This window comes from Streptomyces sp. NPDC101118, from assembly GCF_044759445.1.
In the GTDB taxonomy this organism is placed as follows: domain Bacteria; phylum Actinomycetota; class Actinomycetes; order Streptomycetales; family Streptomycetaceae; genus Streptomyces.
The window spans coordinates 472,766-528,969 of record NZ_JBIVZG010000001.1; the positions used below are offsets into that span (position 1 = coordinate 472,766).

The following is a 56,204-nucleotide window of genomic DNA, read 5'->3' on the forward strand; positions in this document are numbered from 1 at the left end:
CCCCTCCCCCGCCATCCGGCGCCCACCCCCCGCAACCCCGCCGCCCCCGCTGTGGTGGTGGTTTCAGGGGGGGCCGCCCCCCCCCGGGGGGGGGGGGCGGGCGGGGCCCCGCCCCCCCCCCGCCGTGCCGGAATGTGGACCTCCCGTAGCGTGGCTTGTCCACGCCGTCCAACCACGGACGGGTGATCCTTCCGGACAGGCGGAAAACGATCCGGCTTCCGCCACTACACTGCTCAACACATACGCGTCAGGCCCACAGTGTCGTGCGTCTTCCACGCGGCTACCCCCTCCACCGCATGCGGCCGTCGGGACGGCCGTCCGCACTGGATTTGTGAGGACCCACGTGAGCTCGAAACCTGTCGTACTCATCGCCGAAGAGCTGTCGCCCGCCACGGTCGACGCGCTCGGCCCTGACTTCGAGATCCGCCACGTCAACGGCGCCGACCGCGCGGAGCTGCTGCCCGCGATCGCCGACGTCGACGCGATCCTGGTCCGCTCCGCCACCAAGGTGGACGCCGAGGCCATCGCCGCCGCCGGCAAGCTGAAGGTCGTCGCCCGCGCCGGTGTGGGCCTGGACAACGTCGACGTGTCCGCCGCCACCAAGGCCGGCGTGATGGTCGTGAACGCCCCGACCTCCAACATCGTCACCGCCGCCGAGCTGGCGTGCGGCCTGCTGGTCGCCACCGCGCGCAACATCCCGCAGGCCAACACCGCCCTGAAGAACGGCGAGTGGAAGCGCAGCAAGTACACGGGCGTCGAGCTCAGCGAGAAGACCCTGGGCGTCGTCGGCCTCGGCCGCATCGGCGTCCTGGTGGCCCAGCGGATGTCCGCCTTCGGCATGAAGGTCGTCGCGTACGACCCGTACGTGCAGCCCGCGCGCGCCGCCCAGATGGGCGTCAAGATGCTCTCCCTCGACGAGCTGCTCGAGGTCGCGGACTTCATCACGGTCCACCTGCCCAAGACCCCCGAGACCCTCGGTCTCATCGGTGACGAGGCGCTGCACAAGGTCAAGCCGAGCGTCCGCATCGTCAACGCCGCCCGCGGCGGGATCGTCGACGAGGCCGCGCTGTACTCGGCGCTCAAGGAGGGCCGCGTCGCCGGCGCCGGCCTCGACGTGTACGCCAAGGAGCCCTGCACGGACTCCCCGCTGTTCGAGCTGGACCAGGTCGTCTGCACCCCGCACCTCGGCGCCTCCACGGACGAGGCCCAGGAGAAGGCCGGCATCGCCGTCGCCAAGTCGGTGCGCCTCGCCCTCGCCGGCGAGCTCGTCCCGGACGCGGTGAACGTCCAGGGCGGCGTCATCGCCGAGGACGTCCGTCCGGGCCTGCCGCTCGCCGAGAAGCTCGGCCGCATCTTCACCGCCCTCGCGGGCGAGGTCGCGGTCCGTCTCGACGTCGAGGTCTGCGGCGAGATCACCCAGCACGACGTGAAGGTGCTCGAACTCTCCGCGCTCAAGGGCGTGTTCGAGGACGTGGTCGACGAGACCGTGTCCTACGTCAACGCCCCGCTGTTCGCGCAGGAGCGCGGCGTCGAGGTCCGTCTGACCACCACCTCGGAGTCCCCGGACCACCGGAACGTGGTGATCGTGCGCGGCACCCTCTCCGACGGCCAGGAGGTCTCGGTCGCCGGCACCCTCGCGGGCCCGAAGCACCACCAGAAGGTCGTCGGCGTCGGCGAGTACGACGTGGACCTCTCGCTCGCCGACCACATGGTCGTGCTCCGCTACCAGGACCGCCCGGGTGTCGTCGGCACCGTCGGCCGGATCCTCGGCGAGGCCGGTCTGAACATCGCGGGCATGCAGGTGGCGCGGGCGGAGGAGCACGGCGAGGCGCTCGCGGTGCTCACCGTGGACGACACCGTCCCGCCGGCCGTGCTGGCCGAGATCTCCGAGGAGATCGGTGCCACCTCGGCCCGCTCGGTGAACCTCAGCTGAGCGGCCGTCCGACGTGACACGAGAAGGGCCCGGGTTCTCCCGGGCCCTTCTCGCATGTCCCCTCCGCCCGCGGTCTCCGCTACGGGGGATCAGCGCGCCGCACCGGCCGGTGCGGGCTCACCCGCCGCGGGCAGCGGCGCCGGGGTGCCGCCCGCCCGGCGGAGCAGGGCCGGGGCCAGCACCGCGCCGGCCAGCAGGAGCGCCGTACCGCCGAGGGCGGCGTACTGCATGCCGTGCACGAAGGCTGTGCGGGCGGCCGCCAGCAGGGCCTCGCCGGCCTCTCCGCCGAGCTGCCCGGCGGCGGCCACCGCGCCGCCCAGGGTCTCCCGTGCCGCGGGGGCGGCGCCGTCCAGGTCGGCCCGGTAGACCGCGGTGCCCAGGCTGCCCAGTACGGCCATGCCGAGGGCGCCGCCGAACTCCTGGCCGGTCTCCAGCAGCGAGGCGGCGGACCCTGCCTTCTCGGCGGGGGCGGCGGCCAGCGCCAGGTCGGAGACCAGGGCCATGACGGCGACCATGCCCGAGGCGAGGACCGCGGCGCCGGTCAGCAGGAGCCAGAGGGAGTCGGTGCCGACCAGGCTGACCAGGGCGTAGCCGGCGGCCGCGACGGCGAACCCAGCGGCCACGACGTAGGCGCGGTTCACCTTCTGGCCGAGCGCGGTGGCGGCGGGGGCCGCGGCGCCGACCGCCACCGAGGGCGCCAGGCTCCACAGGGCCGCCTCCAGTGCGCCCATGCCGAGCACCGACTGCAGGTACTGGGTGGTGAAGTAGGCGGAGCCCATCATGGCGAAGGTGGCGAGGCTGTTGAGGGCGACGCCGGCGCCGAAGCCGCGGCCGCGGAACAGCGCCCGGCTGATCATGGCGTCCTCGCGGCGGCGCTGCCGCAGGACGAAGAGGGCGCCGACCGCGAGGCCGGCGGCGATGCAGGCGGCGTAGCCGGGCTGGAAGCCCTCGGCGGCCGTCTCCTTGAGCCCGTAGACGACGGGCAGCACGGCCCCCATGGAGAGCGGGACGCTCACGAGGTCGAAACGGCCGGGCGCGGGGTCCTTGAACTCCGGTACCAGGACCGGGACCAGGACCAGCAGCAGCACCATGGCGGGCACGTTGACGAGGAAGACCGAGCCCCACCAGAAGTGGTTGAGCAGCAGGCCGCCGAGGACCGAGCCGAGGGCGATGCCGCCGGCCATGGCGGCGGACCAGATGCCGATGGCCTTGCTGCGCTGGGCGTCGTTCCGGAACATGCTCCGCACCAGAGCCATGGTCGAGGGCATCAGGGTGGCCCCGCCGATGCCGAGCAGGACGCGGGCGGCGATCAGCATTTCGGTGCTGTGGGCGTACGCGGCGCCCACGGAGGCCACGCCGAAGGCGGCGGCGCCGGCCAGCAGGAGCCTGCGGCGGCCGATGCGGTCGCCGAGGGAGCCCATCGTGATCAGCAGGCCGGCGAGGGCGAAGCCGTAGCTGTCGAAGATCCACAGCTGTTCCGTGGCGGTGGGGGCGAGGTCCCGTGAGATGGCCGGGACGGCGAAGTAGAGGACGGAGACGTCCATGGAGACCAGCAGCAGGGGCAGCAGGAGGACGGTGAACGCGGTCCACTCCTTGCGCCCGGCGAGTTCAGCGGCGGGGTTCGTCATGACCGCCAATGTACAGACGTCATAAACGTTTGTCTAGAACGATTGTTTATGACGCCTGTACGGAAACGGCGCTAGGCTCCTGTCCATGGGACACCGCGAAGATCTGCTCGAAGGCGCGAAGCAGTGCCTGCTGGAAAAGGGGTTCGTCGGCACGACGGCGCGTGACATCGTCAACGCGTCCGGCGCGAACCTGGCCTCGATCGGCTACCACTACGGCTCGAAGGACGCCCTGCTCACGCAGGCGTTCATCGCCCTGATGGAGCAGCTGGGCGAGGGCTTCGACCCGGCGGGGGAGGGCGCGGGCGGCTCGCTGGAGCGGTTCCGGGCCGTCTGGGAGAACTTCCTGCGCCGCGAGGAGGAGAACCGGCCCGTGTGGTCGGCGAGCATGGAGGTCGCACTGCACGGCGAGCGGATGCCGCAGCTGCGCGAGCTGCTCGCCGCCTCGCAGTCGGAGGGCCGCAAGGGGCTGGTCTCGATGTTCACCGGCGTCCCGGAGGACGAGCTGGACGAGGCGGACCTGCGGACGCTCGGCGCCTTCTACCAGGCGCTCCTCAACGGGCTGATGCTGCAGTGGGTGTTCGACCCCGCCTCGGCCGCCACGGCGGAGGACCTCACGGAGGGCCTGCGCCGGGCGGCCGAAGGGGCGCTGGGCAAGGGCTGACGCGCCGGGCTCCGCTGCCGGCCGGTGCCCGCCGTCAGACGGCCGCCGCGCGGGCCTGGTGGACGCGGAGCTGCAGGGTGGCCAGGTCCAGCAGCGGCGTGGCCACGCCGAACGCCCGGGCGCGGGCGGTGAGGTCGCCGAAGATGTGCTCGACCTCGGTGGGCGCGCCCGCCAGCACGTCCCGGTAGAGCGAGGGCGTCAGCGGCGAACCGGGCTGCGTGGCCACGGCCGTGGTCGCCTCGCGTTCGGCCGCCGGGAGCGGGTGGCCCGCGGCCGCCGCCACCGCGGCGGTCTCCGCGACCACCGCGCGGGCCAGCTCCGCGCCGCCGGGGGCCGCCACCGCCTCGCCCACGCTGCCGCGCACCAGGCAGGTCAGGGCGCCCATGGTGCTGATGAAGGCCCACTTGTGCCACATCGCGGCCACGATGTCGGGCGTCGCCGGACTGTCGACGCCCGCCCCGGCCAGTGCCGTGCGGATCTCCTCGACCCGCGCCGATTCGCGGCCGTCCCGCTCGCCGAGGGCGAGGTGGGCGAGCGGGGCCATCCGTACGATCTCGCCCTCGGGGCCGAGAGTGGTGACCACCTTGGCGACGCCGCCCAGCACCGGCTCCGGGCCGAACGCCCGCTCCAGTACGTCCAGATGGGCCATCCCGTTGAGCATCGGGACGATCGCCGTGCCCGGTCCGACCGCGGGGCCGAGTGCGGCCACCGCCTCCTCCAGCGCCGTCGACTTCACGGAGAGCAGCACGAGGTCGTACGGGCCGTCGAGCCGATCGGCCGTCACCAGGCGCGGTGCGGGCAGGAGTTCCTCGGTCACCCCGGTCACGCGCAGCCCGCGCTCGCGCAGTACGGCGGCCCGGCGCGGCCGGACCAGGAAGGTGACGTCGCGCCCGGACCGGGCCAGGCGGGCGCCGAAGAATCCGCCGGTGGATCCGGCGCCGACAACGAGGATGCGCATGCGGGTCAGCCTTTCGTCGTGGGGTGCAGCCGCCTCCCCGGAGGGCGGCGAGCGGTGTGCGTCAAAGGGGGCCGGGCGGCCGCCGGGGGAGCGGCGCGCGGGCTTCCGCGGGTGGCGCGGGGGTCGTCGGGGGTACGGATTCCGCGGGGTGTGCCGGGGTCCGTCAGGGGCGCAGGGGGGTCAGCAGGCGGTGCGGTGCGCGCAGGGCTGCGGTCACCGGGTCGTCCCCGCCCGCTCCGGGGGGCGCGAGCCCCGGGCCGGGGGTGACCAGCAGGTCCGCCGGCGCCACCGGCTCCCCGCAGCCCCCGCACCGGCCGTCGGCCGCCACCGGGGCGTCGTCGGCCGCGTGCCGGAACACCCGGCGGGGGCCGCCCGGCGCGCCGTAGTGCTCCTCGCCCCAGGCGGTGAGTGCCCGGACCGCCGGCCAGAGCGAGACGCCCTTCGGGGTGAGGACGTAGACCTCCCGCCGTCCGGTGCCGGCCGCGGTCCGGGTCAGTACCCCCGCCCCGGTCAGGGTGGCGAGCCGGTCGGTGAGCACGGCGCGCGGGATGCCCAGGTGGGCGGCGAACTCGCCGAACCTGCGCACCCCGAAGAAGGCGTCGCGGACGACCAGCAGCGTCCACCGCTCGCCGATGACCTCCATCGAGCGGGCGAGGGAGCAGGTCTGGCCGCTGTAGTCGCGCGGAAGCGTCATGGGCACGACCCTAACGCAGTCGGTTCGGTGACCGAACTGTTTTCGGGCGGCCGGTGCCTCCGTCCTTCGCGGGAACCGGCTGTCCCCGGGGCGCGTCACAGCGGCGACCCGGACCGGCCGGTCCGGGCGCGGTGGAGGGGGAGACCATGCGGCGGTTGGTGTGGTTCGGCGCGGTGGTGGCACTGCTCGCGGGCTGTTCGGCCCTGGGCGGGAGCGTGGAGGACAAGCCGGGACCGGTCCCCGACCCGGCCGACCGGTCGAAGGCGGTCGCCGAGGCCTGGGACGGCTCGCCCGCGGCCCGCGCCTGGCGGGAGGGCTTCTACCCGCTGGAGCCGCTGACCCGGCTGCCCGAGGACGCCTTCCACAGCGGGGCCGACAAGGAGGCCTGGCTCCTGCACCGGCTGGTCTGGCGGTCGAACACCATCGCGGACATCCCGTCCACCGCGCCGGTGAAATGGGCGGACGGCAAGAGCCTCGACCTGAGGCTGCTCGACCCGCGGCAGGCGCTCCCGATGGACCCGGCGGCCGAGAGCGGCGGAGAGGGCCCGCCGCCACTGAAGATCACGGCCTGGCGGTACGGCTCGCTGGACATGCTCACCAGCCGTGGGCGCGCCGTCGTCCCCGCCTGGCTGTACACGATCGAGGGGTACGCCACCCCGCTCGCCCGGGTCGCGGTCGCCGAGTCGGCGCCGCCGAAGAACCCGATCGGCCCGCGGGAGGAGATCGCCCCCGACCTGTCGCTGGAGTCCGTCTCCGCCGACGGCACCGTCCTCACGCTCAAGGCGGGGCACGGCGCCTGCGACGCCGGCGCGAAGGTCGACGTGCTGGAGTCCGCGGAGACGGTGGTGCTGGCGGGCTCCGTGAAGCCGGGACCGGACCCGGACGGGGCGTGCACCGCGCAGCTGCTGCTGCAGACGGTCACCGTACGCCTGGCCCGCCCGCTGGCCGCCCGGGTGCCGGTCGACGCGCTCACCGGGGGACCGGTGATGTTCCAGGGGCGGATGCGCGAGACCGGCGACTGAGACGCGGGCGAGCCCCGGCGGACCGGGACGGCGGCCGTCGCGAGGCGGGGACCGGCCGGAGCCGCGGTGCCGACGGGACGTCAGGGCCGAAGCCGGGCCGCCTTCAGTGCCATGTGCAGCAGCAGCCGGTCCTCGCCCTCGTCCAGGTCGAGCCCGGTGAGCTGCTCCACGCGCGAGAGCCGGTAGTACAGGGTCTGCCGGTGGATGCCCAGGGCGGCCGCCGCGCGCCCGGCCTGGCCCGCGCAGTCGAGGAACACCTCGGCCGTACGGGCGAGTTCGGGGTTGGCCGGGCCGAGCAGCGCCCGGGTGGCCGGGTCGTCGGCGCGCTCCGCGGGCAGCGCCGCGAGCATCCGGTACGGGCCGATCGCCGACCACTCCGCCACCGGCCCCAGCCGCGGCTGCGCCACCGCCGCCCGCGCCGCCGCCGAGGCCTGCCGCCAGGCGCCGGCCAGTTCGCCGAGGCCCCGTACCGGGGCGGACACACCCGCGGCCCGGGCATCCGTACCGGCTCCGGCCCCCCGGCCGTCGCCGCCCGCCCTGCCGGGCCCGGCCCCCTTCGCACCGCCGGCCCCCTTCCCGCCCCCGGCACCCGTACCGCCGCCCGGGCCCACAACGCCCGCCGCCCGGCCGCCCGGTGCCGCACCGGCCGCCGGACCCGTACCGCCCGCACCCCCCGGCAGCAGCCGGCCGGCCGCGGTCACCGCGGGCCCCAGCGCCTCCGGCGTCCGCAGCCTGACCAGCAGCGCCAGTGCCCGGTCGGCCGCACCGCCCCCGGCCGGAAGTCCGCCGTCCACCGGCCGCGTCCCGTCCGCCGCCGGCCCGCCCCCGGCGGAGTCCGGCGCCCCGGAACCCGGCGCCGCGCACACCGCGGCCACCCCCGGCACCGACTGCGGCACCTCGCCCGGCCAGGGGGCCACGCACACCACCACGTGCAGCCCGTCCGCCCCGGGCCCGAGGGCCGCCCGCAGCGCGGCCACCGCCATGTCCCGCTGCCAGCCACGGCCGGCCGTCAGCACCGCCCGGAACTCCCGCGACAGGTCCGCGCCCGCCTTCGCCTCGTCGGCCAGCAGCACGCCGATCCGCTCGCACACCTCCATCGCCGCGGCCAGCTGCTCCGGGTCCGGCCCCGGCTCGGCGTCCAGCAGCCACACGTACCCGTGCACGATCCCGCGGTGCCGCACCGGCAGGCAGATCCGCCCGCGGAACACCCCCGCGTCGGGGGCGGCGGGGATCCGCACCGGGCCGGTCGCCCGGGTGATGCCGAACCCCTCGAACCAGCTGCGCACCGCCGCCGTGGACTGGCGGGTCAGGATCGACCGGGTACGGACCGGGTCCATCGCCAGGTCGTCGTCGCTGTCGTGCGCGCCGAAGGCGATCAGCCGGAAGTCCCGGTTCTCCAGGGTCGCCGGGGCGCCGAGCAGCGCCGAGATCTCGTCCACCAGATCCTGGTAATCGCCCTTCACGCGAGCCATTCTCCCACCCGGACCGGCCTGCTTCAGACATCTGTATGAGATCGCGGCCACGGATGCGTGACAGCTGTCGATGGCCGAGGATCGAGACGGTCCTTAGGTTTCACGGTGGTTTTACTTGCGTTCCTTTTACGGCTACTGCCCCGGCGGGCGGTGACCTGTCTTTCTGCCACCCGTTGGAGGTGCCCCCGTGCTGGGTCCCGTGATCCTCGCCGCTTCCCGCAGCGACAAGATGCGCAAAATCGTCTCTGCTGCTCCGGTGACCAAGCCCGTGGTGAACCGGTTCATCCCCGGGGAGACCGTCGACCAGGTCATCCCGATCGTCGTGGACCTCACGCAGAAGGGCCTGGAGGTCACCCTCGACGTCGTCGGCGAGGACATCACCACCGTCGAGCAGTCGTACGCCGCCCGTGACGCGTACCTGGAGCTCATCGAGCACCTCAAGGAGCTGGAGCTCGGCGAGACCGCGGAGATGTCGGTCAAGCTCTCCATGTTCGGCCAGGCGCTGGAAGGCGGCCACGAGCTCGCCCTGGCCAACGTCCGCCCGGTCGTCGAGGCGGCCGCCGCGATCGGCACCACCGTCACGCTGGACGCCGAGGACCACACCACCCTCGACTCGATGTTCGCCATCCACGAGGAACTGCGGAAGGACTTCCCGCAGACCGGCTGCGTGATCCAGGCCTACCTGTTCCGCACCGAGGCCGACGCCCGCCGCCTGGCCGCCGCCGGCAGCCGCGTCCGCATCGTGAAGGGCGCCTACAAGGAGCCCGCCTCCGTCGCGTACCAGGACAAGGCCGAGATCGACAAGGCGTACGTCCGCATCCTCAGGATCCTCATGGAGGGCGAGGGCTACCCGATGATCGGGTCCCACGACCCGCGGCTCATCGCCATCACCCAGGAGCTCGCGCGCCAGGCCGGGCGCAAGCTGGACGAGTACGAGTTCCAGATGCTCTACGGCATCCGCAGCGAGGAGCACCACCGGCTGGCCGCCGAGGGGCACCGGATGCGCGTCTACACGGCGTACGGCACCGACTGGTACGGCTACTTCATGCGCCGCCTGGCCGAGAAGCCGGCCAACCTCCTCTTCTTCGTCCGCTCGATGATCACCAAGAACTAGGTCAAGGAGTTACCAGTCCCATGGACGCAGTGACCCAGGTCCCCGCGCCGGTCAACGAGCCGGTCAACAGCTACGCCCCCGGCAGCCCGGAGCGTGCCCGTCTCGAGGCCAAGCTCAAGGAGCTGTCCGAGAACCCCATCGACCTCCCGATGACCATCAACGGCGAGAAGCGCATGGGCGGCGGCGACCGCTTCGACGTCGTGCAGCCCCACGACCACAAGTCGGTCATCGGCACCTACGCCAACGCCACCCAGCAGGACGCCCAGGAGGCGATCGACGCCGCCCTGGCCGCCGCCCCGGCCTGGCGCGCCATGTCCTTCGACGACCGCGCCGCGATCATCCTGCGCGCCGCCGAGCTGCTGTCCGGCCCGTGGCGCGAGACGCTGGCCGCCTCCACCATGCTGGGCCAGTCGAAGACCGCGCAGCAGGCCGAGATCGACACCCCCTGCGAGCTCGTCGACTTCTGGCGCTTCAACGTCCACTTCGCCCGCCAGATCCTGGCCGAGCAGCCGGTCGCGAACTCCGCCGGCGTGTGGAACCGCAGCGACCACCGCCCGCTGGAGGGCTTCGTCTACGCGATCACGCCGTTCAACTTCACGGCCATCGCGGGCAACCTGCCCACCGCCCCCGCCCTCATGGGCAACGTGGTCGTGTGGAAGCCGTCCCCGACGCAGACCCACGCCGCCGTGCTGCTGATGCAGCTCCTGGAGGAGGCGGGCCTGCCCAAGGGCGTCATCAACCTGGTCACGGGCGACGGCATCGCCGTCTCCGAGGTCGCGCTGAACCACCCCGAGCTGGCCGGCATCCACTTCACCGGTTCGACCAAGACCTTCCAGTACCTGTGGAAGACGGTCGGCAACAACATCGAGAAGTACAAGTCCTACCCGCGCCTGGTCGGCGAGACCGGCGGCAAGGACTTCGTCGTCGCGCACCCGTCCGCGGACCGCGCGATCCTGAAGACCGCCCTGACCCGCGGCTCCTTCGAGTTCCAGGGCCAGAAGTGCTCGGCCTCCTCCCGCGCCTACGTCCCGGCCTCCATCTGGAACGACGGCTTCAAGGAGCAGTTCGCGGCCGAGGTCGACGGCATCACCATGGGTGACGTCCGCGACCTGTCGAACTTCATCGGCGCCGTCATCGACGAGCGTTCCTTCGCGAAGAACAAGGCCGCGATCGACCGCGCCAAGGCCGACCCGACCTGCACCGTCGTCGCCGGCGGCACGTACGACGACTCCGAGGGCTACTTCGTCCGCCCGACGGTCATCGAGTGCACCGACCCGGAGAACGAGGTCTTCACGACCGAGTACTTCGGCCCGATCCTCGCGGTCCACGTGTACGAGGACGACAAGTACGACGAGATGCTGGCCCAGATGGAGTCCGTCTCGGCCTACGCCCTGACCGGCTCGATCATCGCCGCCGACCGCTACGCCGCGGCCGACGCGATGGAGAAGCTCCGCTTCGCCGCGGGCAACTTCTACATCAACGACAAGTCGACCGGTGCCGTGGTCGGCCAGCAGCCCTTCGGCGGCGGCCGCGCCTCCGGCACCAACGACAAGGCCGGTGCCGCGTCCAACCTGCTCCGCTGGACCTCCACGCGCTCCATCAAGGAGACGCTGGTCCCGCCGACCGAGTACGGCTACCCGCACATGGGCTGACCCCCACGGGTCACCCCCAGGGGCTGACGCCCCCAGAACCCCGCCCCCGTTCCGGTACCCCCAAGTCCGGAGCGGGGGCGGTTTCCATTGCGGCGCAGGCCCGGTCAGGACACCGGCCGGTAGTCCTTCCAGACCGCGGTCGTGCCGATCTGCTTCCGGTTGCCGAAACCGCCGGTGCCGTTGCCCGGGTTCAGCCAGGCGCGGCCGGACGTGTCGCGCGAGACGAGGTCGGCCCTGCCGTCGCCGCTGAGGTCGCCCGCGCCGACGACGTCGGTGTACGAGCCGCCCCAGTCCTTGAAGACGAGGGCGCGCTTCCCGAACGTGCCGGTGCCGTTCCCGTTCCCCGTGCCGTCGTACCGCCACAGCTCGCCCGACCCGTCCCGGGCGAGGAGGTCGGCCTTGCCGTCGCCGTTGAGGTCCCCCGAGCCGACGAGCTTCCCGTACGCGTTCCAGCCCCCGCCGACCAGGACGCGGGAGCCGAAGCCGCCCCTGCCGTTGTTCGGGTACAGGTACAGGTAGCCGCTCGCCGAGGACCGGGCCAGCAGGTCGGGCCGGCCGTCGCCGGTCAGGTCGCCGGGCGCCACCAGGCTGTCGTACGCCTTCCAGTCGGAGGAGATCCGCTTGTACGCGGAGCCCTCCGAGGGCAGCCCGCCGCAGACCGGCGTGTACATCCGCACCTCGCCGGTGCCGAGGCGGACGAGCAGGTCGTTGCACCGGTCCCCGTCGAGGTCCCCGAAGGGCAGCACCTTCACGGCCTGGTTCCAGGTCGCGTGGTGGGCCTGGGCGAGCCCGGCCGGGCCGCCGGTGAAGACGCGGAGGGTGTCCGCGCGGGAGACGCCGATCAGGTCGGGCCGGCCGTCGTCGCTCAGGTCCCGCCACTTGGGCAGCGCCCGGGCCGTGGTGGTCGCCCCGTAGGTCGTGTACCTGTACGGCTCGTCGGAGAACGTCGGCCGGGACCAGAGCGCCACCGGCCTGCCCGTTCCGTCGGTGGCCAGCTCCGTGCCGGGCCGGTACCGGTCGATCCCCGTACCGAGGACCGTCGGCGCCGACCAGGAGCCGCCCGCGTACACCGAGGCCTTGAGGTCGGTCAGGCCCTGGGCGTTGTTCTGGGCCCAGGTGACCGCGACCGCGCCGCCCGGGGTGGCGGTGGCGCGCAGCGTCCCGCCCACCGCGTACCGCGAGGGGAAGGGCTGGGGGGTGCTCCACTTGCCCGTCGCCGCGGAGCGCACCGCGTAGCCGGGGGTTCCGGTGGCGCCGTAGGTGCTGCTCCCGGGCGGCGCGCTGGTCGCCATCAGGTCGCCGTTGGGAAGCGCCAGCAGCTGGGGCCGGGCACGCCAGTTCGTACCGACCCACGCCACGGCCTCCGCCGGCTGCCAGGCCGTGGCCCCGGCCGCCCGGCGGGCGTAGGTGCCCGAGGTGAGCCAGTGGAAGCCGCCGCCGGGACGGGCGGCGAGCACCACGCCATCGGGCCGCTCCCCGAGCTGGGGCAGGTCGGCGGGCGTGGACCAGGCCGAGGCGCCGGCGGCGCGCTCGACCACCTTGTAGTGCCACTTCCAGGCGGTCGGGTCGTCTTCGACGCCGTCCCCCTGGTACTTGCTGTTGCCGCCCCAGATCACCATCGCCGCGCCGGTGGCGTCGACCGCCAGCCGGAGGTCCCGCAGCCGGTACTCGTAGGTGTTGTCAGGGCGCTCGACGGGCTCGGGCAGCGCGTCGAGCACGGCCGGCTTGGTCCAGGCGGCGCCGCCCGCGGACCGCTCGGTCACCACGAGCTGCCGCTTGTCGTCCTGCCAGGCGGCGGCGAGCCGTCCCTTGGCGTCGCCCGCGAAGACGATGTCGGTGGCGGCCGGCACGGAGGCGATGGTCTCCGGGATGCCGAAGCCGGAGCCCCCGGAGGCCAGGCGGCCGGTCCTGATCAGCGTGTTCGGGCTCTGCTCGTCCTGCTCGGTCCAGTGCAGCAGGACGGACCCGTCGGGCAGGGCGGTGAGCCCGGCGCCGCCGCGGACCGGCTTCGGCGCCGACCAGTGGGTGGAACCCACCGGGCGCAGCGAGACGACGGTGCTCAGCCCCTCGGGGGTCTTCAGCTCCAGCAGGGCCGCGAGCGTGCCGTCCCCCGCGGCCTCCAGGTCCAGCACCCGGGTGTCGGCGGCCACCGCACCCTGCCCGGCCCAGGGGCCGGGGTGCACCTGCGTGCCGGCGGCAGCCGCCGGCGGGGTGGTGGCCGCGGGTGCGGCGAGCGCGCTCGGTGCGGCGAGCGCGAGGGAGAGTACGGGCGTCAGCGCGAGGCCGAGGTGCGTACGGGCGTGCCGGACCGGCAGAGTCATGGTGGGAGCCCCCCCAGGCGTGGAACCATGCGTGGTGATGATCTGAGCGCCCGATCCTAGCCGCCGCTCAGACCTCGGTCATGACCTGGTCCAGGGACTTCCGCACCAGGTCGGGGACCTGGCAGTCGTCCGCCGGGTAGCCGACCGGGATCACCGCGAAGGCCTTCTCGTTCTCCGGCCGGTTCAGGACGTGACCCAGGAACCGCATCGGACTCGGGGTGTGGATCAGCGCTGCGAGGCCCGAGAGGTGGAGGGCGCTCAGCAGCATGCCGACCGCGATGCCCACGGACTCGTCCACGTAGTAGTGCTTGCGCTTGGTGCCGTCCGGTCCGAGCCAGTACCGCTGCTGGAACACCACGATCAGCGCCGGCGCGTCCGTGAGGTGGGTCTTGACGGCGTCCGTGCCCAGCGGGCGCAGCGCGGCCAGCCACTCGTCCCCGAGCCGGCCGTCGTACGAGATCTGCTCCTCCTGCTCCGCGGCGGCCCGGATCTGCCGGCGCACCTCCGGGTCCTTGACCAGCACGAAGGTCCACGGCTGCTGGTGCGCCCCGGAGGGCGCGGTCGCCGCGCACGCGATGGCGTCGCGGACCACCTCGTCGGGGACCGGGTCGGTGGAGAACCGCCGGACCGTGCGCCGCTCGTTCATGCGCGCCCGCAGGCGCGCTGCCTCGGCGACCGACTCCGCCCGCGGCATCCGCTCGGGCCGGTAGGGGACGGGGTGGTAGGGCTGCCCGTGCGTGGGCGTCCACGGCTGCGTAGTAGGCGACATGACCTTGAGTCTCGGGTCCCGGACCTCGGGAACGCGCGCCCCTTTCCGGCCTTTCCCGGCGGCCCGCCCGCGCTGGTAGCGTCCGGATGTGGACATCGTCACCGCGCACACCTCACAGCTGCCGGACGCCGAACTGGCCGCGGTCCGCGAGCTGTTGACCGACGCCTTCGAGGGCGACTTCTCCGACGAGGACTTCGAGCACGGGCTGGGCGGCATGCACGTGCTGGTCCGGGCGGGCGGCGCGCTGGTGGGCCACGGCAGCGTGGTGCAGCGCCGGGTCGTCCACAGGGGGAGGGCGCTGCGCACCGGGTACGTGGAGGCCGTAGCGGTACGGGCGGACCTGCGGCGGCGGGGGATCGGCGGCCGCGTGATGGCCGGGCTGGAGGCGGTGATCGGGCGGGCGTACGTGCTGGGCGCGCTGTCCGCCTCCGAGGAGGGCGCCGGACTGTACGCGGGACGCGGCTGGCGGGCGTGGCCCGGGCGGATCGGGGCGCTGGGCCCCGGGGGGCCCGTACGGCTGCCGGAAGAGGAGGGGTCCACGTACCTGTGGACGCCGCCCGGCGGGGCCGTGCCCGACCCCGCCTCGGAGCTGTGGTTCGACTGGCGCGACGGCGACGTGCTGTGAGCGGGCAGCCGGTCTAGGCTCGGCCCGTGGGGCAACCTGAGCAGCACGTCGAGGGCGTAGGCCCCTTCGCCACCCGGGTCAGCTGGCCGCTGCCCGAGGGCGGCACGGCGGTCTGGGAGTCACGGCCGGCCCGGCGGCGAGGGGCGATGGCCATCCGTGCCGCGGATGGCGTCCTGCAGGCCCGCGCCGACGAGGTCGCGATCGGCCGTCTGCGCAGGCTCAACGCGTTGGCCGCGACCGCCTTCGTCATCGGCGGGGCCCTGTTCGCGGCCGGTGCCGGCGTCGCCCTGTTCGGCTCGGGCGACGCCTTGGAGAGCGTCTCGATCTACTTCGCGGGCGGCCTGTTCTTCAACACCGGCGGCTACGCCTCGCTGCTGCAGGTGGTCAACGCCCCCCGCCACCGGGTCGGCGACCGGGGACTGGTCACCGGCCGCTGGCGGTGGTGGAGCTTCGAACCGATGCGGCTCGACTGGCTGAGTGCCTTCCTCCTCTTCGCCGGCACGCTCGTGTTCGGCGTGAACCTGATCGACTCGTTCCTGCACGGGCTGAGCGTGCAGCAGGTCAACCGGCTGGTCTGGGTGCCCGACGTGGTGGGCTGCGTGCTGTTCCTCGTTTCGGGGCACCTGGCCCTGATGGAGGTCTGCCACGGCCGGATCCGGGTCCTGGCGCGCGACCTGGGCTGGTGGATCGTCGCGGTGAACCAGCTCGGTTCCGTGCTCTTCATGGTCTCGGCCCTGGCAGCGTTCACCCATCCGGCCACCGGCAGCATGGTGAACGTCAACCTCTCCAACTGGGGCACCTTCACCGGCGCACTGTGCTTCTCCGTCGCCGGGGTCCTGCAGTTCTTCGAACGCCCGTGAGCCCCGCCGGCAGGAGAACACGGCTCAGCCGCTGACGCTCGGCGCTCCCGTCTCGATGTGCCCGGTGTAGCGGCGGGACCAGCTGCCGTCGGAGCCGGCCAGCACGGTGAAGTCGTACCAGCCGCCCGTGTAGGCGACGGCGTTGAAGTAGTCCTCGGTCGAGCCGCCGGCCGGCACCGTGTAGGTCCAGGGTCCGTCGGAGCGGTAGTTGTCGGAACGGATGGTGAAGGACGCGGCGGCCGACGAGCGGTTCGTGATCTTGAAGTAGACGGCGAGCTTGCCGGTGCCGGGCTCGACCGCGTAGCGCGCCGCCACCTCGTAGTCCTTGCCCGCCTTGTTGGTGTCCCCGATGAAGCGGCGCAGGAAGCGGTTCGGGCCCGTCATCGAGATGTCGTACTTGCCGGAGCCGCTGCCCAGGCCGATCTGGAACCAGTCGGTGGCCGTGCCGCCCGGGTCGACCGTGTACTGCCAGGCCGTGGTGTCGCGGTACTGGTGCGGGTGGATCGAGAAGTGCGCGGCGCTCGTGGCCTGCGGGCCCTGGTTCGTCATCGAGAACCATGCGGTGATCTTGCCCATGGTGCCGAACTCGAAGCGGTCCAGGTTGCCGTTGACCTGGTACGGGAGGGCGCGGGCGGGACGGGTGCCGGGCTCGGGCGACGGCAGGGCGTTGCCCTGTGGCGCCGGGTTGGGCAGCGGGCCGCAGGTGCCCATGCCGATGATCTTGTCGGTGGCCGGGAGGCCGGCCGGGACGCCGTACACCGGGCGGGTGAAGTCGAAGACGCCGGTCAGGTCGCCGGTGACCTTGCGGCGCCAGGCGCTGATGTTCGGACAGGTGGCGGGCGTGCCGAGGGCCGTCGTCCAGGTCTCCAGGAAGCGCAGGACGGACGTGTGGTCGAAGACCGCCGAGCTGACCCAGCCGCCGCGGGTCCAGGGCGACATCACCAGCATCGGGACGCGGAAACCGAGGCCGATCGGGACGCCGTCGACGTACTCGCCTGGGGTGCCGGGCGGGGCGACGGGCGGCGGTACGTGGTCGAAGAAGCCGTCGTTCTCGTCGTAGTTCAGGAAGAGCACCGTGGAGTCGAAGACCTCCGGGTTCGCGGCGAGCGCGCGGTAGACCAGGTCCACGAAGTGCGCGCCGTCGGCGGGCGGGGCGTACGGGTGCTCGCTGAAGGCCTGGTTGGACACCACCCAGGAGACCTGCGGGAGGGTGCCGGCGACCGCGTCGGCCCGGATGGCCGCGGCGATGTCGTCGGGCGTGGAGCCGGTCACCCGGGGGACGGAGGCCATGCCCTTGTCCCACAGCGGGTTGCCGGGCCGGGCGTCGGTGAACTTCTTGAAGTAGGCCAGGCCGTTGTCGCCGTAGTTGTCCTGGGCGTTCTGGTACACCTTCCAGCTCACCCCGGCGCGCTCCAGCGCCTCGGCGTACGTCTCCCAGGTCAGCCCGGACTCCTCGCCGCCGTCCTTGCTCGCGGCGTCGATCCTGCCGCTCCAGAGGAAGGTGCGGTTGGGTCCGGTGGCGCTGAGCGCGGAGCAGAAGTACGCGTCGCAGATGGTGTAGTGGTCGGCGAGCGCGTAGTGGAAGGGGATGTCGCCCCGGTCCAGGTAGCCGAGGGTCCGTGTGCTGCCCACGCCGGTCACCCAGTTGTCGAGCCGGCCCTTGTTCCACGCGGCGTGCTGCGAGGTCCAGCTGTGCGGCAGGTCGCCGTTGCACTGGGCGAGCGTCTCGCCGTCCGCGCCGCCGGTGTCGGGGGTGGCGCTGAGCTTCCACGGGTACTGGCGGCCTCCCCAGTTGGGCTGGTTGAACATGCCCCAGCCGCCCGGGAGGTTGACCGCGGCCCGGTCGCCGAAGCCGCGTACGCCCTTCAGCCGGCCGAAGTAGTGGTCGAAGCTGCGGTTCTCCTGCATCAGGACGACGACGTGCCTGACGTCCTTGATCGTGCCGGTCGCGGCCTGCGCGGCCGCCGAGGCGGAACCCGCGGCCGCGGGCACCGCCGCCCCGGCCACGAGCCCGGCCCCGATCCCGACGAATCCCCTGCGGCTGATGGGAGTCATGCCCCGCCCTTCGCGTCACACGTGCCCCAGCGGCACGACGAGGCAAGGGTGAGGGCGCGGACGTTAAAGGTCTAGATCCGTGCAGTAATGCGTCGGTTAACTTCGGGTGGCGGATGCCGGGGGGGCTGCCAGAGGCATTGAACTGTCAGGGTTTTCCCGCTCCGTACCGCTCCCGAGCAATTGGTGTGACTGAGAACCAATATGCCTGCCGAAATCCGCGTGTCCCCATGGCCCGGCCGGTCTAAGCTCGCCGGATGACCTTGGAATGGGAACAGGTAATCGTTCACTCGGAAGACCCGGCGGCCCTGGGCCAGTGGTGGGCCGACGCCCTCGGCTGGGTCGTCGTGTACTCCTCGGACGACGAGTTCGAGATCCGCCCGGCACCGGACCGGATGCCGGGGCTGGACTTCGTCCGTCTCGCCGAGAGCAAGAAGGCCAAGAGCCGGCTGCACCTCGACTTCCGGCCCGACGACCAGGAGGCCGAGGTGGCCCGGCTGGTGGCGCACGGCGCGCGGCGCGTCGACATCGGCCAGGGGGAGCAGTCCTGGGTCGTCCTGGCGGACCCCGAGGGCAACGAGTTCTGCATCCTCGGGCAGCGGCGCCCGTAACGCCCGACCACGACGGAGACGTCACCGGACCGGCCCCCTCGGCGGCCGGTCCGGAGCGTGGGATACGTCACCGTGCCGGAATCGGGTGCCGATCCGGCCTCAGGTGCCCTGACCAGGCATTTTGATCCCAGAGCAGGGCTGTGGCGGAGGCGCCGGAGGCGCCCTTCCGGGCGGTTCGCCGTCTCAGATAGTAGGAAGTCCGAGTAATTGCGGAGACATACAGCCCGACCTGTCCTAGCTTTGTAGAAGCCGAACGTCTCGCTGATCCAGCGAATGGCGGCCGTGAGCGCGCGCCCCGCGCAGGCAACCCCTGCGGCGCACTGCTCCCCGCCCCTTCCGGCGCCTTGAAGGAACCCCTCATCCGCGGCCCGTGTCGCGCCGTGATCTCAAGGAGTCGATCACCATGCACACCACCACCCCCGCCCGTCGCGTCCGCCGCTCCTCCACCGGCGAGGCCGACCGCAAGAACGCCGCCGCCGCCCTGCAGCGCGCCCTCGACCGCCGCGACAACGGCGGGTCCACCGGCCACTGAGCACGAGCCCGTCCCCCTGACACGCCGCTCGTCCACCATGTGGACGTGACGTGTCAGGGGCTGGGACAGGGAGTACGGTGCCGACATGGCGCACAGCATCAATCTCGCAGTGATCCCCGGCGACGGAATCGGCCAGGAGGTCGTGGCGCAGGGCCTGAAGGTCCTCACCGCCGTCCTCCCCCAGGACGTCAAGCTGGAGACCAAGCAGTACGACCTCGGCGCCCAGCGCTGGCACCGCACCGGTGAGACCCTCCCGGACGCGGAGCTGGAGGCGCTCAAGCACCACGACGCGATCCTGCTCGGCGCCATCGGCGACCCCTCGGTCCCCTCCGGCGTCTTGGAGCGCGGGCTGCTGCTCAAGCTCCGCTTCGCCTTCGACCACTTCATCAACCTGCGGCCGTCGAAGCTGTTCCCGAACACCGCCACCCCGCTGGCGGGCCGCCCGGACATCGACTTCGTCGTCGTCCGCGAGGGCACCGAAGGCCCGTACACCGGCAACGGCGGCTCGCTGCGCACCGGTACGCCCGCCGAGGTGGCCACCGAGGTCAGCGTCAACACGGCGTACGGCGTGGAGCGCGTGGTGCGCGACGCGTACGAGCGGGCCAACTCCCGCCCCCGCAAGAAGCTCACGCTCGTGCACAAGAACAACGTCCTCGTGTACGCGGGCCACATGTGGAAGAACATCTTCGACAAGGTCGGCCAGGAGTACCCCGAGGTCACCACCGACTACCTGCACGTCGACGCCGCGACGATCTTCTTCGTCACGCAGCCCGAGCGCTTCGACGTCATCGTCACGGACAACCTCTTCGGCGACATCCTCACCGACCTGGCCGCCGCCGTCACCGGTGGCATCGGCCTGGCCGCCTCCGGGAACATCAACCCGACCGGCGCCTTCCCGTCCATGTTCGAGCCCGTCCACGGCTCGGCCCCGGACATCGCGGGCACCGGCAAGGCCGACCCGACCGCGACGATCCTCTCCGTCGCCCTCCTGCTGCGCCACCTCGGCTACGAGGCCGAGGCCGTCCGCATCGAGGACGCCGTCTCCGCGGACCTCGCGGAGCGCGACGGGACCTTCCGGTCCACGGACCGCATCGGCGACGCGCTCGCCGCGCGAGTAGCCGGCTGACCCGGCGCCCGCACACCAAGCGAACGGCCGCCGGGTCGCTCCTTTCGGAGCCCCCGGCGGCTTCTCTTGCACGGTCCGGGGGTGCCACCATCTCCCCTGGGCCGCTTTCACCCGTTTCTCCGAAGCCCGCCCCCGCGCGATAATCGAACGTGGGGCCGCGCCATGCGGGGAAGCTCGGACGTCCTAGCACGGCGTGAGCGCGGTCCGTCACACACAACCGGTGAAGGACTAGCACTCATGACGACGCCCACGATCGAGCTCAAGCCCTCCTCGAACCCGCTGTCCGCCGCGGAGCGCGAGGCGATCCTGGCCAGCCCCGGATTCGGCCGCCACTTCACCGACCACATGGTGACGATCAAGTGGACCGAGGGGCGCGGCTGGCACGACGCGGAACTCGTTCCGTACGCCCCGCTGTCCATCGACCCGGCGAACATGACCCTGCACTACGCGCAGACGATCTTCGAGGGTCTCAAGGCCTACCAGCAGCCCGACGGCACCGTCGCCACCTTCCGTCCCGAGGCCAACGCCGAGCGCTTCCAGGCCTCGGCCCGCCGCATGGCCATGCCCGAGCTGCCCACCGAGCTGTTCATCGCCGCCTGCGACGCCCTGATCCAGCAGGACCGCGCCTGGGTGCCCTCCTCCGGCGAGGCCTCCCTCTACCTGCGGCCCTTCATGTTCGCGACCGAGGTCGGCCTGGGCGTCCGCCCGGCCAACGAGTTCCTCTTCATGGTCATCGCGTCCCCGGCCGGCGCCTACTTCTCCGGCGGCGTGAAGCCGGTCTCCGTCTGGCTGTCCGAGGACTACGTCCGCGCGGTCAAGGGCGGCACCGGCGCCGCCAAGACCGGCGGCAACTACGCGGCGTCCCTCGTCGCCCAGGCCGAGGCCGCCCAGCACGGCTGCGACCAGGTCGTCTGGCTGGACGCCGTCGAGCACCGCTGGATCGAGGAGATGGGCGGCATGAACCTGTACTTCGTGTACGGCGACCGCATCGTCACCCCGGAGCTCACCGGCTCGCTGCTCCCCGGCATCACCCGCGACTCCCTCCTGAAGATCGCCCGCGACCTCGGCTACACCGCCGAGGAGGGCCGCATCTCCACCGAGGACTGGAAGCGCGACAACGAGAACGGCACCCTGACCGAGGTCTTCGCCTGCGGCACCGCCGCGGTCATCACCCCGGTCGGCTCGGTCAAGTCCAACGGTGCCGACTGGACGCAGGGCAACGGCGAGCCCGGCGAGGTCACCATGAAGCTGCGCAAGGCGCTGCTCGACCTCCAGACCGGCCAGACCGCCGACACCCACGGCTGGATGCACCCGCTCGGCTAGCCGGACGGCCCCGAAGGGCCCCGGGTACGACGCAGGCCCCCGCGCGCACCGCGCGGGGGCCTGCGTCGTACCCGGGGCCGGGCCGGGTCAGTGTCCGGACCCGCCCGTCGCCTCGCCCTCGCCCTTGCCCTCGGCCTCGTCCGCGGACTTCGCGCGGCTGTCCGGGGCCCCGCCGCCGGTCGCGAAGGCGTCGCCGACGACGTACGCCAGCTCCGCGACGCCCTTGGCGACCTTGCCCACCACGTATGCCAGCTCTTCCACTGTGCTTCCCCCTGCTCCGCGCCGTTCCGGGCGCCCACGTCGGTCACCTGCGAAGACGCGGCCGGGGCGTCGATGGTTGACGGTCACGGGAAAGGGCCCGCCCCCGGCGAGGAAACCGGGGGCGGGCCCTTTTCCGTGACCGGTGAGGATCCGGTCAGGCACTGGCCTCCGCGGGCTCGGACGCCGCGGGGGCGGCGGCGGGCACGGGGGCGGAGGAGCGGGCGGTCAACAGCAGGTACGCCAGGCCGCCGACCACGCCGGAGAGGATGAAGCTGCAGTCCACGCCGCCGGTCAGGGCCAGCAGCGGGCCCTCGTAGACCGTGGTGGACACCGCGCACAGGCCCACGCCGGCGCCGAGGACCCAGGACGCCGTCGCGGCCGGGTTCCAGCCGCCGCGGAACCAGTAGACGCCACCGCGGGAGCGGCGGTTGAAGACCTGGAGCGCGTCCGGGTCGTACACGCCCCGGCAGCGGACGAAGCCGATCAGCGTGATCACGGCCCAGGGGGTGCCGAGCGCGGTGAGCAGGAGGACGAACGACGTCATCGCGGCCTGCGCGTTCCACTCGAACGAACCGATGAACACGAAGGCGGTGGCGACGACCGCGGCGATCACGGTGGCCTTGGTGCGGGTGGTCTTCGGGACGATCGCGTCCAGGTCGAGGCCCATGGAGTAGAGCATCAGGCCGGCGTTGCCCACCGAGCCCGCGGAGGCGGCCAGCAGCAGCGGCACCAGGTACCAGAAGGGCGCGGCGTCGACGAGCGGGCCGGCGTAGTCCAGCCCCGCCCGGGCGGCCAGCGCGGTGTAGGTGCCGAAGAGCTGCGGGACCAGCAGGCCGACCAGCAGACCGGCGCAGGTGGCCCAGTAGACGCTGCGGGAGCCGTGCCGCTTCGGCGAGATGTACCGGGTGTAGTCGCCCAGCAGCGTGATGAAGGCGACCGGGCCGCTCAGGCCCGCGGCGACGGCGGCCAGCAGCCAGGTCGGCCAGAACGAACCCAGCAGGTACGGGGTGTCCGGGGGAGCGGCGGTGGTGAAGTCGCCGGAGTACGCAACGACGCCGACCAGCAGCAGCACCACCATGCCGATGGCCAGCACCTTGCTCAGGCGCAGCAGGAGCCGGTAGCCGAAGACGGCCCCGACGACGGTACAGGCGGCCAGCAGCCCGTACATCAGGGCACGGGTGAGGCCGGTGTCCGGCAGGCCGGTGAGCCGGGAGAGCACCCCGACCATCACGTCGCCGCCGATCCAGAGGGTCAGCGCCGTGTAGCCGAGGGAGAGCAGCAGGCCCACCACCGAGCCGACCAGGCGCCCGCGCACGCCGAACTGGGCCCCGCTGGAGGTGGACAGGTTGGTGGCCGTCCGGAGCGAGATGAGCGCCAGCGGCGCGGTGAAGGCGATTCCGACCAGGGTTCCGGCGACGATCGCGGTGACCGAGGGCCACAGCCCGAGGCCGAAGGACGGAGGCAGCCACCCGAAAACGATCACGCCGAGGCAGAGGTTCGAGCCGAGCAGGATCGAGACAAGGTCGCGGGGACCGCTGGTCCGCTCCTCGTCGGGGATCGTGTCGACGCCGCGCTGTTCTATGGGCATGAAGGGACTCCCTGGCACTACGAACCGTGGACGGACGCTTCCCGACGAGTGGCGGGCAAAGAGCGGATCTCTCAGTTCCACTTCTTTGAGCGACACTCAATGTGACCTATCTCGAAGCCTCAGGTCAATGATTCACGCCAATGAAATCTAGAGTTAGAGTGATGCTCTAACCCGTCGAGTGGAAGTGTGGTGGAACGTCGTGCGGCTGACCCCAACCGAGCGCGACCGGCTGCTGCTGTTCGGCGCCGCGGAACTGGCCCGGGCCCGGCGCGCCCGCGGTCTGCGGCTCAACGTCCCCGAGGCCACGGCGCTGATCGCCGACACGGTCTGCGAGGCGGCCCGTGACGGCAGCCGGCTTGCCGAGGCCATCGAGGCGGCCCGGTCCGTCCTCGGCCCCGACGACGTGCTGCCCGGCGTCGCGGACGTGGTCACCGAGGTGCACGTGGAGGCCGTCTTCGACGACGGATCCCGCCTCGCGGTGGTCTCCTCGCCGATCCGCGGCGCCACGGGCCTGGGGGACGACGCCCCGGGCGCCGTCGTACCCGGCCCGGAGACCCCGGCCCCCGAACCCGAGGTGCGCCTGACCGTGCGCAACACCGCGACCGTCCCGGTCAGCGTGACCTCCCACTTCCACTTCTTCGAGGCGAACCCCCGCCTCGACTTCGACCGCTCCGCCGCCTACGGCATGCGCCTGTGCGTGCCGGCCGGGTCGTCCGTACGGTTCGACCCCCTGGGCGAGGCGGAAGTGGGCCTGGTCCCGATCGGCGGAGACCGGATCGCCATCGGCTTCGCGGGCCTGGTCGACGGCCCGCTCGACGCCCCGGGCGCCCGAGAAGAAGCCCTGCGCCGCGCCGCGGCCTGCGGCTACCTGGGAGTGGAGGAAACACAGCGATGAGCAGGCCCACCAAGCACAGCGACCACTGCGCCCCCGGCAGCCGCCACATCGACCCCCGCGAGTACGCGGCCGTCTTCGGCCCGCGTGCCGGGGACCGGGTGCGCCTGGGTGACTCCGGGCTGACGGTGCGCGTCGAGTCCGACGCGCAGAAGCCCGGCGACGAGTTCCTCGCCGGCTTCGGCAAGACCGCCCGCGACGGACTGCACCTCAAGGCCGCGGCGGTCCGCGAGACCTGCGACGTGGTGATCAGCAACGTGCTGGTCATCGACGCCGTCCTCGGCATCCGCAAGGTCTCCGTCGGCATCCGCGAGGGCCGCATCCACGCGATCGGCCGGGCGGGCAACCCCGACACCCTCGACGGCGTCGACGTGGTCGTCGGCACCGGCACGTCGATCGTCTCCGGAGAGGGCCTGATCGCCACCGCGGGCGCCGTGGACACCCACGTCCACCTGCTCTCCCCGCGCGTCATGGAGGCCTCGCTCGCCGCGGGCGTCACCACGATCATCGGCCAGGAGTTCGGCCCCGTCTGGGGCGTCGGCGTCAACTCCCCGTGGGCGCTGAAGCACGCCTTCAACGCCTTCGACGCGTGGCCCGTCAACATCGGCTTCCTGGCCCGCGGCTCCTCCTCCGACGCGGCCCCGCTGGTCGAGGCCCTGGCCGAGGGCGGCGCCTCCGGCTTCAAGGTCCACGAGGACATGGGCGCCCACACCCGCGCCCTCGACACCGCCCTGCGGGTGGCCGAGGAGCACGACGTACAGGTCGCCCTGCACAGCGACGGCCTCAACGAGTGCCTGTCCGTCGAGGACACCCTGCGCGTGCTCGAAGGCCGTACGATCCACGCCTTCCACATCGAGGGCTGCGGCGGCGGCCACGTCCCCAACGTGCTGAAGATGGCCGGCGTGCCGAACGTCATCGGCTCGTCCACCAACCCCACGCTGCCCTTCGGCCGCGACGCGGTCGCCGAGCACTACGGGATGATCGTCTCCGTCCACGACCTCAAGCCGGACCTGCCCGGCGACGCGGCCATGGCCCGCGACCGCATCCGGGCCGGCACGATGGGGGCCGAGGACGTCCTGCACGACCTGGGCGCCATCGGCATCACCTCCTCCGACGCCCAGGGCATGGGCCGGGCGGGCGAGACCGTACGCCGCACGTTCGCCATGGCCGCCAAGATGAAGGCCGAGCTGGGCCCGCTGGAGGGCGACGGCGAGGGCGACGACAACGCCCGCGTGCTCCGCTACATCGCCAAGCTGACGATCAACCCCGCCATCGCGCACGGACTGGCCCACGAGATCGGCTCCATCGAGGTCGGCAAGCTCGCCGACATCGTGCTCTGGCGTCCCCAGTTCTTCGGCGCCAAGCCGCAACTGGTGCTCAAGTCCGGCTTCCCCGCCTACGGCGTCACCGGCGACCCCAACGCCGCCACCGACACCTGCGAACCGCTGGTGCTCGGGCCGCAGTTCGGCGCCTACGGAGCCACCGCGGCCGACATCTCCGTCGCCTTCGTCTCCGCCGCGGCCGCCGCGCTGGGCGACGACCGGATGCCCACCCGCAGGCGCCGGGTCGCCGTCCGCGGCACCCGCGGCATCGGCCCCAAGGACCTGCTCCTCAACTCCCGGGTGGGAGCGGTCGACGTGGACCGCACCAGCGGCCTCGTCACCCTCGACGGCAGCCCCCTGGAATCCCCGGCCGCCGACTCCATCGCCCTCAACCGCCTGTACTTCCTGTGATCCCGCGAAGGACCCCGACCATGACGCACCCTGCCGGCACCCCCGCAGCCGACGGCTTCCGCATGCCCGCCGAGTGGGCTCCCCACGAGCGCACCTGGATGGCCTGGCCCAGCCCCAACCCGACCTTCACCAACGAAGCCGAGCTGGCCGAGGCCCGCGAGGCCTGGGGTGCCGTGGCCCGCGCCGTCCGCGCGTACGAGCCGGTCACCCTCGTGGTGAGCCCCGGCGACGCCGAGGGCGCCCGCGCGATCGCGGGCGCCGGCGACGGCCACGAGCTGACGGTCGTGGAGCGCGAGCTCGACGACGCCTGGATGCGCGACATCGGCCCCACCTTCGTCACCGACGGCCAGGGCGGACTCGCCGCCGTCGACTGGACCTTCAACGGCTGGGGTGCCCAGGAGTGGGCCCGCTGGGACCACGACTCGAAGGTCGCGCGCCACGTGTCCGACCTCGCCGGCACCCGCACGTACAGCACCTCCCTCGTCAACGAGGGCGGCGCCATCCACGTGGACGGCGAGGGCACCGTCCTGCTCACCGACACCGTGCAGCTCGGCGAGGGCCGCAACCCCGGCTGGACCCGCCAGCAGGTCGAGGCCGAGATCCACGCCCACCTCGGCACCACCAAGGCCATCTGGCTGCCGTACGGCCTCGCCGGGGACTACGGCACCTACGGCACCCAGGGCCACGTGGACATCGTCGCCGCCTTCGCCCGCCCCGGCGTGGTGATGGTGCACACCCAGCCCGACCCGGCCCACCCCGACCACGAGCGCTGCAAGACCATCGCGGCCCTGCTGCGCGCCGCCACCGACGCGCAGGGGCGGCAGCTGGAGGTCGTGGAGGTGCCCGCGCCGACGGTGCTGGAGGAGGACGGCGAGTGGGTCGACTACTCGTACATCAACCACCTCATCTGCAACGACGGCATCGTGCTCTGCGCGTTCGACGACCCGCGCGACGAGGAGGCGGCCGAGATCTTCCGCAACCTCTTCCCGGACCGCACCGTGACGCTCGTGGACGCACGTACGATCTTTGCCGGGGGTGGCGGCATCCACTGCATCACCCAGCAGCAGCCCAGGGCGTAGGGAAAGAGGAGCGGACATGGCGGGTGGGGCGCGTGCGCGGAAGAACGCGCCGCCGCGCGAGGAGGTCCTCGCGGCCGCCATGGCGATGATCGCCGAACGCGGTCTGGACGGGCTCACCATGGCCGGTCTGGGCCGCGAGGTCGGCATGAGCAGCGGCCACCTCCTCTACTACTTCCGCACCAAGGACGAGCTGCTGCTGCGCACCCTGGAGTGGAGCGAGGCCGCGCTGGGCGCCGAACGCTCGGCGCTGCTCTCCCGTCGCGCGCCGGCCCGCGACCGGCTCGCCGCGTACGTGGACCTGTACGTGCCGGACGGCCCCCGCGACCCGCACTGGACCCTCTGGCTGGAGGTCTGGAACCGGTCGCAGGAGGCCGGCCCGGAGGAGCGCGACCGCCAGTCCGCCATCGAGGGCGCCTGGCACCGCGACCTGGTCGCCCTCCTGGCCGAGGGCGTCTCCCGGGGCGAGTTCCGGCAGGTGGACGCCGACCGCTTCGCCACCCGCACCCGGGCGCTGCTGGACGGCTTCAGCATCCAGCTCGCCGTGGGACTGCCCGGGCTGGACCGCGACGGCATCCTGGCGCACGTACGGGAATTCCTGGAGGACGGGCTGAGCCCGGCCGCCGGCTGACCGGGTCGGCGCCCGGTCGGGGGGCGGCCCGGCCGGGCCTGACCGCCATGTGACCAAAACGAAGACCGCATCGTGAGACGCGGCACCTGCGCCGCACGGCGCTGTGTCAGACTGCGGGCGTGCTTGCATCCACCATGATTATGGGAAGCAGCGCGCCGGTCCGCAGTGACCGCTGACCGTGGACACACCCCACGGCGCGGCCATCGTGCCCCAGACCCGCGCGCAGACCTCTCGCACCCGCGAGGGGTTTTTTCGTTTCCCGGCCCCACCTGCCGGGGGGCGGGCCGCGCGCGACGATGGGGGCAAGTGGATCCCGGGCATCCGGACCACTCATCCGACAGGAGTCAGATCAGCATGACGACAGAGGTCATCGACGACGCGTTCCATGTCTTCGACACCACGCTGCGCGACGGCGCCCAGCGCGAAGGCATCAACCTCACTGTCGCGGACAAGCTGACGATCGCCCGGCACCTGGACGACTTCGGCGTGGGCTTCATCGAGGGCGGCTGGCCGGGCGCCAACCCCCGCGACACCGAGTTCTTCGCCCGCGCCAAGGCGGAGATCCAGTTCAAGCACGCCCAGCTGGTGGCCTTCGGCGCCACCCGCCGCGCGGGCGGCAAGGCCTCCGAGGACCCGCAGGTCAAGGCCCTGCTCCAGTCCGGTGCGCCGGTGATCACCCTGGTCGCCAAGTCGCACGACCGGCACGTCGAGCTGGCCCTGCGGACCACCCTCGAAGAGAACCTGGAGATGGTCCGGGACACCGTCGCGTACCTGCGCGAGCAGGGCCGCCGGGTGTTCGTCGACTGCGAGCACTTCTTCGACGGCTACCGCGCCAACGCCGAGTACGCCAAGTCCGTGGTCCGCGCCGCCTACGAGGCCGGCGCCGACGTGGTCATCCTCTGCGACACCAACGGCGGCATGCTGCCGGCCCAGATCCAGGCCGTCGTCTCCACCGTGCTGGCCGACACCGGCGCCCGCCTCGGCATCCACGCCCAGGACGACACCGGCTGCGCCGTCGCCAACACCCTGGCCGCCGTCGACGCCGGCGCCACCCACGTGCAGTGCACCGCCAACGGCTACGGCGAGCGGGTCGGCAACGCCAACCTCTTCCCGGTGGTCGCCGCGCTGGAGATCAAGTACGGCCGCAAGGTGCTCCCCACGGGCGCCCTGGCGGAGATGACCCGGATCTCCCACGCCATCGCCGAGGTGGTCAACCTGACCCCCTCCACCCACCAGCCGTACGTCGGCGTCTCCGCCTTCGCCCACAAGGCCGGCCTGCACGCCTCCGCGATCAAGGTCGACCCGGACCTCTACCAGCACATCGACCCCGAGCGGGTCGGCAACACCATGCGGATGCTGGTCTCCGACATGGCCGGCCGCGCCTCCATCGAGCTCAAGGGCAAGGAGCTCGGCGTCGACCTCGGCGGCGACCGCGCCCTGGTCGCCCGGGTGGTCGAGCGGGTCAAGGAGCGCGAGCTCGCCGGTTACACGTACGAGGCCGCCGACGCGTCCTTCGAGCTGCTGCTGCGCGCCGAGGTCGAGGGCCGCGCCCGCCGCTACTTCCGTACGGAGTCCTGGCGCGCCATCGCCGAGATGCGCCCCGACGGCAGCATGGCCAACGAGGCCACGGTCAAGCTGTGGGCCAAGGGCGAGCGCATCGTGGCCGCCGCCGAGGGCAACGGCCCGGTCAACGCGCTCGACCGCGCGCTGCGCGTGGCGCTGGAGCGGTTCTACCCGCAGCTCGCCAAGTTCGAGCTCAGCGACTACAAGGTCCGCATCCTGGAGGGCAAGCACGGCACCGAGTCCACGACCCGGGTGCTCGTCCAGACCACCGACGGCGTCACGGAGTGGTCGACCGTCGGCGTGGCCGACAACGTGATCGCCGCCTCCTGGCAGGCCATCGTCGACGCCTTCACGTACGGCCTGCTCCGCCAGGGCATCCAGCCCACGGAGTAGCGCGTCGCGCCGCCCTGGTCCTTATATTCCGCTAACGCCCGAATTAACCCGTTCGGGTAGCGTCAAGGTATGAGGACCAGGCTGATACCCGCACTCTCCGCACTGCTGCTCGTCTTCGGCATGGCGGCGGTCGGCGCGGCTCCCGCGGCGGTCGCCGCCACGGAACCGGCCACCGGCCCGGCGGCCGTGGCCGCAGCGCTCAAGCAGGGCCCCGTGTACGTCGACCCGCGGGCCGAGGGGCAGCTGTCGAAGGCCGAGGCGGACGCCCTGGCCAAGAAGATCGAGGACGCCGGGAAGCCGCTGTTCGTCGCGGTGCTGCCCGCGACCGCGGAGTTCCCGGCCGACAGCGTGCTGCGCACCGTGCGCACCGAGACCGGGATCACCGGCCTGTACGCCATCCGGCTCGGCGACGGCTTCGACGCGGGCGCGGACCGGAGCGTCATGCCCAACCGCGCGGTCCGCAACCTCACCGACGCGGTCAAGGCGGGCGGCCCGGTCGACGCGGCCACCCAGCTGAACAACTTCGTCGACCAGGCCCTGCCCCAGACCAAGGGCAGTGCCCCGGCCTCCTGGGACTCCGGGGGCGGCGCGGACGGCGGCGGGGTGCCGGTCGCCGGCCTGGTGACGATCGGGGCGCTGGCCCTGGTGGGCGGCGGCGGCGCGTACGCCGTGGTCCGGCGCAACCGGCGGAAGAAGGAGGAGCGCGAGCGCGAGGCGGTGCAGAAGCTGGCCGTGGTCGTCGACGAGGACATCACGGCCTTCGGCGAGGAGCTCGAACGGCTGGACTTCCACCCCGCCGAGCCCGGCGCGGACGACGCGATGCGCGCGGACTGGGAGCGGGCCCTGGACTCGTACGACCGGGCCAAGCAGATCATGGCCGGGGTCCGGCACCCCGACGAGGTGCGGGGCGTGACCCAGGCGCTGGAGGACGGCCGCTTCGCCCTGGCGGTGCTGGCCGCGCGCCGCGAGGGGCGGGAGCTGCCCGAGCGCCGTTCGCCCTGCTTCTTCGACCCCCGCCACGGCCCCTCCACGCAGGACGCGGACTGGGCCCCGGCCGGTGGTGCGGCGCGCACGGTGCCGGTCTGTGCCGCGGACGCCGTACGGCTGGGCGAGGGGCGGGACCCGATGGTCCGTACCGTCGACACCGAGTACGGGCCGCGCCCGTACTACGACGCGGGGCCGGCGTACGGCCCCTGGGCGGGCGGCTACTTCGGCGGCGGCATCCTGCCGGGCCTGCTGATGGGCACGATGCTCGGCTCGATGATGTCGACCCCGGCCTACGCCTCGGACTTCGGCGGCTACGAGAGCGGCTTCGAGGGCGGGGACGTCTCCGGCGCCGACTTCAGCTCGTCCGACTTCGGCGGGGGAGACTTCGGCGGCGGCGGCGGTTTCGGGGGCGGGGACTTCGGCGGTGGCGGCGGCTTCGACGGCGGGGGCGGCTTCTAGCCGGCGGCGGGGGCGGCTTCTAGCCGGCGGCGGGGGCGGCCGCCGCGCCGCCCCCGGGTGCCCGTACCGTCCGTCGGGCCGGTCAGGCCTGCTTGATCGCGGAGATGTCGAAGGTCAGCTTGACCTTGTCGCTGACCACGACGCCGCCGGTCTCCAGGGCCGCGTTCCAGGTCAGGCCCCACTCGGAGCGCAGGATCTGGGTGCTGCCCTCGAAGCCCACGCGCTGGTTGCCGTAGGGGTCGGTGGCGGAGCCGTTGAACTCCAGGTCGATGGAGAGCGGGCGCGTGACGTCCTTGATGGTCAGGTCGCCGGTGATCCGGTACGTGTCCCCGCCGACGAACGCGGCGCCGGTCGAGCGGAAGGTCATCAGCGGGAAGGTCTCGGCGTCGAAGAAGTCGCCGCTGCGCAGGTGACCGTCGCGGTCGGCGATACCGGTGTCCACGGACGCGGTCTTGACGTCGATCGTGGCCGTGGAGCGCGACGGGTCGGCGCCGTCCAGGTGCAGGGTGCCCTCGTGCTCGCCGAAGCTGCCGCGGACGTTGGTGACCATCGCGTGGCGGACGGTGAAGCCGATGCTGCTGTGCGCCGGGTCGACGGCGTAGTCACCGGTGAGGGCGGCGAGCGCGGGGTCCACCTGCAGGGTGCTGACGTGGCCGGCGGGAGCGGCGTTGCCGGTGGTCTCCTTGGCGCGGCGGTTGAAGAGAGCCATGGTGTCCTCCTGGGACTGGGGGTTCGATCAGGTCGTTCAATCTTCAACGACCTCCAACGAGAAATGACTCTAGACCCACTTCGTTCAAATTTCAACCACCCGGGTCCGTCCGAGGGTGTTTTGTAGGACACCCACAAAGGCCTTTGGTCCCTACTGGTGGGTCGCTCACAGCGGCTCCCGGTTCTGTCCGGGCCGGACAGCGGATGGCGCGCGAGACTGTGGAGAGCCAACGGAGGGATTTGCTTGGTCGGCTTCGTAAGGTCGGTACATGACCGTTGTGGACCAGACCCCCGGCGAGCCGACGGACGCTCGCGGCCGCGTGGCCGAGCTGCACGCCCTCCGCGAGCAGGCGCGGCGCGGCCCCAGTGACCGTGCGACCGAGGCGCAGCACGCCAAGGGCAAGCTGACCGCCCGCGAGCGCATCGAGCTGCTGCTCGACGCCGGCTCCTTCAAGGAGGTCGAGCAGCTGCGCCGCCACCGGGCGACCGGCTTCGGCCTGGAGGCCCGCAAGCCCTACACGGACGGTGTGATCACCGGGTGGGGCACGGTGGAGGGGCGGACGGTCTTCGTCTACGCGCACGACTTCCGGATCTTCGGCGGTGCGCTGGGCGAGGCCCATGCGACGAAGATCCACAAGATCATGGACATGGCCATCGCGGCGGGTGCCCCGCTGGTCTCCCTCAACGACGGTGCGGGTGCGCGTATCCAGGAGGGCGTCTCGGCGCTCGCCGGCTACGGCGGCATCTTCCAGCGCAACACCCGGGCCTCGGGCGTCATCCCGCAGATCTCGGTCATGCTCGGCCCGTGCGCCGGCGGCGCCGCGTACTCCCCGGCCCTGACCGACTTCGTCTTCATGGTCCGCGAGACCTCGCAGATGTTCATCACCGGCCCGGACGTCGTCCGCGCGGTGACCGGCGAGGAGATCAGCCAGAACGGCCTCGGCGGCGCGGACGTCCACGCCGAGACCTCCGGCGTCGCGCACTTCGCGTACGACGACGAGGAGACCTGCATCGCCGAGGTCCGCTACCTCATCTCGATGCTGCCGTCGAACAACCGCGAGAACCCGCCGGCCCACCCGACCGACGACCCGGCCGACCGCCGCTCGGACGTGCTGCTCGACCTGGTCCCGGCCGACGGCAACCGCCCGTACGACATGCACAAGGTCATCGAGGAGCTCGTCGACGACGGCGACGTCCTGGAGATCCACGAGCGCTGGGCCCGCAACATCATCTGCGCCCTCGCCCGCATGGACGGCCAGGTCGTGGGCATCGTCGCGAACCAGCCCCAGTCGCTGGCGGGTGTCCTGGACATCGAGGCCTCGGAGAAGGCCGCGCGCTTCGTCCAGATGTGCGACGCCTTCAACATCCCGATCATCACGCTGCTGGACGTGCCCGGCTTCCTGCCGGGCGTCGACCAGGAGCACGGCGGGATCATCCGGCACGGCGCGAAGCTGCTGTACGCGTACTGCAACGCCACCGTGCCGCGGATCTCGCTGATCCTGCGCAAGGCCTACGGAGGCGCGTACATCGTCATGGACTCCCAGTCCATCGGCGCCGACCTGACCTACGCCTGGCCCACCAACGAGATCGCCGTCATGGGCGCCGAGGGCGCGGCCAACGTCATCTTCCGCAAGCAGATCGCCGAGGCGGAGGACCCCGAGGCCATGCGCGCCCGCATGGTCAAGGAGTACAAGGCCGAGCTGATGCACCCGTACTACGCGGCCGAGCGCGGCCTCGTCGACGACGTCATCGACCCCGCCGAGACCCGCGAGGTCCTCGTCAGCGCCCTCGCGATGCTCCGCAACAAGCACGCGGACCTGCCGTCGCGCAAGCACGGCAACCCGCCCCAGTAGTCCGCCCCGCCCCGCCCCGCAACCCGCCGCCGTAAAGGAGACCTGCCACCCATGAGCACCGATACGCTGCTGCGCGTCGAGAAGGGCCACGCCGAGCCGGAGGAGCTGGCCGCGATCACCGCGATCCTGCTCGCCCGCGCGGCCGCCACCCCGGAGGCCCCCGCCAACGCCGCCCGCAGCACCGCCGGCTGGCGCCGCCTGGAGCGCACCCCGGGCTTCCGCGCCCCGCACAGCTGGCAGGGCTGACACCCCCCGCCTTCGACGGCCGCCTCAGCGGAACCGGATCCTGACCCCCTCGGGGACGGAATCCCGGTCCGGGAGGCGGCCGTCGGCCGTCCGGCAGTTGTAACAGGTGACCCGGAGCCGCCCGAACACGCCGAGCCCGCCGAGGTCGTTCGGCAGGACGCAGCCGCTCAGGGTGAGGGTCTTGAGCCGCGCCGGGGCCGAACGGATCGATGGCAGCCACTCCGTGAGGTCGAAGCCGGCGAGCTCGAGCAGGGTGAGCTTCCCCAGAGCGCCGAGGTGGGCGAAGCCACGGGGCTTCCCCCTTCCTTGGACCACCAGGAACTCCAGGGTGGGCCGCGCCGCCAGGGAAGACAGATGGGTGTCCTCGGCCAGCACACCGACCCCGAGGCCGTTGAGCTGGGAGAGGCCGGGCAGGCCGTCGAGGCTCGGGAACGTGGGCCACTCCTGCAACTGGAGGTAGCGCAGATCCGCCAGCTCCCGCACGGGCCGCAGATCCTCCAGGGGGACGTCGCCCCAGATGGAGACATTGGTGAGGCCCGGATGGCCGGCGAGCGGTGACAGATCACCGTCCCCTCGCAGCTGGGGCACCCACAGCAGGTTCAGTTCCCCCAGCTCCTCCGTCGCACCGAGCCCTCGGGTGAAGGGGTACTTGACCGCGACCCGGCGCGCCTCGGGCAAGGAGAGCAACGCTTCCCACTGGGTCGGATGGGTCATGGAGAGCCGTACTTGCTCCAGCCGCACCCGCCGCAGCACCCGGCGGGCGTACTCGTCCGGATCGAAGTACTCCCACTCCGAGCTCAGCTGCCACTGCACGGGCGCCCGCTCGTCGCCCGCCCACCGCTCCATGAGGTCCAGCGCGTCACCCCCGCCGACCATCGCCGCGGTCCGCACCAGCGCCCTCGCCGCCGCGTCGGACAGCCCGTCCAGGGAAGGGGGCAGCCGGCGGAGCAGGGGAGCACCCACCATCGCCAGCGACGAGGCCTCCGCCCGGCGGCGCGGCGGCACCAGCGCGTGGAGCGTGCCGTCCAGGGGAGCGCGTACCTCCTCGGGTACCGCGTCCATCGTGCCCAGACACGCCGCCGCCAGGAGCCGCAGCCGCCGTGCGTGCCGGGGTTCCGCGGCGGCCCGGCCCAGGATGCCCTCCATCAGCTCGACCCGCTGGGGGCGGTTGGCGTGCCCGGCCGTCATCACGACCGTCTCGTACCAGACGTCGAGGTGCGCCCGGCCGACCAGGTTGCCGATGTGGTCCTGCGCCGCGGCGTCGGCCGCGGCCAGGTACTCCTGGAACGTACGGTGGAGGAAGTCCACCCGCCCCTCGGCCGGGGACCGCAGCACCCCGGAGCGGGCCACCAGGTGCTCCAGCACCGACTCCGCGTCGACGCCGGCCAGATGGCGCATGCCCTCCAGCGCGTGCCGGACGTGCTCGGCCGCCCGGTCGGAGGCGATCTCGTTGCGGCCGTTGTCCGACAGCCGCCAGGCCAGGTCCTGGAGCAGCCTGAGCTTGTCGGCGAGGGAGAGCCGTACCCGCTCGGCGCTCGGCACGCTGCGCTCGGAGTCGCGGCGCTCCAACAGGATCTCCAGCGCGATCCGGTACAGCTCCATCCGGTCGCGCGGGAGCCGGCCCCGGCGGTTCAGGTGCAGCGCGCACAGCAGGGCGGCCAGCAGGGGAGTGCTCGCCAGGGACTGGAGGTGCGGCCGGTCCTGGAGGCTCGCCAGCAGGCTGCGTTCGTAGTGGGGGAGGTCCGCGCCCGGCTCCAGCACCGCCTCGTGCCACCTGCGCACGAAGGTGACCAGGTCGGCCGGGCGCATCCGGTCCAGCTGCACCGGGCGGAAGCCCTCGGGGCGCAGCCAGTCGCCCCGGGCCGCCGCCGGCCGGGAGGTGACGACCACCCGGTTCTCCGGATAGGCGTGCAGCAGCCCCCGGAGCCACGTCCGGACCGCGCCCCGTTCCTCGGCGGCGAGTTCGTCGACGCCGTCCACCAGGAGCAGCACCCGCCCCGCCCGCAACTGCCGGTCCACCCACGCGGCGGGCATGTGGCCGGTCAGCGCTCCCGCGGTCTGGTCCAGCATCGTCTCCGGGCGGGGCAGGTCCCGGCCGGCGTACCGGCGGAGCTTCACCAGCACCGGCATCAGGCCGTTCCAGTCGGACAGCGCACCCTCGAACGCGTTGCGCGCGGCCGTCACCGCCAGCCAGTGCAGCAGGGTCGTCTTGCCCGAGCCGGCCTCCCCGCGCAGCAGCACCCGCGAGGTGTCCTTGAGCACCGCCTCGACCTGGCGGTCCTGGGCCCCGTCCTCCCCGGCCCGCAGGATCCGTGAGGCCTGCTGCCCGTCGCCCGACGCCCGCAGGCTCACGTACGCCACCGACAGCCGGGTCCGCGCCACCCGCTCCGCCGCGAAGCTGAAGAGCTCGACCTCGTCCAGGCAGCGACTGACGTACTCCAGGTACTCGCGGCGGAAGGCCTCGTCCTGCCCCTCGCCCTGAGGGGAGTACAGCGAGCGCACCGGCAGCCGGCCCAGGACGACCGACAGCTCGGCTGACAGGGACGTGGTCCGGGCCAGCAGCTCGGTGACCGCGCGCTCCGTGTACACCGGCAGCCGCTTCAGCACCCGGACGTAGCAGTCGCAGCACTCGGCGAACAGCAGCTCGAACAGAGCGGCGGCCGGCTCGTCGAGGCCTGGCGGGACCGGCACGGCACGCCGGATCCGGCGTGCCAGCGCGGCCGGGTCGGCGTCCGCGCCGATGATCGCCCCGTCCGAGAGGTCGGCCCGTACGAAGGTGTCGGTGACCGCGTCCAGGGCGGACCGGCGTCCCGAGGCCGTCAGCCCCCGGAACTCGTGCGCGAGCAGCGGCTCCAGGCGCTCGGCCACCGCGTCGGCGATCTGCTCGAACTGGCGTGCAAGGCCGCGCTGTGCCCGCAGCCCGGGCACCCGGACCCGGATCAGCTCCGACAGCTCGCTCCGGCCCTCCTGATCCCGTCGGCGCGGCCCCAGCCAGAGCCCCACCGCCCGGGTCGCAACCACCCGTCCCAGACCGACCGCTGCCGCCTCGGCACTCACCCGCCCCACCCCCGGGAGCCATTGAAACGCGGAACGCCGGAACCCGTGAAGGGTTCCGGCGTTCCGGAGCAGTGCAGGGGTGCTCTACCGCAGGCGAGCCATCAGGGCGTGCTCGACCAGGGTGATGAGCGCGGACTTGGCGTCGGCGCGGTGGCGTGCGTCGGTGGTGATGATCGGTGCGTCGGGGCCGATCTGGAGGGCCTCGCGGACCTCCTCCGGCGTGTAGGGCTGGTGTCCGTCGAAGCCGTTGAGGGCGATGACGAAGGGGAGGCCGCTGTTCTCGAAGTAGTCGACGGCGGGGAAGCAGTCGGCGAGTCGGCGGGTGTCGACGAGGACGACGGCGCCGATGGCGCCGCGGACGAGGTCGTCCCACATGAACCAGAAGCGGTCCTGTCCGGGGGTGCCGAAGAGGTAGAGGATGAGGTCCTGGTCGAGGGTGATGCGGCCGAAGTCCATGGCGACCGTGGTGGTCGTCTTGTCACCGGTGTGGGTGAGGTCGTCGATGCCGGCGGAGGCGCTGGTCATGACGGCTTCGGTGCGCAGCGGGTTGATCTCGGAGACCGCGCCGACGAACGTGGTCTTGCCCACGCCGAAGCCGCCCGCCACCACGATCTTCGCGGAGGTGGTGGAGCGAGCCGCTCCGCCGTTAGAGCTTGCGAAGTCCACTGAGCACCCTTTCGAGCAGTGTCACGTCTGGCTGGCCGCCCGCGGACTCGTCGCCGCCGGGCTGGTGGATCGCGACGAGGCCGGCCTCGGCCAGGTCGGCGACGAGGATTCGGGCGACGCCGAGGGGAATGGAGAGGAGTGCCGAGATCTCGGCGACCGACTTGATCTCTTGGCACAGGCGGCAGATCCGCTGGTGCTCGGGCAACTGCCCTTGCAGCCGGGCGGGATCGGCCGTGGTACTGACCAGGGCCTCGATGGCCAGCTGGTAGCGCGGCCGGGTCCGGCCGCCCGTCATCGCATACGGACGCACCAGCGGGTTGCTGGCCTTGGGTGCCGCCGCACGCGGCGCCTGCCGGGGAGCCGGCGGCGTCATGTGCGGAGGCTGGTGGGGCTGCTGCCCGTACGACTGGTCGTACGGGCCCGGCTGCCCCGACAGGTGCCTGCTGGGAGCGGAGGGGAAGTTGAAGCGGTTCTGGTCGTGCCCACCCTGCGGCTGCTGTGCGCCGCCATACGGATGTCCTCCTGGGGGTGTTGTCACGTTTCCTCCTCCGACTCCAAAACGCAGTACTCCCTGTAGCACCGCGCCACCGCACCTTATGGTGCGATGACGCGAAACGCACTGCCTGTCTGCTAGTTGAGAAGACTTCCCTGCAGTTCCGCGCGCAGATCCGGGGTCAGAACACTGCCCGCGCGATCGACGAGGAGAGCCATCTCGTAGCCCACGAGGCCGATGTCGCACTCCGGGTGGGCGAGGACCGCCAGCGAGGAACCGTCCGAGATCGACATGAGGAAGAGGAAGCCGCGCTCCATCTCCACCACGGTCTGGTTGACGGCCCCGCCCTCGAAGATCCGGGACGCGCCCGCGGTCAGCGAGGTCAGGCCGGAGGCGACGGCCGCCAGCTGGTCGGCACGGTCGCGCGGAAACCCTTCGGACATCGCCAGCAGGAGGCCGTCGGCGGAGACCACCACGGTGTGGGACACCCCGGGGGTGTTGTCCACGAAGTTGGTGATCAACCAGTTCAGGTTCTGCGCCGCCTGGCTCATCGGGCTCACACTAACGCTCCTGGTCATAGGTGTTACTGGACTGCTCTGATCCCGCGCTGCGTCCCTGCTGGACACCGCGGCGCAGGTTGCTCAACCTGCCCCGTACGTCCTCGGGGGCGCGGGAGACCTGGGGGCCGCCCTGCGGGGTCGACTCCGCGGTGCCCTCGACCAGGTTGGCCTTGGGAACGCGCCGAGGGAGACCGGACGAGGTGACCCCGCCGGCCTTCGGGTCACGGAGCTTGCCCGCCTGCTGCCAGCGCTCGTCGTTGCGCGAGCGCCAGCCGCTCTCGGGCGTCACACCGTTGTCCGCGGCCGCCTGCGGTGCCTGCGGCTGAGCGGGGAACGGCTTGGACTCCGTTTGCTGCTGTGCGGGCTGCCACTGCTGCTGGCTGCCACGACGCGGCAGGCCCGCTCCGGTCATCTCGTGACCGGTCCCGGCGGCGGTGCCCGAACGGTCGAAGCCTACGCGGTCCTGAGCGGCTTCGGGACCGGTCGGAGATTCCGATTCGTTCCCGTAATCCTGCTGGTAGCCGCCCTGGTACGCGTTCTGCTCCGGCCACTCGGCCTGGTGGGCCTGGGGCTCGTAACCGCCGTCGTACTCCTGGCCGCCCGTCTGGGCGTCCTGGTAGCCGCCTTCCGCATAGGCGTAGCCGTCCTGGCCGTAGGCCTGGTAGCCGGCGTCCGCCTGCTGCTCGTAAGCGGCGTCCTGGTGTTCGTAGGAACCGTCCTGCTGCTCGTACCCGGAGGAGTAGCCCTCCTGGTGGTACGTGCCCTCCGCTTCGCCCTGGTACTGCTGGTACCCGTGCTCCGGCTGGGGCTCCTGCGGGTAGCTCTGCTGGTCGCCGTAGCCGCCGTCCTGGCCGCCGTAGGCCTGGGCCTCCAGCGTGGCGCGGCGCTCCTCGCGGACGAGGGAGCGGCCGACCGGGTCGAGGCCGGGCGACTGCGGGTTGTCGTACCGCGAGTCGTCGAAGCCGAGCTCCGCGGCGGTGCGCAGCGGGGCGCCCTCGTAGGACTGCTGCTCCGGGATGATCGAGGAGACCGTGAAGTCGTCCTCGGGCATGCCCTCGCCACCGCCACCGTGGGTGATGGCGTCCGGCAGCATGACGAGCGAGGTGGTGCCGGCCTGCTCGCCCGAGGGGCGGAGCTGGACGCGGATTCCGTGCCGGTCCGACAGCCGGCCGACCACGAACAGACCCATGCGCTGCGAGATCGCGGCGTCGACGGTCGGCGGGTTGGCCAGCTTGTGGTTGATGTCCGCGAAGTCCTCGGCGGTGAGGCCGATGCCCTTGTCGTGGATCTCGACCATCACGCGGCCGTCGGGGAGACGGGTCGCGGTGACGCGGACCTTGGTCTGCGGGGAGGAGAACGTGGTGGCGTTCTCCAGCAGCTCGGCGAGGAGGTGCACGAGGTCGGTCACGGCCTGGCCGTGGATCTCGGCGTCCGGGACACCGGTCAGCTCGATGCGCTCGTACTGCTCCACCTCGGAGGAGGCGGCGCGCAGGACGTCGACCAGCGGGACCGGCTGGTCCCAGCGGCGGCCCGGCTCCTCGCCCGCGAGGATGAGGAGGTTCTCGCCGTTGCGGCGCATGCGGGTGGCCAGGTGGTCCAGGCGGAAGAGGTTCTCCAGCTGGTCCGGGTCGGCCTCGTTGTTCTCCAGGTCGGTGATCAGGGTCAGCTGGCCCTCGATCAGCGACTGGTTGCGCATGGAGAGGTTCGTGAAGATCGCGTTGACGTTGCCCCGCAGGAGGGCCTGCTCGGCGGCGAGCCGGACGGCCTCGCGGTGGACCTGGTCGAACGCGCGGGCGACCTCGCCGATCTCGTCCTGGGAGTCGATCGGGATGGGCCGGACGCGGGTGTCGACCTTGCCCGGGTCGGTACGGGAGAGCTGGTCGACCAGGCTCGGCAGGCGCTGCTCGGCGATGTCGAAGGCGGCACCGCGCAGGCGGCGCATCGCGCGGCCCATCTGGCGGGCCATGAAGCCGGCCAGGATGAACGCGGTCAGCAGGGCCACGACGACGATCGCACCGTTGATGATGGCGTCGTTGCGGGCGTCCTCGGCGACCTTGACGGCCTCGTCCACGGCCTTGGCGACGAGGTCCTTCTCGACCTCGCTGTAGCCGTCGAACTTGGCGGTGGCACCGGCCTGCCAGAAGACGGAGTTGGTGCCCTCCTTGGCGAGCGCCTTCGGCGACTCGCCGCTGGCTATCGCCTCGGTCATGCCTTCCAGGGCGGAGCCGTTGACCACCGGGGGCGCCACGAAGGGCACGCCCTGGTTCTCGGCCTCCTGCTTGGCCTGGAGGAGCTTCTGGGCGCCCTCGTCGGACTTCTTCTGCATGACGGCCTTGAGGTTGGCCGTGTCCTGCTCGGTGCCGGCGGAGACGTACTCGCCGATCGCGATCTCCTCCAGGTACGCGTACGAGGAGAACGCAACCAGCTGGGCCGCGTGGACGTCCTTGTCGTCGTTGGGGCGTACGAGGAGGTGGGTGCCGATGGAGCGCTGGAGGGAGTTCGCGGCCTTGGCGAGCTGGATCGCGTAGACCATGCGGCCGTAGGCGGTCACGTTGCCGGTGCCGAGACCGAGCTCGTTGGCGAAGGACATGAGGTAGTGCTGGACCAGCACGTAACCCTCTTCGGTGGGCACGGGGCCCAGGTCCTTGGCGCTCTTCTTGGCCGTCTCGATCTGCTTGAGGTACGCAGACTTGCGGATGGCCTCGAGCTTCGGCTCCTCCTCGCGGAAGAGCTTCAGACGCCGCTGGAGGTTCGCCTTGTCGGGCATCTCCTCGACGGCGGCGTCGAACTTCTCCTTGGCCGTGTCCGTCGCCGCGCGGGCCTGGGCCACGGCGTCGGCGGTGCGGTTGCCCTTGAGGAGCGGCTCGGCGGTGAGGTCACGCTCGTTGAGGAGCGCCTGGCCGTACTCGGCGGCCGCCTGGACCACGCGGGCGGTCTTCTCGGCGTCCTTGGCCTCGTTCCAGGTGTCGACGGATCCCTTCACCTGGAAGCCGCCCATCACCAGGCCGACGAGGGCCGGGACGAGCAGGATCGCGTTCAGACGCGTGGGCACACGCCAGTTGCGGGGGGAGAACCGGCTCTGACTGCCGGGGCGGACGGGTTCGTCGGCCGGCAGGTCCGCGGCGGACACGCCCGCGCGCTGCGGCGGGGTGAAGTTGCCCCGCGCCGGTTCCTCCGCGGGGCTCTCGTTGCTTCGCCTCACTCGACCAACAACCTCTCGGCGGCGCTACTAGCTAGTTCGTTGAATTCCAGCACGGGCAACGGCCCTGTTCCAAACAGTTGAAACCGGCCGCTTCCAGAGCTCCAAGGCCCACATAAGTCGGACATAAGGAGCGAGCTTTCTCAAATGGCGGGTGGTTCGTGCGCGCAGCGGCACCGTGCGAATGCGAGGGGTGTCCGTCCCGCAACAATTCTCTGTCGAAACGTTATGAACGCCGCGGCGGGCCGTGTCAAAGGACACAGCCCGCCGCGAAGTTGATGTTCCGGCTTTTCACCGGATCTCCTCGGAACAGCGCCGACTACTTCAAACGAGCCATGAGAGCGTGTTCGACGAGCGTGATGAGCGCGGACTTGGCGTCGGCGCGGTGGCGTGCGTCGGTGGTGATGATCGGTGCGTCGGGGCCGATCTGGAGGGCCTCGCGGACCTCTTCGGGGGTGTAGGGCTGGTGCCCCTCGAAGCCGTTGAGCGCGACGACGAAGGGGAGGCCGCTGTTCTCGAAGTAGTCGACGGCGGGGAAGCAGTCCGCGAGTCGGCGGGTGTCGACGAGGACGACGGCGCCGATGGCGCCGCGGACGAGGTCGTCCCACATGAACCAGAAGCGGTCCTGTCCGGGGGTGCCGAAGAGGTAGAGGATGAGGTCCTGGTCGAGGGTGATGCGGCCGAAGTCCATGGCGACCGTGGTGGTCGTCTTGTCACCGGTGTGGGTGAGGTCGTCGATGCCGGCGGAGGCGCTGGTCATGACGGCTTCGGTGCGCAGCGGGTTGATCTCGGAGACCGCGCCGACGAACGTGGTCTTGCCCACGCCGAAGCCGCCCGCCACCACGATCTTCGCGGAGGTGGTGGAGCGCGTAGCCCCGGCGTGAGAACTGCCGTTAGAGCTTGCGAAGTCCACTGAGCACCCTTTCGAGCAGCGTTACGTCCGGCGTTCCGCCGGTCTCTCCATTGCCCGGCTGGTGGATGGCCACCATGCCGGCCTCGGCCAGGTCGGCCACGAGGATCCGGGCCACACCGAGGGGCATCGACAGCAGTGCCGAAACCTCGGCGACGGACTTGACCTCGCGGCACAGCGTGCAGATGCGCTGGTGCTCGGGAAGCAGGCCCGCGAGGTGGACCGGGTCGGCCGTGGTGCTGACCAGGGCTTCGATCGCGAGCTGGTAGCGGGGCCGGGTCCGGCCGCCGGTCATCGCGTACGGACGCACCAGCGGCTGGTCGCCTTCCGCGTACGACTGATCACCGTACGAGTCGGGAAAGGCGGGGGGCGGGGTCATTGATCCTCCGGGCTGGACAGCAGTGGTCAGCGTGCCGTCTGACGGGGCCGGTGGGGGGACGGGCGTGCGGCCGGACGGTGGTACTGGGATGTTTCCGGGGCGCTGCCCCGGATCCCCGGCCGGAAGTACCGCCCGGCCGGGGGAGTGGCGGTCAGATGAGCAGGCTTCCCTGCAGTTCCGCGCGGAGGTCCGGGGTGAGGACGGTGCCCGCGCGGTCGACCAGGAGGGCCATCTCGTAGCCGACGAGGCCGATGTCGCACTCGGGGTGCGCGAGCACGGCCAGGGAGGAGCCGTCGGAGACGGACATGAGGAAGAGGAATCCCCGGTCCATCTCGACCACGGTCTGGTTGACGGCGCCGCCCTCGAAGATCCGGGACGCGCCCGCGGTCAGCGAGGTCAGGCCGGAGGCGACGGCCGCCAGCTGGTCGGCACGGTCCCGGGGGAAGCCCTCGGACATCGCCAGCAGGAGGCCGTCGGCGGAGACCACCACCGTGTGGGACACCCCGGGGGTGTTGTCCACGAAGTTGGTGATCAACCAGTTCAGGTTCTGTGCCGCCTGGCTCATCGAACTCAACTAACGCTCCTGCTGGTGAGTGGGGCCGACGTGGAAGCTGCCGGTCGCCGGACCGTTGCCGCCCGCCTGGCGACCCTGCTGGATGCCACGGCGGAGGTTGGTCAGACGGCCGCGCACGTCGTCGGGGGCGCGCGAGACGGACGGACCGGTCTGGGTGTCGGACGACTGCTGCGCGGTGCCCGCGACCAGGTTGGCGCGCGGGACCCGGCGGGGCAGGCCCGAGGTGGTGATGCCGCCGGCGGCCGGCTGGCGCACCCGCTCGGCCTGCTTCATCAGCTCGTCGTTCGGCGAGCTGCGCCAGCTGACCGTCGGCACGGCACCGGTCGACGTCAGGGCGTCGTTGCCGCGCTCCTGCGCGCGCTGCGGGCCGGTCGGGCGCTGCGGCGCGGCCGGGGCCTGCGGCTGGTACTGCTGCGGCTGCTGGGGTACGGACTGTCCCTGCGGGGCCTGCTGGCCCTGCTGCGGGTACCAGTTCGACTCCAGGTTGTCGAAGAGCGGGGTACGGCCGTCACCGGGGTTCTGGGCCGGCGGCAGGGCCTCCGGCTGGTGGCCCTGGGGCAGGCGCGGGGCACCCGGGCGGGCGGAGGGCACGCCGTAGCCGTCCGCCTGCGGGGCCTGCTGGCCCTGCTGCGGGGCGTAGCTGCCGACGCCGGGGCCGCCGGGGCGCGGGGCCTGGAAGTCCGGGCGCTCGAACTGCGCGGTGCCGGCCGGGTCCTGCTGGTCGGGCCGGGCGAACTGCCCGGTGGTCGACGGGTCCTGGTACCCGGGGCGGGGGAACTGCCCCGTGGTGGACGGGTCCTGGTAGTCCGGCCGGGCGAACTGCCCGGTGGTGCTGTTGCCCTGGGGGGCCGGCGCGTTGAAGTCCGGGCGCGGGAACTCGGCGGTGGCGCCGGGACCCTGCAGGTCGTCGTGGCCGCGCGGCGCGTCCTGGCCGCCGCGGCCCGCGTTCATGCCCCAGCTGGTGGTCTGGGCGTTCCCCGGCATGCCCTGGGGGCCGCCGGGCAGCTCCGCACGCGGCGCGTTGCCGCGCGGCGGCAGCTGCGGGCGGGGGCCCTGCGGGCCGGCCGCGTCGGCGCGGGCCGGCTGCGGGACCTGGGGGGCCTGCGGCGCCTGGGGGGCCTGCGGCTGGGCCGGAGGCTGCGGGCGCTCGAAGCCGTTGGACTGCGGGAAGCCTGCCTGGGGCGCCGGGGCGGGAGCCGGACGGCCACCACCCTGCGGGCCACCCTGCGGGCCACCGGCACCGGGGCGCGGACCGCTCATCGGCGCACCGGCGCCGAAGGCGTTCGTACCCTGGCCCTGGCCCTGGCCGGGACCCTGCGGGCGCCCGCCCTGCGGCGGACGCTGACCGGCACCGTCGCGGCCCGGCAGCGCGGCACGCTGGCCGCCGGAGGCGACCTGGCCGCGGCCGGCGGAGGCACCGGCGGCGAGGCGCGCGGCCGCACCGCCCTGCGGGGCACCGCCGGGACGGCCCGCGGGGGCACCGCCCTGCGCGCCACCCTGGGCGCCGGGGACCGGACCGGGCTTCTTGCCGCCCTGGGCGACGTCGACCGGGAGCATGACGAGGGCCGTCGTACCGCCGGAGTCGGAGGGGCGCAGCTGGATGCGGATGCCGTGTCGCAGGGACAGGCGGCCGACCACGAACAGACCCATGCGGCGCGAGACCGAGACGTCCACGGTGGGCGGCGACGCGAGCCGCTCGTTGATCGCGGCGAGGTCCTCGGGGGAGAGGCCGATGCCGGTGTCGTGGATCTCGACCAGCACCCGGCCGTCCGGCAGGGCGTGACCGGTCACCTTGACCTTGGTCTGCGGGGAGGAGAACGACGTGGCGTTCTCCAGCAGCTCGGCGAGGAGGTGCACGAGGTCGTTGACGACGCGGCCGGCGACCTCGGTCGACGGGACCGAGGCCAGCTCGATGCGCTCGTACTGCTCCACCTCGGAGGCGGCGGCACGGAGGACGTCGACCAGCGGGACCGGGCGGGTCCAGCGGCGGCCCGGCTCCTCGCCCGCGAGGACGAGGAGGTTTTCGCCGTTACGGCGCATGCGGGTCGCGAGGTGGTCGAGCTTGAAGAGCGAGGACAGCTGGTCCGGGTCGGCCTCGCGCGACTCCAGTTCGGAGATGAGCGAGAGCTGGCGCTGGATGAGGCCCTGCGAGCGGCGCGAGAGGTTGGTGAACATCGCGTTGACGTTGCCCCGGAGGAGGGCCTGCTCGGCGGCGAGGCGGACCGCCTCGCGGTGCACGTCGTCGAAGGCCGCGGCCACCTGGCCGATCTCGTCCCGGGAGTGCACACCGACGGACTCCACGGAGGTGTCCACGTCCTGCGGGTCGGTCTCGGAGAGCTGCTTGACGAGCTCGGGCAGGCGTTCCTGGGCGACCCGGGTCGCGGTGTCCTGCAGGCGGCGCAGCGAGCGGATCATGGAGCGGGCCACCACGAAGGCGCCGACGAGCGAGACGCCGAGGACGAGGAGGACGAGCGCACCGTTGATGATGGCGTCGCGCTGCGACTCGTTCTTGAGCTCGCGAGCCTTCTGCTCCATGTCGTCGAGCAGCGAGAGCTCGATCTGCTTCATCGCCTGGATCTTGGTGTCGTCCTGGTCGTACCAGTCCATCCAGGAGCGGTTCTTCTCCTTGGCGAACTGCTCAGGCGTGATGAGCACACGCCGGGCGTAGTGCTCGGCGCTGGAGATCTCGGCGTGGCCCTCGTTGAGGGTCTCCGTCAGGTCCTCGGCCTTGCCCTGGTAGACGAGGTCGAAGGTCTTGCGGGCCTGGCTCTCGGCCTTCTGGGCGGACAGCGCGTAGAGGCGGTCGTTCTCCTCCAGCTTGCCGGCCTTGGTGTTGCTGTCGGGCAGCGAGTACGCGATGACCGCGCGCTGGATGGAGGCGTACTCCTTGGCGGAGGAGAACGCGGCCAGGGCGCGCGTACGCTTGATCATCTCCGGGCTGGAGGTGGCCTGCGCCATGTCCTGGGAGAGGCTCAGCAGCGAGGTGATCAGCTGGCTGTACTCGGTGACCGTCTGCTGCGCGCCCGTCTTGTAGGCGGACTTGCGGATCTCTTCGAGACCCGAGAGCTGGCGGCTGATCTGGAGGACGTTGTTGCGGATCGAGTCCAGGGTCTCGTCGCGGTTGTCCTCGTCGTCGATGTCCTCGGTCGCCGTGATGAAGGCGGCGGACGCGGCGTCGGTGGTGTCGCGGACACCCTGGACCAGGCTGTTCGGCTTGCCGGGGTTGTTCTTCAGCGGACCGGCCGACTTGTCGCGCTCCTCCTGGAGCGCCTGCGCCAGGTTGGTCGCCTGCTTGGTCATCGTCGTCAGCAGCTGCATGTGCTCGAGCTGCGCGATGTCCTGCATCGACTCGTTGATACGGAGGCCACCGAGCGAGGTGGCGGCGACGACGGGGAGCGCCAGCAGCGAGACCAGGCGCGTCGAGATGCGCCAGTTCTGCAGGGCGAGCCGGGAGCCGGGCCCACTCGGGCCCGCGGGTATCCGCTGGCCCTGGGGCTGGTCCTTGTCCTTGGGCTCGGCCTTCCTGGCCTTGCCGACCTTGCCCTTGCCCTTGGGCTTCACCGCGGCCGTGGGGTCGGAACCCGCCCCGTCCGCCGCCGGCCCCAGGTTCTGGGCGTGCTGGGGCGAGGAGCCACGGTCGTTTCCGCCGCGCGGCTCCTGCTCCGCCGCAGCGCTGCCATCCCTCTTGAAACGTCCCTGCACTAGCGTCGCAACCTCTGGACCAGGCGTCCCTCCGGTGAAGGGCGGGACGGTGTCGAGTCGTGGGGCACTAACGAGCCCCATGGTGGTCGTCGGTGACCGGCGCGTTTTCCCTTTCATACCGCCGCCCGGCGCTGAGTTGCGCCCTCTGCGCGCCGGCTGATTCCGCGGCGGTCCCCGGAATTCCAGCACAGTGCAGGATCTCCAACAAGGTGCGAGTACCGGCCCCCGTGATCCGTGACCGCCCGTGTCGGACGCGCTACAGCACGTGGACGGTGATTCGGGGCGAATCGGACGTAACTTTATGAATCGCTTACAGAGTTGGCATGTCCCAGTCGCGATGATCGGGAGCGGAATGGCGCGTTCAGTGGCGCAATGTCCGTTTCCTGGTCCAGACTTGACTGTCGATTATGTCGGAATTGCCCGTCCGCTCGTGAGCAAACTCACATGCCCGGAGGCGGGAGTTCCAGAGGTTCCGGTGCGCTCCGATGTTTAGCCTGGCCCTTTACAGGGATGGCAAATCCGACAACCGCGCCGACAGGTGCCCGTCACCGACAAGGTTCCGACACAGCGATGAAGACGACGATGATGTTCCGCAACATAGCCAACCCGCGCCGCACCACCCTCGCGCACCTCAAGGACGCCGAGGAGCTGACCGCCGCGCCGGAGCTGCCGGAGCACTCCGTCGACCTCCCGACGCAGACCGCGAACCCCCGCCGCACCGTCCTCATGACGGCCCCCGCCGCCCACACCGCTCCGTAAGCGCGCCGCCGGACCGCCCCTCCCGCCCGGGATAGCCTGGTGTGACCAGACTCCGGACACACCAGTGAGGGGCGAAACCTTCCCGTGCGCATCGCCAGGTTCTCCATCGACGGCAATGTCGCCTTCGGCGCGGTCGAGGGCAGCGCCCCCGACGAGCTCGTCCTCGACATCATCAAGGGCATCCCGTTCGCGGACTTCGAGCTGTCGGGTACGAAGGTTCCGCTGAGCAAGGTCCGGCTCCTGCCGCCCGTGCTCCCCAGCAAGGTCGTGGCCATCGGCCGCAACTACGCGGAGCACGCGGCGGAGCTCGGCAACGAGGTCCCCGAGGTCCCGGTCGCCTTCTTCAAGCCCTCCACCTCCGTGGTCGGCCCCGGCGACCCCATCGCGTACCCCTCCTTCTCCAACGAGCTCCACCACGAGGCCGAGCTCGCCGTCGTCATCGGCCGGATGTGCCGCGAGGTCCCGCGCGAGCGCGTGAAGGACGTCGTACTCGGCTACACCTGCGCCAACGACGTCACCGCCCGCGACGTCCAGCAGCGCGAGAAGCAGTGGGCCCGGGCCAAGGGCTTCGACAGCGCCTGCCCGCTCGGCCCCTGGATCGAGACGGACCTCGACCCGGGCGACCTCACCATCCAGTGCACGGTCAACGGCGTCCAGCGCCAGCTCGGCCGGACCAGCGACATGGTCCGCTCCGTCGAGGACCTGATCGCGCACGTCAGCGAGGCCATGACGCTGCTCCCGGGCGACGTCGTCCTCACGGGCACCCCCGCCGGGGTCGGCCCCCTCAACGTCGGCGACGAGGTCGCCGTCACCATCGAAGGTATCGGCACTCTCACCAACAAGGTGATCAAGCGTGGCTAACGCGAACCCCGTCCGCGTACGTTTCTGTCCCTCGCCGACCGGCAACCCCCACGTGGGCCTGGTCCGCACCGCCCTCTTCAACTGGGCCTACGCCCGGCACAACGGCGGCACGTTCGTCTTCCGCATCGAGGACACCGACGCGGCCCGCGACTCCGAGGAGTCGTACGAGCAGCTGCTCGACTCCCTCAAGTGGCTCGGCTTCACCTGGGACGAGGGCCCGGAGATCGGCGGCCCCCACGCCCCGTACCGCCAGTCCCAGCGGATGGACATCTACGCGGACGTCGCGAAGAAGCTCATCGACGGCGGCTACGCGTACCACTGCTACTGCACCACCGAGGAGCTCGACGAGCGCCGCGAGCTCGCCCGCCGCGAGGGCCGCCCCTCCGGCTACGACGGCACCTGCCGCGTGGTGACCGACGAGCAGCGCGCCGCGTACGAGGCCGAGGGCCGCACCCCGATCGTCCGCTTCCGCATGCCCGACGAGCCGATCACCTTCACCGACCTGGTCCGCGGCGAGCTGACCTTCACCCCGGAGAACGTGCCGGACTACGGCATCCTGCGGGCCAACGGCGCCCCCCTGTACACGCTGGTCAACCCGGTGGACGACGCGCTGATGGAGATCACGCACGTCCTGCGAGGCGAGGACCTGCTCTCCTCCACCCCGCGCCAGATCGCGCTCTACAAGGCGCTGATCGAGCTGGGCGTCGCCAAGGAGATCCCGGCCTTCGGCCACCTGCCGTACGTCATGGGCGAGGGCAACAAGAAGCTCTCCAAGCGCGACCCGCAGTCCTCGCTCAACCTGTACCGCGAGCGCGGCTTCCTCCCCGAGGGCCTGCTCAACTACCTCTCGCTGCTCGGCTGGTCCTTCTCCGCCGACCAGGACCTCTTCACCATCGACGAGATGGTGTCGAAGTTCGACGTCGCCGACGTGAACGCCAACCCGGCGCGCTTCGACCTCAAGAAGTGCGAGTCGATCAACGCGGAGCACATCCGCCGCCTCGACCCCAAGGCCTTCGCGGACGCCTGCGGCCCCTGGCTCAGGGCCCCGCACGCGCCGTGGACCCCGGAGCAGTTCGACGAGGCCGCCTGGGAGGCGATCGCGCCGCACGCGCAGACCCGCCTGACCGTCCTGTCGGACATCACCGCCAACGTCGACTTCCTCTTCCTCCCCGAGCCCGTCTCCGACGAGGCCTCCTGGGAGAAGGCCATGAAGGGCGACCCGGCGGCGCTGCTGACCACCGCGCGCGAGAAGCTCGACGCCGCGGACTGGAACAGCGCCGAGTCCCTTAAGGAGGCCGTCCTGGCCGCCGGCGAGGCCCACGGCCTCAAGCTCGGCAAGGCCCAGGCGCCGGTCCGCGTGGCCGTCACCGGGCGCACCGTGGGTCTCCCGCTCTTCGAGTCGCTGGAGATCCTGGGCAAGGAGAAGACCCTCGCCCGCATCGACGCGGCCCTCGCCAAGCTCGCCGGCTGACCCCGGACGAGTCGTTCGTCACCCCCCGGCCCGGTGCCGGGGAGCCCCCAGGGGGCGGTCGTCCGGAATTCCGGGCGACCGCCCCCTGCGGCGTTGTAGCGTCGGTCACATGACGGTCCGCGCGGTGCTCTGGGACATCGACGACACCCTGTTCGACTACACGGGGTCCGACCGGTCCGGGCTGGCCGGGCACCTGGAGGCCGAGGGCCTGTCCGCCGCGTACGGCTCGGCCGCGCAGGCGCTCGCCCTGTGGCGGGAGATCACCGAGCGGCAGTGGGCCCGTTTCGAGACCGGCGCCGTGGACTTCCAGGGGCAGCGGCGCGACCGGGTGCGGGAGTTCCTGCGGGAACCCGCCCTGCGCGACGCGGAGGCCGACGCCTGGTTCGGCCGGTACGTCGCCCACTACCGCGCCGCCTGGGCGCTCTTCCCGGACGCGCTGCCGGCCCTGGACGCCCTGGCCGCCAGCCACCGCCACGGGGTGCTCTCCAACTCCTCGTACGCGAACCAGGACCCCAAGCTGCGCGCCCTGGGCCTGCGCGACCGCTTCGAGGTGCTGGTGTGCGCCGCCGAGCTGGGGCTGGCCAAGCCCGCCCCGGGGTCCTTCCGCGCCGCCTGCGAGGCGCTCGGCCTGCCGCCCGGCGAGGTCGCGTACGTGGGGGACCGGCTGGACGTGGACGCGGAGGGCGCCCGGGACGCCGGTCTGCTGGGCGTCTGGCTGGACCGGGAAGGGCCCGCGGAGGCCGTCGTACCAGGGGGCGTGCACCGGATCCGGGGCCTTGCGGAGCTGCCCGGAGTGCTGGCCATGGATACCCGTTTTGGAGCTGGCTCACCCTTCCGGTAATGTTCTTTCTGCGCCGCCGGAGCGGGCCGAAAGGCCGGAAAGCCGGAGGCGCCACTGAATGAGACCCCCGCAGGGGGTTGAGTTCTGGTGGGGTATGGTGTAATTGGCAACACGGCTGATTCTGGTTCAGTTGTTCTAGGTTCGAGTCCTGGTACCCCAGCGCAGTGCGCATGCAGTGCTTGCCCCCGTTGTGTAGCGGCCTAGCACGCCGCCCTCTCAAGGCGGTAGCGCCGGTTCGAATCCGGTCGGGGGTACAGATCCTTCCCGCGAGGTCTCCTGGGTAGCTCCCGGACGCCTCGATGCAGGATCGCTAGGGCCCCCGTTGTGTAGCGGCCTAGCACGCCGCCCTCTCAAGGCGGTAGCGCCGGTTCGAATCCGGTCGGGGGTACCAACTGGTTTATACCACCAGTGGCCTATGGTGTAATTGGCAGCACGACTGATTCTGGTTCAGTTAGTCTTGGTTCGAGTCCAGGTAGGCCAGCTGATCTGCGAAAACTTCAGATCTTGCCCCCGTTGTGTAGCGGCCTAGCACGCCGCCCTCTCAAGGCGGTAGCGCCGGTTCGAATCCGGTCGGGGGTACGCACAGGGAAGACCCTCCGTGATCATCACGGAGGGTCTTCTCGCATGTCCGGACGTTCCGGTGAGTACGTCCCGTCGGCCCGCATCGGGTGGGTGTTCCGGCCGGCCGCCCTGGAGCCAGGACGCAAGAGGGGCCCTGAGGGCGCCTGTTCGGACGTGTGCGGCGTCGTGGCGCCCCCGGGGCCCCGGGGTGGTGAAGAGGGGTCGGAAGGGTCAGCCGGAGCGGCGCAGGGCCTCCGTGAGGCGCGCGGCGGCGTCGATGACCGCCTGGGCGTGCATCCGGCCGGGGTGGCGGGTCAGGCGCTCGATCGGCCCGGAGACCGACACGGCGGCCACCACGCGGTTCGACGGCCCGCGCACGGGCGCCGAGACGGAGGCCACACCGGGCTCCCGCTCGCCGATCGACTGCGCCCAGCCGCGGCGCCGCACGCCCGAGAGCGCGGTCGCCGTGAAGCGCGCCCCCTGCAGGCCCCGGTGCAGCCGCTCGGGCTCTTCCCAGGCCATGAGGATCTGGGCGGAAGACCCGGCCTTCATGGTCAGCGTGGAGCCGACCGGGACGGTGTCCCGGAGGCCGGACAGCCGCTCGGCCGCCGCCACGCAGATCCGCATGTCTCCCTGACGACGGTAGAGCTGCGCGCTCTCGCCCGTCACGTCACGGAGGTGGGTGAGTACCGGTCCCGCCGTGGCCAGCAGGCGGTCCTCGCCGGCCGCGGCGGCGAGCTCCGCCAGCCGCGGTCCGAGGATGAACCGGCCCTGCATGTCCCTCGCCACCATCCGGTGGTGTTCCAAAGCCACGGCCAGACGATGTGCCGTGGGTCGTGCGAGCCCTGTCGCCGCGACCAGCCCGGCGAGGGTGGCCGGACCGGACTCCAGTGCGCTCAATACCAGAGCTGCCTTGTCGAGAACGCCGACGCCGCTAGAGTTGTCCATGCAACGATATTCACGTCTCACACTGTGAAACGCAAGTTCAATTTTCCCGAGAACCCGCCAGGCTAGAGGTGCGGGCCCGGAAACCACGGGTCAGAGCCCGCCGCCCGGGACGTGGGGTCCGGACGGCCGCGGCCTCGAAAAGATCTCTAGAAGCGTCGGCTCACCAGCCGACCGGAGGGAAAGCGATGGGTAGGACACTCGCGGAGAAGGTCTGGGACGACCATGTCGTCCGGCGCGCCGAGGGCGAGCCCGACCTCCTCTTCATCGATCTGCACCTGCTGCACGAGGTGACCAGCCCGCAGGCCTTCGAGGGACTGCGGCAGAACGGCCGCCAGGTGCGGCGCCTCGACCTCACCATCGCCACCGAGGACCACAACACCCCCACCCTCGACATCGACAAGCCCATCGCGGACCCGGTCTCCCGGGCCCAGCTGGAGACGCTCCGCAAGAACTGCGCGGAGTTCGGTGTCCGGCTGCACCCGCTGGGCGACGTCGAGCAGGGTGTTGTCCACGTGGTGGGACCGCAGCTGGGACTGACCCAGCCCGGCACCACGGTGGTCTGCGGTGACTCGCACACCTCCACGCACGGCGCCTTCGGCGCGCTGGCCTTCGGCATCGGCACCAGCCAGGTCGAGCACGTGCTGGCCACGCAGACGCTGCCCCTGGCCCGTCCCAAGACGATGGCGATCACCGTCACGGGCGAGCTGGCGGAGGGCGTCACGGCCAAGGACCTGATCCTGGCGATCATCGCCAAGATCGGTACCGGCGGCGGCCAGGGCTACGTCCTGGAGTACCGCGGCGAGGCCATCGAGAAGCTCTCGATGGAGGCGCGCATGACCATCTGCAACATGTCGATCGAGGCCGGCGCCCGGGCGGGCATGATCGCCCCGGACCAGACCACCTTCGACTACCTCCAGGGCCGCGACCACGCGCCGCAGGGCGAGGACTGGGACGCCGCCGTCGCGTACTGGCGGACCCTGCGCACCGACGACGACGCGGTCTTCGACGCGGAGGTCGTCGTCGACGGCGCCGCCCTGTCGCCGTTCGTCACCTGGGGCACCAACCCGGGCCAGGGCGCGCCGCTCTCCGCGAGCGTCCCCGACCCGGCTTCGTACGAGGACGCTTCGGAGCGCCTGGCCGCCGAAAAGGCCCTGGAGTACATGGGGTTGACCGCCGGGCAGCCGCTGCGCGACATCAAGGTCGACACCGTCTTCGTAGGCTCCTGCACCAACGGCCGCATCGAGGACCTGCGGGCCGTGGCCCAGGTCATCGGGGGCCGCAAAGTCGCGGACGGCGTACGGATGCTGGTCGTCCCGGGCTCCGTCCGCGTCGCCCTGCAGGCCGTGGAAGAGGGCCTGGACAAGGTCTTCAAGGAGGCCGGCGCCGAGTGGCGGCACGCGGGCTGCTCGATGTGTCTGGGCATGAACCCCGACCAACTGGCCCCCGGTGAGCGCTCCGCGTCCACCTCCAACCGCAACTTCGAGGGCCGGCAGGGCAAGGGCGGACGGACCCACCTGGTCTCCCCGCAGGTGGCCGCCGCCACCGCGGTCCTGGGCCACCTGGCCTCGCCCGCCGACCTGACCGACGCCCCCACGCCCGCCGGAGTCTGATCACCCATGGAAGCTTTCACCACGCACACCGGCCGGGCCGTCCCGCTGCGCCGCAGCAACGTCGACACCGACCAGATCATCCCGGCCCACTGGCTGAAGAAGATCACCCGTGACGGATTCGAGGACGGGCTCTTCGAGGCCTGGCGCAAGGACTCGGAGTTCGTCCTGAACCGCCCCGAGCGCCAGGGCGCGACGGTGCTGGTCGCGGGCCCCGATTTCGGTACCGGCTCCTCCCGCGAGCACGCCGTCTGGGCGCTGCAGAACTACGGCTTCAAGACCGTCATCTCCTCGCGCTTCGCCGATATCTTCCGCGGCAACTCCCTGAAGAACGGACTGCTCACCGTGGTCCTGCCGCAGGAGACCGTCGACCGGCTCTGGGAGCTGACCGAGGCCGACCCCACCGCGGAAATCACCGTCGACCTCGTCGCCCGCCAGGTGCGCGCGGCGGGAATCGAGGCGGAGTTCGAGCTGGACGAGAACGCCCGCTGGCGACTGCTGGAGGGCCTGGACGACATCTCGCTCACCCTTCAGAACGAAGCCGACATCGCCACTTACGAAAGCGCCCGGCCGAGCTTCAAGCCGCGCACGATTCAGGCCTGATCAGGGCTTATTCGCCCTTGCACGAACACTGTGCCCCCCGCCTTCCGGCGGGGGGCACAGTCGTATGTTGAGGCCCCGTGAGGCGACAACTCGCCCCAGATGGCACAATCTGTGCATGGAACGCGACAGTCAACTCGAGCTCTACGAACTCGTCGCGGACCGGTTGAAAGAAGCACACACAAGGGTGCGCACACTGCAAGTCCCGGAGGGCGTAAGGATGGCGCTGACCCGGAAGCTGCTGGTCGCCACGGCCACGGCGAAGCATGATCTCGCCGATGCGGCAAGGCGCCTGGACAGGTTGATGAAGGACCTCGACGAGGGTCGATTCCCTGAAGGCGACTGATGCGAAGGAACTCCGCAACGGTCCACATCGTTGCGGCACTAGGGTGATTAGCCCGTTTCGTGTTTGATTTGCGGTATATATCCGCCTAACGTGCGAAAAAGCTTGAACACATTCGTTCTGGCTATGTCTCCGAAGGGGAAGACGTGAACAAGGCGCAGCTCGTAGAAGCGATTGCCGACAAGCTCGGCGGCCGCCAGCAGGCCGCGGACGCTGTCGACGCGGTGCTCGACGCGATGGTCCGCGCGGTCGTCGCGGGCGACCGGGTCTCGGTCACGGGCTTCGGCTCGTTCGAGAAGGTCGACCGCCCCGCCCGGTACGCCCGCAACCCGCAGACGGGTGAGCGCGTCCGGGTCAAGAAGACTTCCGTACCCCGCTTCCGCGCAGGTCAGGGCTTCAAGGACCTCGTCAGCGGCACCAAGAAGCTCCCCAAGGGCGACGAGGTGGCCGTGAAGAAGGCCCCGAAGGGCAGCCTGATGGCGGCCGCGGCGGGCAGCAAGAGCACGGTCAAGAAGGCCGCGGCGAAGAAGACCACCGCCAAGAAGGCGGCCGTCAAGAAGACGACGGCGGCCAAGACCACGGCGGCGAAGAAGACCACGACCGCCGCCGCGAAGAAGGCGACGCCGGCGGCGAAGAAGACCACCGCCGTCAAGAAGACCACCGCGGCGAAGAAGACCACGACCGCCGCGGCGAAGAAGGCGGCCCCGGCGAAGACCGCCGCCAAGAAGACCACCGCCAAGAAGACCGCTCCGGCCAAGAAGGCCGTCGCGAAGAAGGCGCCCGCCAAGAAGACGACCGCGCGCAAGACCACCGCGAAGAAGACGGCCGCCCGCAAGTAGGCCGAGCAGCCGAGGTTTCGACGCGCCGGGCCGGTGCCCCCTGCGAGGGGACGCCGGCCCGCGGCGTCCCCCGGCCCCCGAGGTCTCCGAA

The 56,204-nt window shown here is 71.8% G+C and carries 47 protein-coding genes and 5 tRNA genes; 32 read left to right on the forward strand and 20 right to left on the reverse strand.

The genetic code is table 11. The annotated features are described in order from the left end of the window. The first annotated feature begins 343 nt into the window (after nt 1-343). Nucleotides 344-1,933 carry a phosphoglycerate dehydrogenase gene (serA, locus tag ACIQUQ_RS02050; protein ID WP_403970118.1) on the forward strand — a complete coding sequence of 530 codons (1,590 nt, stop codon included), beginning with the start codon at nt 344-346 and terminating at the stop codon, nt 1,931-1,933. A gap of 89 nt (nt 1,934-2,022) precedes the next feature. On the opposite strand, the gene ACIQUQ_RS02055 is transcribed toward serA, so the two are convergent. Next, nucleotides 2,023-3,561 carry an MFS transporter gene (locus ACIQUQ_RS02055; RefSeq protein ID WP_403970121.1) on the reverse strand — a complete coding sequence of 513 codons (1,539 nt, stop codon included), beginning with the start codon at nt 3,559-3,561 and terminating at the stop codon, nt 2,023-2,025. Between the two features lie 85 nt (nt 3,562-3,646). On the opposite strand from ACIQUQ_RS02055, the gene ACIQUQ_RS02060 reads away from it, so the two are divergent. Then, nucleotides 3,647-4,222, forward strand: a complete 576-nt coding sequence (locus ACIQUQ_RS02060) for a TetR/AcrR family transcriptional regulator (RefSeq protein ID WP_403970124.1) — start codon at nt 3,647-3,649, stop codon at nt 4,220-4,222. Nucleotides 4,223-4,256: 34 nt separating this feature from the next. On the opposite strand, the gene ACIQUQ_RS02065 is transcribed toward ACIQUQ_RS02060, so the two are convergent. Both ACIQUQ_RS02065 and ACIQUQ_RS02070 read right to left on the reverse strand, forming a co-directional pair. Next, a complete protein-coding gene (locus tag ACIQUQ_RS02065; protein WP_403970127.1) occupies nt 4,257-5,180 on the reverse strand; it encodes a ketopantoate reductase family protein in 924 nt (307 codons plus the stop codon). Between the two features lie 163 nt (nt 5,181-5,343). Further along, complete coding sequence (locus ACIQUQ_RS02070) at nt 5,344-5,874, reverse strand: winged helix-turn-helix transcriptional regulator (RefSeq protein WP_403970130.1); 531 nt, start codon at nt 5,872-5,874, stop codon at nt 5,344-5,346. A gap of 146 nt (nt 5,875-6,020) precedes the next feature. Between ACIQUQ_RS02070 and ACIQUQ_RS02075 the strand changes: the two genes are divergently transcribed. After that, complete coding sequence (locus ACIQUQ_RS02075; RefSeq protein ID WP_403970132.1) at nt 6,021-6,896, forward strand: hypothetical protein; 876 nt, start codon at nt 6,021-6,023, stop codon at nt 6,894-6,896. A gap of 80 nt (nt 6,897-6,976) precedes the next feature. Here the strand turns inward: ACIQUQ_RS02075 and ACIQUQ_RS02080 are convergent, their stop codons facing one another. Further along, nucleotides 6,977-8,368 carry a PucR family transcriptional regulator gene (locus ACIQUQ_RS02080; protein WP_403970135.1) on the reverse strand — a complete coding sequence of 464 codons (1,392 nt, stop codon included), beginning with the start codon at nt 8,366-8,368 and terminating at the stop codon, nt 6,977-6,979. A gap of 187 nt (nt 8,369-8,555) precedes the next feature. Here ACIQUQ_RS02080 and ACIQUQ_RS02085 point away from each other — a divergent pair, with 187 nt between their 5' ends. Both ACIQUQ_RS02085 and pruA read left to right on the forward strand, forming a co-directional pair. Then, nucleotides 8,556-9,482, forward strand: a complete 927-nt coding sequence (locus ACIQUQ_RS02085; protein ID WP_403970138.1) for a proline dehydrogenase family protein — start codon at nt 8,556-8,558, stop codon at nt 9,480-9,482. A gap of 20 nt (nt 9,483-9,502) precedes the next feature. Further along, on the forward strand, nt 9,503-11,134 hold the full coding sequence (gene pruA, locus ACIQUQ_RS02090; RefSeq protein ID WP_403970141.1) for an L-glutamate gamma-semialdehyde dehydrogenase: 1,632 nt from the start codon (nt 9,503-9,505) through the stop codon (nt 11,132-11,134). 104 nt (nt 11,135-11,238) lie between these two features. On the opposite strand, the gene ACIQUQ_RS02095 is transcribed toward pruA, so the two are convergent. Both ACIQUQ_RS02095 and ACIQUQ_RS02100 read right to left on the reverse strand, forming a co-directional pair. Beyond that, nucleotides 11,239-13,455, reverse strand: a complete 2,217-nt coding sequence (locus tag ACIQUQ_RS02095; RefSeq protein WP_403970144.1) for an FG-GAP repeat domain-containing protein — start codon at nt 13,453-13,455, stop codon at nt 11,239-11,241. Between the two features lie 67 nt (nt 13,456-13,522). Beyond that, nucleotides 13,523-14,224 carry a nitroreductase family protein gene (locus ACIQUQ_RS02100; RefSeq protein ID WP_403970147.1) on the reverse strand — a complete coding sequence of 234 codons (702 nt, stop codon included), beginning with the start codon at nt 14,222-14,224 and terminating at the stop codon, nt 13,523-13,525. 88 nt (nt 14,225-14,312) lie between these two features. On the opposite strand from ACIQUQ_RS02100, the gene ACIQUQ_RS02105 reads away from it, so the two are divergent. Further along, a complete protein-coding gene (locus ACIQUQ_RS02105) occupies nt 14,313-14,849 on the forward strand; it encodes a GNAT family N-acetyltransferase (RefSeq protein WP_403970150.1) in 537 nt (178 codons plus the stop codon). A gap of 26 nt (nt 14,850-14,875) precedes the next feature. After that, nucleotides 14,876-15,709 (forward strand): hypothetical protein, encoded by an 834-nt coding sequence (locus tag ACIQUQ_RS02110; RefSeq protein ID WP_403970153.1) that lies wholly within the window; start codon nt 14,876-14,878, stop codon nt 15,707-15,709. Between the two features lie 24 nt (nt 15,710-15,733). Here ACIQUQ_RS02110 and ACIQUQ_RS02115 read toward each other — a convergent pair whose 3' ends face one another. After that, nucleotides 15,734-17,764, reverse strand: coding sequence for a phosphocholine-specific phospholipase C (locus tag ACIQUQ_RS02115; protein ID WP_403970156.1), 2,031 nt, complete (start codon nt 17,762-17,764; stop codon nt 15,734-15,736). A gap of 254 nt (nt 17,765-18,018) precedes the next feature. On the opposite strand from ACIQUQ_RS02115, the gene ACIQUQ_RS02120 reads away from it, so the two are divergent. The 4 genes from ACIQUQ_RS02120 (at nt 18,019) to ACIQUQ_RS02135 (ending at nt 21,353) form a co-directional block, all read left to right on the forward strand. Next, the gene (locus tag ACIQUQ_RS02120; protein WP_399948936.1) at nt 18,019-18,372 is read left to right on the forward strand and encodes a VOC family protein; all 354 of its coding nucleotides are present in this window, start codon (nt 18,019-18,021) and stop codon (nt 18,370-18,372) included. Between the two features lie 403 nt (nt 18,373-18,775). After that, nucleotides 18,776-18,904, forward strand: coding sequence for a hypothetical protein (locus ACIQUQ_RS02125; RefSeq protein WP_399948938.1), 129 nt, complete (start codon nt 18,776-18,778; stop codon nt 18,902-18,904). Between the two features lie 85 nt (nt 18,905-18,989). Further along, the gene (locus ACIQUQ_RS02130; protein WP_403970160.1) at nt 18,990-20,030 is read left to right on the forward strand and encodes a 3-isopropylmalate dehydrogenase; all 1,041 of its coding nucleotides are present in this window, start codon (nt 18,990-18,992) and stop codon (nt 20,028-20,030) included. 237 nt (nt 20,031-20,267) lie between these two features. Continuing rightward, entirely contained in the window at nt 20,268-21,353 is a 1,086-nt protein-coding gene (locus tag ACIQUQ_RS02135; protein ID WP_403970163.1) for a branched-chain amino acid aminotransferase, read from the forward strand. Nucleotides 21,354-21,440: 87 nt separating this feature from the next. On the opposite strand, the gene ACIQUQ_RS02140 is transcribed toward ACIQUQ_RS02135, so the two are convergent. Next, nucleotides 21,441-21,614 (reverse strand): hypothetical protein, encoded by a 174-nt coding sequence (locus ACIQUQ_RS02140; RefSeq protein ID WP_403970166.1) that lies wholly within the window; start codon nt 21,612-21,614, stop codon nt 21,441-21,443. Nucleotides 21,615-21,768: 154 nt separating this feature from the next. Next, complete coding sequence (locus ACIQUQ_RS02145; RefSeq protein ID WP_403970169.1) at nt 21,769-23,202, reverse strand: cytosine permease; 1,434 nt, start codon at nt 23,200-23,202, stop codon at nt 21,769-21,771. Between the two features lie 199 nt (nt 23,203-23,401). Between ACIQUQ_RS02145 and ureA the strand changes: the two genes are divergently transcribed. From ureA to ACIQUQ_RS02175, 6 genes are all read left to right on the forward strand, one after another. Then, nucleotides 23,402-24,097 (forward strand): urease subunit gamma, encoded by a 696-nt coding sequence (ureA, locus tag ACIQUQ_RS02150; protein WP_403970172.1) that lies wholly within the window; start codon nt 23,402-23,404, stop codon nt 24,095-24,097. Further along, nucleotides 24,094-25,827: an urease subunit alpha gene (locus tag ACIQUQ_RS02155; RefSeq protein WP_403970175.1), complete on the forward strand. Its 1,734-nt coding sequence runs from the start codon at nt 24,094-24,096 to the stop codon at nt 25,825-25,827. The genes ureA and ACIQUQ_RS02155 overlap by 4 nt, the downstream gene beginning before the upstream one ends. 20 nt (nt 25,828-25,847) lie before the next feature. After that, nucleotides 25,848-26,906, forward strand: coding sequence for an agmatine/peptidylarginine deiminase (locus tag ACIQUQ_RS02160; RefSeq protein WP_403970179.1), 1,059 nt, complete (start codon nt 25,848-25,850; stop codon nt 26,904-26,906). 16 nt (nt 26,907-26,922) lie between these two features. Then, entirely contained in the window at nt 26,923-27,534 is a 612-nt protein-coding gene (locus ACIQUQ_RS02165; protein WP_403970182.1) for a TetR/AcrR family transcriptional regulator, read from the forward strand. 354 nt (nt 27,535-27,888) lie between these two features. Then, nucleotides 27,889-29,490: a citramalate synthase gene (gene cimA / locus ACIQUQ_RS02170; protein WP_403970185.1), complete on the forward strand. Its 1,602-nt coding sequence runs from the start codon at nt 27,889-27,891 to the stop codon at nt 29,488-29,490. A 69-nt stretch (nt 29,491-29,559) separates the two neighbouring features. Next, nucleotides 29,560-30,936 (forward strand): hypothetical protein, encoded by a 1,377-nt coding sequence (locus ACIQUQ_RS02175; protein ID WP_403970188.1) that lies wholly within the window; start codon nt 29,560-29,562, stop codon nt 30,934-30,936. Nucleotides 30,937-31,018: 82 nt separating this feature from the next. Here ACIQUQ_RS02175 and ACIQUQ_RS02180 read toward each other — a convergent pair whose 3' ends face one another. Then, nucleotides 31,019-31,645 (reverse strand): YceI family protein, encoded by a 627-nt coding sequence (locus tag ACIQUQ_RS02180; RefSeq protein ID WP_403970191.1) that lies wholly within the window; start codon nt 31,643-31,645, stop codon nt 31,019-31,021. 268 nt (nt 31,646-31,913) lie between these two features. Here ACIQUQ_RS02180 and ACIQUQ_RS02185 point away from each other — a divergent pair, with 268 nt between their 5' ends. After that, entirely contained in the window at nt 31,914-33,497 is a 1,584-nt protein-coding gene (locus ACIQUQ_RS02185; RefSeq protein WP_403970194.1) for an acyl-CoA carboxylase subunit beta, read from the forward strand. Nucleotides 33,498-33,548: 51 nt separating this feature from the next. Further along, nucleotides 33,549-33,743, forward strand: coding sequence for an acyl-CoA carboxylase subunit epsilon (locus ACIQUQ_RS02190; protein ID WP_403661720.1), 195 nt, complete (start codon nt 33,549-33,551; stop codon nt 33,741-33,743). A 24-nt stretch (nt 33,744-33,767) separates the two neighbouring features. Here ACIQUQ_RS02190 and ACIQUQ_RS02195 read toward each other — a convergent pair whose 3' ends face one another. From ACIQUQ_RS02195 to ACIQUQ_RS02235, 9 genes are all read right to left on the reverse strand, one after another. After that, nucleotides 33,768-36,800 carry an NACHT domain-containing protein gene (locus ACIQUQ_RS02195; RefSeq protein ID WP_403970197.1) on the reverse strand — a complete coding sequence of 1,011 codons (3,033 nt, stop codon included), beginning with the start codon at nt 36,798-36,800 and terminating at the stop codon, nt 33,768-33,770. An 84-nt stretch (nt 36,801-36,884) separates the two neighbouring features. Continuing rightward, nucleotides 36,885-37,466 carry an ATP/GTP-binding protein gene (locus tag ACIQUQ_RS02200; RefSeq protein ID WP_037792108.1) on the reverse strand — a complete coding sequence of 194 codons (582 nt, stop codon included), beginning with the start codon at nt 37,464-37,466 and terminating at the stop codon, nt 36,885-36,887. Beyond that, entirely contained in the window at nt 37,447-38,004 is a 558-nt protein-coding gene (locus ACIQUQ_RS02205) for a DUF742 domain-containing protein (RefSeq protein ID WP_399953037.1), read from the reverse strand. The genes ACIQUQ_RS02200 and ACIQUQ_RS02205 overlap by 20 nt, the downstream gene beginning before the upstream one ends. 92 nt (nt 38,005-38,096) lie before the next feature. Beyond that, nucleotides 38,097-38,510, reverse strand: coding sequence for a roadblock/LC7 domain-containing protein (locus ACIQUQ_RS02210; RefSeq protein WP_078910683.1), 414 nt, complete (start codon nt 38,508-38,510; stop codon nt 38,097-38,099). Nucleotides 38,511-38,520: 10 nt separating this feature from the next. Continuing rightward, nucleotides 38,521-41,721, reverse strand: coding sequence for a nitrate- and nitrite sensing domain-containing protein (locus ACIQUQ_RS02215; protein WP_403970201.1), 3,201 nt, complete (start codon nt 41,719-41,721; stop codon nt 38,521-38,523). Between the two features lie 316 nt (nt 41,722-42,037). Next, a complete protein-coding gene (locus tag ACIQUQ_RS02220) occupies nt 42,038-42,631 on the reverse strand; it encodes a GTP-binding protein (RefSeq protein WP_399953030.1) in 594 nt (197 codons plus the stop codon). Further along, entirely contained in the window at nt 42,612-43,007 is a 396-nt protein-coding gene (locus ACIQUQ_RS02225) for a DUF742 domain-containing protein (RefSeq protein WP_399953028.1), read from the reverse strand. The genes ACIQUQ_RS02220 and ACIQUQ_RS02225 overlap by 20 nt, the downstream gene beginning before the upstream one ends. Nucleotides 43,008-43,158: 151 nt before the next feature. Next, nucleotides 43,159-43,572 (reverse strand): roadblock/LC7 domain-containing protein, encoded by a 414-nt coding sequence (locus ACIQUQ_RS02230; RefSeq protein WP_399953078.1) that lies wholly within the window; start codon nt 43,570-43,572, stop codon nt 43,159-43,161. Nucleotides 43,573-43,581: 9 nt separating this feature from the next. Beyond that, complete coding sequence (locus ACIQUQ_RS02235) at nt 43,582-47,283, reverse strand: nitrate- and nitrite sensing domain-containing protein (RefSeq protein WP_403970204.1); 3,702 nt, start codon at nt 47,281-47,283, stop codon at nt 43,582-43,584. A gap of 570 nt (nt 47,284-47,853) precedes the next feature. Between ACIQUQ_RS02235 and ACIQUQ_RS02240 the strand changes: the two genes are divergently transcribed. The 9 genes from ACIQUQ_RS02240 (at nt 47,854) to ACIQUQ_RS02280 (ending at nt 51,794) form a co-directional block, all read left to right on the forward strand. Continuing rightward, complete coding sequence (locus ACIQUQ_RS02240) at nt 47,854-48,042, forward strand: hypothetical protein (protein WP_399953021.1); 189 nt, start codon at nt 47,854-47,856, stop codon at nt 48,040-48,042. Between the two features lie 84 nt (nt 48,043-48,126). Beyond that, complete coding sequence (locus ACIQUQ_RS02245) at nt 48,127-48,903, forward strand: fumarylacetoacetate hydrolase family protein (RefSeq protein WP_403970207.1); 777 nt, start codon at nt 48,127-48,129, stop codon at nt 48,901-48,903. Then, on the forward strand, nt 48,896-50,374 hold the full coding sequence (gltX, locus tag ACIQUQ_RS02250; protein ID WP_403970209.1) for a glutamate--tRNA ligase: 1,479 nt from the start codon (nt 48,896-48,898) through the stop codon (nt 50,372-50,374). Before ACIQUQ_RS02245 ends, gltX begins: the two co-directional genes overlap by 8 nt. Before the next feature lie 109 nt (nt 50,375-50,483). Beyond that, nucleotides 50,484-51,215 (forward strand): HAD family hydrolase, encoded by a 732-nt coding sequence (locus ACIQUQ_RS02255; protein ID WP_403970212.1) that lies wholly within the window; start codon nt 50,484-50,486, stop codon nt 51,213-51,215. A gap of 88 nt (nt 51,216-51,303) precedes the next feature. Then, nucleotides 51,304-51,375: transfer RNA gene (locus ACIQUQ_RS02260), tRNA-Gln, on the forward strand. Nucleotides 51,376-51,396: 21 nt separating this feature from the next. Continuing rightward, a tRNA-Glu gene (locus ACIQUQ_RS02265) sits at nt 51,397-51,469 on the forward strand. Nucleotides 51,470-51,530: 61 nt separating this feature from the next. Next, nucleotides 51,531-51,606 (forward strand) — tRNA-Glu (locus tag ACIQUQ_RS02270). An 18-nt stretch (nt 51,607-51,624) separates the two neighbouring features. Next, a tRNA-Gln gene (locus ACIQUQ_RS02275) sits at nt 51,625-51,696 on the forward strand. A 25-nt stretch (nt 51,697-51,721) separates the two neighbouring features. After that, nucleotides 51,722-51,794 (forward strand) — tRNA-Glu (locus ACIQUQ_RS02280). 213 nt (nt 51,795-52,007) lie between these two features. Here the strand turns inward: ACIQUQ_RS02280 and ndgR are convergent. Then, nucleotides 52,008-52,724: an IclR family transcriptional regulator NdgR gene (gene ndgR / locus ACIQUQ_RS02285; protein WP_355356330.1), complete on the reverse strand. Its 717-nt coding sequence runs from the start codon at nt 52,722-52,724 to the stop codon at nt 52,008-52,010. Between the two features lie 185 nt (nt 52,725-52,909). Here ndgR and leuC point away from each other — a divergent pair, with 185 nt between their 5' ends. The 4 genes from leuC (at nt 52,910) to ACIQUQ_RS02305 (ending at nt 56,113) form a co-directional block, all read left to right on the forward strand. Continuing rightward, the gene (leuC, locus tag ACIQUQ_RS02290; RefSeq protein WP_403970215.1) at nt 52,910-54,334 is read left to right on the forward strand and encodes a 3-isopropylmalate dehydratase large subunit; all 1,425 of its coding nucleotides are present in this window, start codon (nt 52,910-52,912) and stop codon (nt 54,332-54,334) included. A gap of 6 nt (nt 54,335-54,340) precedes the next feature. After that, nucleotides 54,341-54,934, forward strand: a complete 594-nt coding sequence (gene leuD, locus ACIQUQ_RS02295; protein ID WP_403970218.1) for a 3-isopropylmalate dehydratase small subunit — start codon at nt 54,341-54,343, stop codon at nt 54,932-54,934. A gap of 115 nt (nt 54,935-55,049) precedes the next feature. Continuing rightward, complete coding sequence (locus ACIQUQ_RS02300; protein ID WP_403970221.1) at nt 55,050-55,277, forward strand: hypothetical protein; 228 nt, start codon at nt 55,050-55,052, stop codon at nt 55,275-55,277. Between the two features lie 143 nt (nt 55,278-55,420). Next, nucleotides 55,421-56,113: an HU family DNA-binding protein gene (locus tag ACIQUQ_RS02305; protein WP_403970224.1), complete on the forward strand. Its 693-nt coding sequence runs from the start codon at nt 55,421-55,423 to the stop codon at nt 56,111-56,113. Nucleotides 56,114-56,204 lie beyond the last annotated feature (91 nt).

What these genes read in the sequence shown, in the direction of transcription:
- ACIQUQ_RS02160 (WP_403970179.1), top strand. Translation starts at nt 25,848, where the DNA reads ATGACGCACCCTGCCGGCACCCCCGCAGCCGACGGCTTCCGCATGCCC.
- ACIQUQ_RS02300 (WP_403970221.1), top strand. Translation starts at nt 55,050, where the DNA reads ATGGAACGCGACAGTCAACTCGAGCTCTACGAACTCGTCGCGGACCGG.
- ACIQUQ_RS02115 (WP_403970156.1), bottom strand. Translation starts at nt 17,764, where the DNA reads ATGACTCCCATCAGCCGCAGGGGATTCGTCGGGATCGGGGCCGGGCTC.
- ACIQUQ_RS02130 (WP_403970160.1), top strand. Translation starts at nt 18,990, where the DNA reads ATGGCGCACAGCATCAATCTCGCAGTGATCCCCGGCGACGGAATCGGC.
- ACIQUQ_RS02210 (WP_078910683.1), bottom strand. Translation starts at nt 38,510, where the DNA reads ATGAGCCAGGCGGCGCAGAACCTGAACTGGTTGATCACCAACTTCGTG.
- ACIQUQ_RS02190 (WP_403661720.1), top strand. Translation starts at nt 33,549, where the DNA reads ATGAGCACCGATACGCTGCTGCGCGTCGAGAAGGGCCACGCCGAGCCG.
- ACIQUQ_RS02175 (WP_403970188.1), top strand. Translation starts at nt 29,560, where the DNA reads ATGAGGACCAGGCTGATACCCGCACTCTCCGCACTGCTGCTCGTCTTC.
- ACIQUQ_RS02080 (WP_403970135.1), bottom strand. Translation starts at nt 8,368, where the DNA reads ATGGCTCGCGTGAAGGGCGATTACCAGGATCTGGTGGACGAGATCTCG.
- ACIQUQ_RS02100 (WP_403970147.1), bottom strand. Translation starts at nt 14,224, where the DNA reads ATGTCGCCTACTACGCAGCCGTGGACGCCCACGCACGGGCAGCCCTAC.
- ACIQUQ_RS02180 (WP_403970191.1), bottom strand. Translation starts at nt 31,645, where the DNA reads ATGGCTCTCTTCAACCGCCGCGCCAAGGAGACCACCGGCAACGCCGCT.
- ndgR (WP_355356330.1), bottom strand. Translation starts at nt 52,724, where the DNA reads ATGGACAACTCTAGCGGCGTCGGCGTTCTCGACAAGGCAGCTCTGGTA.
- leuD (WP_403970218.1), top strand. Translation starts at nt 54,341, where the DNA reads ATGGAAGCTTTCACCACGCACACCGGCCGGGCCGTCCCGCTGCGCCGC.
- ACIQUQ_RS02120 (WP_399948936.1), top strand. Translation starts at nt 18,019, where the DNA reads ATGACCTTGGAATGGGAACAGGTAATCGTTCACTCGGAAGACCCGGCG.
- ACIQUQ_RS02155 (WP_403970175.1), top strand. Translation starts at nt 24,094, where the DNA reads ATGAGCAGGCCCACCAAGCACAGCGACCACTGCGCCCCCGGCAGCCGC.
- ACIQUQ_RS02240 (WP_399953021.1), top strand. Translation starts at nt 47,854, where the DNA reads ATGAAGACGACGATGATGTTCCGCAACATAGCCAACCCGCGCCGCACC.
- ACIQUQ_RS02145 (WP_403970169.1), bottom strand. Translation starts at nt 23,202, where the DNA reads ATGCCCATAGAACAGCGCGGCGTCGACACGATCCCCGACGAGGAGCGG.
- ACIQUQ_RS02125 (WP_399948938.1), top strand. Translation starts at nt 18,776, where the DNA reads ATGCACACCACCACCCCCGCCCGTCGCGTCCGCCGCTCCTCCACCGGC.
- ACIQUQ_RS02135 (WP_403970163.1), top strand. Translation starts at nt 20,268, where the DNA reads ATGACGACGCCCACGATCGAGCTCAAGCCCTCCTCGAACCCGCTGTCC.
- ACIQUQ_RS02255 (WP_403970212.1), top strand. Translation starts at nt 50,484, where the DNA reads ATGACGGTCCGCGCGGTGCTCTGGGACATCGACGACACCCTGTTCGAC.
- leuC (WP_403970215.1), top strand. Translation starts at nt 52,910, where the DNA reads ATGGGTAGGACACTCGCGGAGAAGGTCTGGGACGACCATGTCGTCCGG.
- cimA (WP_403970185.1), top strand. Translation starts at nt 27,889, where the DNA reads ATGACGACAGAGGTCATCGACGACGCGTTCCATGTCTTCGACACCACG.
- ACIQUQ_RS02070 (WP_403970130.1), bottom strand. Translation starts at nt 5,874, where the DNA reads ATGACGCTTCCGCGCGACTACAGCGGCCAGACCTGCTCCCTCGCCCGC.
- pruA (WP_403970141.1), top strand. Translation starts at nt 9,503, where the DNA reads ATGGACGCAGTGACCCAGGTCCCCGCGCCGGTCAACGAGCCGGTCAAC.
- ACIQUQ_RS02055 (WP_403970121.1), bottom strand. Translation starts at nt 3,561, where the DNA reads ATGACGAACCCCGCCGCTGAACTCGCCGGGCGCAAGGAGTGGACCGCG.
- ACIQUQ_RS02165 (WP_403970182.1), top strand. Translation starts at nt 26,923, where the DNA reads ATGGCGGGTGGGGCGCGTGCGCGGAAGAACGCGCCGCCGCGCGAGGAG.
- ACIQUQ_RS02230 (WP_399953078.1), bottom strand. Translation starts at nt 43,572, where the DNA reads ATGAGCCAGGCGGCACAGAACCTGAACTGGTTGATCACCAACTTCGTG.
- ACIQUQ_RS02185 (WP_403970194.1), top strand. Translation starts at nt 31,914, where the DNA reads ATGACCGTTGTGGACCAGACCCCCGGCGAGCCGACGGACGCTCGCGGC.
- ACIQUQ_RS02065 (WP_403970127.1), bottom strand. Translation starts at nt 5,180, where the DNA reads ATGCGCATCCTCGTTGTCGGCGCCGGATCCACCGGCGGATTCTTCGGC.
- ACIQUQ_RS02095 (WP_403970144.1), bottom strand. Translation starts at nt 13,455, where the DNA reads ATGACTCTGCCGGTCCGGCACGCCCGTACGCACCTCGGCCTCGCGCTG.
- ACIQUQ_RS02225 (WP_399953028.1), bottom strand. Translation starts at nt 43,007, where the DNA reads ATGACCCCGCCCCCCGCCTTTCCCGACTCGTACGGTGATCAGTCGTAC.
- ACIQUQ_RS02075 (WP_403970132.1), top strand. Translation starts at nt 6,021, where the DNA reads ATGCGGCGGTTGGTGTGGTTCGGCGCGGTGGTGGCACTGCTCGCGGGC.
- ACIQUQ_RS02060 (WP_403970124.1), top strand. Translation starts at nt 3,647, where the DNA reads ATGGGACACCGCGAAGATCTGCTCGAAGGCGCGAAGCAGTGCCTGCTG.